This window comes from Staphylococcus pseudoxylosus, assembly GCF_003697915.1.
Taxonomy (GTDB): Bacteria; Bacillota; Bacilli; order Staphylococcales; family Staphylococcaceae; genus Staphylococcus; species Staphylococcus pseudoxylosus.
The window spans coordinates 1-57,671 of record NZ_RCVN01000011.1 but is presented as its reverse complement, the minus strand read 5'-3'; the positions used below and the strand labels follow the sequence as shown (position 1 = coordinate 57,671).

General features: G+C 33.5%; 69 protein-coding genes (1 of these 69 running past the window's edge). 59 read left to right on the top strand and 10 right to left on the bottom strand.

All coding sequences use genetic code 11. From position 1 onward, the window contains the following. On the top strand, window positions 1-2,912 hold the 3' portion of the coding sequence (locus D9V42_RS10680; protein ID WP_122064892.1) for an efflux RND transporter permease subunit. 283 nt of this gene lie to the left of the window's left edge; the window shows 2,912 of its 3,195 coding nt (coding positions 284-3,195); its start codon lies off the left edge, out of view; the stop codon is at window positions 2,910-2,912. Between the two features lie 214 nt (window positions 2,913-3,126). On the opposite strand, the gene mspA is transcribed toward D9V42_RS10680, so the two are convergent. Then, the gene (gene mspA, locus D9V42_RS10675; RefSeq protein WP_122064890.1) at window positions 3,127-3,444 is read right to left on the bottom strand and encodes a membrane stabilizing protein MspA; all 318 of its coding nucleotides are present in this window, start codon (window positions 3,442-3,444) and stop codon (window positions 3,127-3,129) included. Between the two features lie 64 nt (window positions 3,445-3,508). Beyond that, on the bottom strand, window positions 3,509-3,685 hold the full coding sequence (locus D9V42_RS15300; RefSeq protein WP_167456103.1) for an SE1832 family protein: 177 nt from the start codon (window positions 3,683-3,685) through the stop codon (window positions 3,509-3,511). A 150-nt stretch (window positions 3,686-3,835) separates the two neighbouring features. Here D9V42_RS15300 and D9V42_RS10670 point away from each other — a divergent pair, with 150 nt between their 5' ends. Continuing rightward, window positions 3,836-4,744 carry an AEC family transporter gene (locus tag D9V42_RS10670; protein WP_107554775.1) on the top strand — a complete coding sequence of 303 codons (909 nt, stop codon included), beginning with the start codon at window positions 3,836-3,838 and terminating at the stop codon, window positions 4,742-4,744. A 499-nt stretch (window positions 4,745-5,243) separates the two neighbouring features. On the opposite strand, the gene D9V42_RS10665 is transcribed toward D9V42_RS10670, so the two are convergent. The 3 genes from D9V42_RS10665 to D9V42_RS10655 form a co-directional block, all read right to left on the bottom strand. Beyond that, a complete protein-coding gene (locus tag D9V42_RS10665; RefSeq protein WP_029378512.1) occupies window positions 5,244-6,035 on the bottom strand; it encodes a glucose 1-dehydrogenase in 792 nt (263 codons plus the stop codon). Between the two features lie 59 nt (window positions 6,036-6,094). Then, window positions 6,095-6,952 carry a RhaT/GlcU family sugar-proton symporter gene (locus D9V42_RS10660; RefSeq protein WP_107530864.1) on the bottom strand — a complete coding sequence of 286 codons (858 nt, stop codon included), beginning with the start codon at window positions 6,950-6,952 and terminating at the stop codon, window positions 6,095-6,097. A gap of 169 nt (window positions 6,953-7,121) precedes the next feature. After that, on the bottom strand, window positions 7,122-7,991 hold the full coding sequence (locus tag D9V42_RS10655) for a GNAT family N-acetyltransferase (RefSeq protein ID WP_122064888.1): 870 nt from the start codon (window positions 7,989-7,991) through the stop codon (window positions 7,122-7,124). A gap of 123 nt (window positions 7,992-8,114) precedes the next feature. On the opposite strand from D9V42_RS10655, the gene D9V42_RS10650 reads away from it, so the two are divergent. Further along, the gene (locus D9V42_RS10650) at window positions 8,115-10,253 is read left to right on the top strand and encodes a DNA topoisomerase III (RefSeq protein ID WP_122064886.1); all 2,139 of its coding nucleotides are present in this window, start codon (window positions 8,115-8,117) and stop codon (window positions 10,251-10,253) included. A gap of 110 nt (window positions 10,254-10,363) precedes the next feature. Continuing rightward, window positions 10,364-11,698 (top strand): NCS2 family permease, encoded by a 1,335-nt coding sequence (locus tag D9V42_RS10645; RefSeq protein ID WP_107554778.1) that lies wholly within the window; start codon window positions 10,364-10,366, stop codon window positions 11,696-11,698. Between the two features lie 188 nt (window positions 11,699-11,886). On the opposite strand, the gene D9V42_RS10640 is transcribed toward D9V42_RS10645, so the two are convergent. After that, window positions 11,887-12,270 carry a hypothetical protein gene (locus tag D9V42_RS10640; RefSeq protein WP_107531078.1) on the bottom strand — a complete coding sequence of 128 codons (384 nt, stop codon included), beginning with the start codon at window positions 12,268-12,270 and terminating at the stop codon, window positions 11,887-11,889. Window positions 12,271-12,643: 373 nt separating this feature from the next. Between D9V42_RS10640 and rpsJ the strand changes: the two genes are divergently transcribed. The 36 genes from rpsJ to D9V42_RS10460 all read left to right on the top strand — a co-directional run bounded on the left by rpsJ (window position 12,644) and on the right by D9V42_RS10460 (window position 32,535). Next, a complete protein-coding gene (rpsJ, locus tag D9V42_RS10635) occupies window positions 12,644-12,952 on the top strand; it encodes a 30S ribosomal protein S10 (protein WP_002482611.1) in 309 nt (102 codons plus the stop codon). Window positions 12,953-12,979: 27 nt separating this feature from the next. After that, the gene (gene rplC, locus D9V42_RS10630; protein WP_017722923.1) at window positions 12,980-13,639 is read left to right on the top strand and encodes a 50S ribosomal protein L3; all 660 of its coding nucleotides are present in this window, start codon (window positions 12,980-12,982) and stop codon (window positions 13,637-13,639) included. A 26-nt stretch (window positions 13,640-13,665) separates the two neighbouring features. After that, on the top strand, window positions 13,666-14,289 hold the full coding sequence (rplD, locus tag D9V42_RS10625; protein ID WP_029378518.1) for a 50S ribosomal protein L4: 624 nt from the start codon (window positions 13,666-13,668) through the stop codon (window positions 14,287-14,289). Then, entirely contained in the window at window positions 14,289-14,564 is a 276-nt protein-coding gene (gene rplW, locus D9V42_RS10620) for a 50S ribosomal protein L23 (protein ID WP_002482614.1), read from the top strand. Before rplD ends, rplW begins: the two co-directional genes overlap by 1 nt. Before the next feature lie 30 nt (window positions 14,565-14,594). Beyond that, entirely contained in the window at window positions 14,595-15,428 is an 834-nt protein-coding gene (rplB, locus tag D9V42_RS10615) for a 50S ribosomal protein L2 (RefSeq protein WP_017722925.1), read from the top strand. 64 nt (window positions 15,429-15,492) lie between these two features. Then, window positions 15,493-15,771 (top strand): 30S ribosomal protein S19, encoded by a 279-nt coding sequence (rpsS, locus tag D9V42_RS10610; RefSeq protein ID WP_017722926.1) that lies wholly within the window; start codon window positions 15,493-15,495, stop codon window positions 15,769-15,771. 28 nt (window positions 15,772-15,799) lie between these two features. Next, on the top strand, window positions 15,800-16,153 hold the full coding sequence (rplV, locus tag D9V42_RS10605; RefSeq protein WP_017722927.1) for a 50S ribosomal protein L22: 354 nt from the start codon (window positions 15,800-15,802) through the stop codon (window positions 16,151-16,153). A gap of 24 nt (window positions 16,154-16,177) precedes the next feature. Then, on the top strand, window positions 16,178-16,831 hold the full coding sequence (gene rpsC / locus D9V42_RS10600; RefSeq protein ID WP_017722928.1) for a 30S ribosomal protein S3: 654 nt from the start codon (window positions 16,178-16,180) through the stop codon (window positions 16,829-16,831). A gap of 2 nt (window positions 16,832-16,833) precedes the next feature. Continuing rightward, window positions 16,834-17,268 carry a 50S ribosomal protein L16 gene (gene rplP, locus D9V42_RS10595; RefSeq protein ID WP_017722929.1) on the top strand — a complete coding sequence of 145 codons (435 nt, stop codon included), beginning with the start codon at window positions 16,834-16,836 and terminating at the stop codon, window positions 17,266-17,268. Then, window positions 17,258-17,467 carry a 50S ribosomal protein L29 gene (rpmC, locus tag D9V42_RS10590; RefSeq protein ID WP_002482620.1) on the top strand — a complete coding sequence of 70 codons (210 nt, stop codon included), beginning with the start codon at window positions 17,258-17,260 and terminating at the stop codon, window positions 17,465-17,467. The genes rplP and rpmC overlap by 11 nt, the downstream gene beginning before the upstream one ends. A 26-nt stretch (window positions 17,468-17,493) precedes the next feature. Further along, window positions 17,494-17,757, top strand: coding sequence for a 30S ribosomal protein S17 (gene rpsQ / locus D9V42_RS10585; protein WP_002482621.1), 264 nt, complete (start codon window positions 17,494-17,496; stop codon window positions 17,755-17,757). A gap of 31 nt (window positions 17,758-17,788) precedes the next feature. Further along, window positions 17,789-18,157, top strand: coding sequence for a 50S ribosomal protein L14 (gene rplN / locus D9V42_RS10580; protein ID WP_002482622.1), 369 nt, complete (start codon window positions 17,789-17,791; stop codon window positions 18,155-18,157). Window positions 18,158-18,199: 42 nt separating this feature from the next. Further along, complete coding sequence (rplX, locus tag D9V42_RS10575; RefSeq protein ID WP_017722930.1) at window positions 18,200-18,517, top strand: 50S ribosomal protein L24; 318 nt, start codon at window positions 18,200-18,202, stop codon at window positions 18,515-18,517. A 25-nt stretch (window positions 18,518-18,542) separates the two neighbouring features. Then, window positions 18,543-19,082 carry a 50S ribosomal protein L5 gene (rplE, locus tag D9V42_RS10570; RefSeq protein WP_017722931.1) on the top strand — a complete coding sequence of 180 codons (540 nt, stop codon included), beginning with the start codon at window positions 18,543-18,545 and terminating at the stop codon, window positions 19,080-19,082. A 21-nt stretch (window positions 19,083-19,103) separates the two neighbouring features. Further along, a complete protein-coding gene (locus D9V42_RS10565) occupies window positions 19,104-19,289 on the top strand; it encodes a type Z 30S ribosomal protein S14 (RefSeq protein ID WP_002482625.1) in 186 nt (61 codons plus the stop codon). 31 nt (window positions 19,290-19,320) lie between these two features. Next, the gene (gene rpsH / locus D9V42_RS10560) at window positions 19,321-19,719 is read left to right on the top strand and encodes a 30S ribosomal protein S8 (RefSeq protein WP_017722932.1); all 399 of its coding nucleotides are present in this window, start codon (window positions 19,321-19,323) and stop codon (window positions 19,717-19,719) included. Between the two features lie 27 nt (window positions 19,720-19,746). Then, on the top strand, window positions 19,747-20,283 hold the full coding sequence (rplF, locus tag D9V42_RS10555; protein ID WP_017722933.1) for a 50S ribosomal protein L6: 537 nt from the start codon (window positions 19,747-19,749) through the stop codon (window positions 20,281-20,283). A gap of 31 nt (window positions 20,284-20,314) precedes the next feature. Beyond that, window positions 20,315-20,677, top strand: a complete 363-nt coding sequence (gene rplR, locus D9V42_RS10550) for a 50S ribosomal protein L18 (protein WP_017722934.1) — start codon at window positions 20,315-20,317, stop codon at window positions 20,675-20,677. Window positions 20,678-20,697: 20 nt separating this feature from the next. Then, window positions 20,698-21,195 (top strand): 30S ribosomal protein S5, encoded by a 498-nt coding sequence (gene rpsE, locus D9V42_RS10545; RefSeq protein ID WP_011302602.1) that lies wholly within the window; start codon window positions 20,698-20,700, stop codon window positions 21,193-21,195. A 16-nt stretch (window positions 21,196-21,211) separates the two neighbouring features. Beyond that, window positions 21,212-21,391: a 50S ribosomal protein L30 gene (gene rpmD / locus D9V42_RS10540; protein ID WP_002482630.1), complete on the top strand. Its 180-nt coding sequence runs from the start codon at window positions 21,212-21,214 to the stop codon at window positions 21,389-21,391. Between the two features lie 18 nt (window positions 21,392-21,409). After that, window positions 21,410-21,850, top strand: coding sequence for a 50S ribosomal protein L15 (gene rplO / locus D9V42_RS10535; RefSeq protein ID WP_017722936.1), 441 nt, complete (start codon window positions 21,410-21,412; stop codon window positions 21,848-21,850). Further along, the gene (gene secY, locus D9V42_RS10530) at window positions 21,850-23,142 is read left to right on the top strand and encodes a preprotein translocase subunit SecY (protein ID WP_107554780.1); all 1,293 of its coding nucleotides are present in this window, start codon (window positions 21,850-21,852) and stop codon (window positions 23,140-23,142) included. The genes rplO and secY overlap by 1 nt, the downstream gene beginning before the upstream one ends. Before the next feature lie 17 nt (window positions 23,143-23,159). Then, complete coding sequence (locus D9V42_RS10525) at window positions 23,160-23,810, top strand: adenylate kinase (RefSeq protein WP_039069493.1); 651 nt, start codon at window positions 23,160-23,162, stop codon at window positions 23,808-23,810. A gap of 172 nt (window positions 23,811-23,982) precedes the next feature. Beyond that, the gene (gene infA / locus D9V42_RS10520) at window positions 23,983-24,201 is read left to right on the top strand and encodes a translation initiation factor IF-1 (protein WP_001118443.1); all 219 of its coding nucleotides are present in this window, start codon (window positions 23,983-23,985) and stop codon (window positions 24,199-24,201) included. Window positions 24,202-24,232: 31 nt separating this feature from the next. After that, window positions 24,233-24,346 carry a 50S ribosomal protein L36 gene (rpmJ, locus tag D9V42_RS10515; RefSeq protein WP_002471372.1) on the top strand — a complete coding sequence of 38 codons (114 nt, stop codon included), beginning with the start codon at window positions 24,233-24,235 and terminating at the stop codon, window positions 24,344-24,346. 21 nt (window positions 24,347-24,367) lie between these two features. Then, the gene (gene rpsM, locus D9V42_RS10510) at window positions 24,368-24,733 is read left to right on the top strand and encodes a 30S ribosomal protein S13 (RefSeq protein ID WP_002482635.1); all 366 of its coding nucleotides are present in this window, start codon (window positions 24,368-24,370) and stop codon (window positions 24,731-24,733) included. A 23-nt stretch (window positions 24,734-24,756) separates the two neighbouring features. Next, window positions 24,757-25,146, top strand: coding sequence for a 30S ribosomal protein S11 (gene rpsK, locus D9V42_RS10505; protein ID WP_002482636.1), 390 nt, complete (start codon window positions 24,757-24,759; stop codon window positions 25,144-25,146). A gap of 75 nt (window positions 25,147-25,221) precedes the next feature. Further along, window positions 25,222-26,166 carry a DNA-directed RNA polymerase subunit alpha gene (locus D9V42_RS10500; RefSeq protein ID WP_017722939.1) on the top strand — a complete coding sequence of 315 codons (945 nt, stop codon included), beginning with the start codon at window positions 25,222-25,224 and terminating at the stop codon, window positions 26,164-26,166. An 18-nt stretch (window positions 26,167-26,184) separates the two neighbouring features. Continuing rightward, on the top strand, window positions 26,185-26,553 hold the full coding sequence (rplQ, locus tag D9V42_RS10495; protein ID WP_017722940.1) for a 50S ribosomal protein L17: 369 nt from the start codon (window positions 26,185-26,187) through the stop codon (window positions 26,551-26,553). A gap of 563 nt (window positions 26,554-27,116) precedes the next feature. Continuing rightward, window positions 27,117-27,926 (top strand): energy-coupling factor transporter ATPase, encoded by an 810-nt coding sequence (locus D9V42_RS10490; RefSeq protein WP_107554781.1) that lies wholly within the window; start codon window positions 27,117-27,119, stop codon window positions 27,924-27,926. Next, window positions 27,923-28,786: an energy-coupling factor transporter ATPase gene (locus tag D9V42_RS10485; protein ID WP_122064884.1), complete on the top strand. Its 864-nt coding sequence runs from the start codon at window positions 27,923-27,925 to the stop codon at window positions 28,784-28,786. The genes D9V42_RS10490 and D9V42_RS10485 overlap by 4 nt, the downstream gene beginning before the upstream one ends. Then, the gene (locus tag D9V42_RS10480; protein ID WP_107554783.1) at window positions 28,776-29,582 is read left to right on the top strand and encodes an energy-coupling factor transporter transmembrane component T family protein; all 807 of its coding nucleotides are present in this window, start codon (window positions 28,776-28,778) and stop codon (window positions 29,580-29,582) included. Before D9V42_RS10485 ends, D9V42_RS10480 begins: the two co-directional genes overlap by 11 nt. A gap of 6 nt (window positions 29,583-29,588) precedes the next feature. After that, window positions 29,589-30,383 carry a tRNA pseudouridine(38-40) synthase TruA gene (gene truA, locus D9V42_RS10475; RefSeq protein WP_122064882.1) on the top strand — a complete coding sequence of 265 codons (795 nt, stop codon included), beginning with the start codon at window positions 29,589-29,591 and terminating at the stop codon, window positions 30,381-30,383. 215 nt (window positions 30,384-30,598) lie between these two features. After that, window positions 30,599-31,036, top strand: coding sequence for a 50S ribosomal protein L13 (gene rplM / locus D9V42_RS10470; RefSeq protein ID WP_017722945.1), 438 nt, complete (start codon window positions 30,599-30,601; stop codon window positions 31,034-31,036). Window positions 31,037-31,055: 19 nt separating this feature from the next. Further along, entirely contained in the window at window positions 31,056-31,448 is a 393-nt protein-coding gene (gene rpsI / locus D9V42_RS10465) for a 30S ribosomal protein S9 (protein WP_017722946.1), read from the top strand. Window positions 31,449-31,668: 220 nt separating this feature from the next. After that, complete coding sequence (locus tag D9V42_RS10460; protein ID WP_122064880.1) at window positions 31,669-32,535, top strand: alpha/beta hydrolase; 867 nt, start codon at window positions 31,669-31,671, stop codon at window positions 32,533-32,535. Between the two features lie 122 nt (window positions 32,536-32,657). Here the strand turns inward: D9V42_RS10460 and D9V42_RS10455 are convergent, their stop codons facing one another. Next, the gene (locus tag D9V42_RS10455; protein WP_122064878.1) at window positions 32,658-33,659 is read right to left on the bottom strand and encodes an LLM class flavin-dependent oxidoreductase; all 1,002 of its coding nucleotides are present in this window, start codon (window positions 33,657-33,659) and stop codon (window positions 32,658-32,660) included. Between the two features lie 148 nt (window positions 33,660-33,807). On the opposite strand from D9V42_RS10455, the gene D9V42_RS10450 reads away from it, so the two are divergent. The 6 genes from D9V42_RS10450 (at window position 33,808) to D9V42_RS10425 (ending at window position 39,122) form a co-directional block, all read left to right on the top strand. Further along, complete coding sequence (locus D9V42_RS10450) at window positions 33,808-34,815, top strand: NADP-dependent oxidoreductase (RefSeq protein ID WP_122064876.1); 1,008 nt, start codon at window positions 33,808-33,810, stop codon at window positions 34,813-34,815. Window positions 34,816-34,835: 20 nt separating this feature from the next. Beyond that, on the top strand, window positions 34,836-35,843 hold the full coding sequence (locus D9V42_RS10445) for a zinc-binding alcohol dehydrogenase family protein (protein WP_122064874.1): 1,008 nt from the start codon (window positions 34,836-34,838) through the stop codon (window positions 35,841-35,843). Window positions 35,844-36,041: 198 nt separating this feature from the next. After that, window positions 36,042-37,625 carry a BCCT family transporter gene (locus tag D9V42_RS10440; protein WP_107554788.1) on the top strand — a complete coding sequence of 528 codons (1,584 nt, stop codon included), beginning with the start codon at window positions 36,042-36,044 and terminating at the stop codon, window positions 37,623-37,625. 134 nt (window positions 37,626-37,759) lie between these two features. Beyond that, a complete protein-coding gene (amaP, locus tag D9V42_RS10435; protein ID WP_107554789.1) occupies window positions 37,760-38,296 on the top strand; it encodes an alkaline shock response membrane anchor protein AmaP in 537 nt (178 codons plus the stop codon). Between the two features lie 12 nt (window positions 38,297-38,308). After that, complete coding sequence (locus D9V42_RS10430; protein ID WP_029378536.1) at window positions 38,309-38,548, top strand: DUF2273 domain-containing protein; 240 nt, start codon at window positions 38,309-38,311, stop codon at window positions 38,546-38,548. A 73-nt stretch (window positions 38,549-38,621) separates the two neighbouring features. Further along, a complete protein-coding gene (locus D9V42_RS10425; protein ID WP_107554790.1) occupies window positions 38,622-39,122 on the top strand; it encodes an Asp23/Gls24 family envelope stress response protein in 501 nt (166 codons plus the stop codon). A 237-nt stretch (window positions 39,123-39,359) separates the two neighbouring features. Here the strand turns inward: D9V42_RS10425 and D9V42_RS10420 are convergent, their stop codons facing one another. Continuing rightward, entirely contained in the window at window positions 39,360-41,315 is a 1,956-nt protein-coding gene (locus tag D9V42_RS10420; protein ID WP_122064872.1) for an IucA/IucC family protein, read from the bottom strand. Between the two features lie 102 nt (window positions 41,316-41,417). On the opposite strand from D9V42_RS10420, the gene D9V42_RS10415 reads away from it, so the two are divergent. The 7 genes from D9V42_RS10415 (at window position 41,418) to D9V42_RS10385 (ending at window position 50,097) form a co-directional block, all read left to right on the top strand. Next, window positions 41,418-42,596: an MFS transporter gene (locus D9V42_RS10415; protein WP_122064870.1), complete on the top strand. Its 1,179-nt coding sequence runs from the start codon at window positions 41,418-41,420 to the stop codon at window positions 42,594-42,596. After that, window positions 42,593-44,350, top strand: a complete 1,758-nt coding sequence (locus D9V42_RS10410) for an IucA/IucC family protein (RefSeq protein ID WP_122064868.1) — start codon at window positions 42,593-42,595, stop codon at window positions 44,348-44,350. Before D9V42_RS10415 ends, D9V42_RS10410 begins: the two co-directional genes overlap by 4 nt. A 3-nt stretch (window positions 44,351-44,353) precedes the next feature. After that, window positions 44,354-45,415 (top strand): alanine/ornithine racemase family PLP-dependent enzyme, encoded by a 1,062-nt coding sequence (locus tag D9V42_RS10405; protein ID WP_122064866.1) that lies wholly within the window; start codon window positions 44,354-44,356, stop codon window positions 45,413-45,415. A gap of 95 nt (window positions 45,416-45,510) precedes the next feature. Continuing rightward, window positions 45,511-46,521: an ABC transporter substrate-binding protein gene (locus D9V42_RS10400; protein ID WP_107554795.1), complete on the top strand. Its 1,011-nt coding sequence runs from the start codon at window positions 45,511-45,513 to the stop codon at window positions 46,519-46,521. Window positions 46,522-46,532: 11 nt separating this feature from the next. Next, complete coding sequence (locus tag D9V42_RS10395) at window positions 46,533-47,567, top strand: FecCD family ABC transporter permease (protein WP_107554796.1); 1,035 nt, start codon at window positions 46,533-46,535, stop codon at window positions 47,565-47,567. Beyond that, window positions 47,564-48,526 (top strand): iron chelate uptake ABC transporter family permease subunit, encoded by a 963-nt coding sequence (locus tag D9V42_RS10390; protein ID WP_122064864.1) that lies wholly within the window; start codon window positions 47,564-47,566, stop codon window positions 48,524-48,526. Before D9V42_RS10395 ends, D9V42_RS10390 begins: the two co-directional genes overlap by 4 nt. Before the next feature lie 251 nt (window positions 48,527-48,777). Further along, window positions 48,778-50,097: a YjiH family protein gene (locus D9V42_RS10385; protein ID WP_203266418.1), complete on the top strand. Its 1,320-nt coding sequence runs from the start codon at window positions 48,778-48,780 to the stop codon at window positions 50,095-50,097. A gap of 137 nt (window positions 50,098-50,234) precedes the next feature. On the opposite strand, the gene D9V42_RS10380 is transcribed toward D9V42_RS10385, so the two are convergent. After that, window positions 50,235-50,561 carry a heme oxygenase gene (locus D9V42_RS10380; RefSeq protein ID WP_122064860.1) on the bottom strand — a complete coding sequence of 109 codons (327 nt, stop codon included), beginning with the start codon at window positions 50,559-50,561 and terminating at the stop codon, window positions 50,235-50,237. 240 nt (window positions 50,562-50,801) lie between these two features. Continuing rightward, window positions 50,802-51,062, bottom strand: coding sequence for a SunI/YnzG family protein (locus D9V42_RS10375; protein WP_107554798.1), 261 nt, complete (start codon window positions 51,060-51,062; stop codon window positions 50,802-50,804). 176 nt (window positions 51,063-51,238) lie between these two features. Between D9V42_RS10375 and D9V42_RS10370 the strand changes: the two genes are divergently transcribed. The 6 genes from D9V42_RS10370 (at window position 51,239) to D9V42_RS10345 (ending at window position 57,249) form a co-directional block, all read left to right on the top strand. Continuing rightward, window positions 51,239-51,742, top strand: a complete 504-nt coding sequence (locus D9V42_RS10370) for a metal-dependent hydrolase (RefSeq protein WP_107554799.1) — start codon at window positions 51,239-51,241, stop codon at window positions 51,740-51,742. Window positions 51,743-51,857: 115 nt separating this feature from the next. Next, window positions 51,858-53,045 carry a UTP--glucose-1-phosphate uridylyltransferase gene (locus D9V42_RS10365; RefSeq protein ID WP_107554800.1) on the top strand — a complete coding sequence of 396 codons (1,188 nt, stop codon included), beginning with the start codon at window positions 51,858-51,860 and terminating at the stop codon, window positions 53,043-53,045. Between the two features lie 17 nt (window positions 53,046-53,062). After that, on the top strand, window positions 53,063-53,746 hold the full coding sequence (gene trhA, locus D9V42_RS10360) for a PAQR family membrane homeostasis protein TrhA (RefSeq protein ID WP_107531626.1): 684 nt from the start codon (window positions 53,063-53,065) through the stop codon (window positions 53,744-53,746). 236 nt (window positions 53,747-53,982) lie between these two features. Then, window positions 53,983-55,323: a multidrug efflux MFS transporter SdrM gene (gene sdrM / locus D9V42_RS10355; protein WP_122064858.1), complete on the top strand. Its 1,341-nt coding sequence runs from the start codon at window positions 53,983-53,985 to the stop codon at window positions 55,321-55,323. A gap of 159 nt (window positions 55,324-55,482) precedes the next feature. Then, window positions 55,483-55,941 carry a SepA family multidrug efflux transporter gene (locus D9V42_RS10350; protein WP_122064856.1) on the top strand — a complete coding sequence of 153 codons (459 nt, stop codon included), beginning with the start codon at window positions 55,483-55,485 and terminating at the stop codon, window positions 55,939-55,941. A gap of 243 nt (window positions 55,942-56,184) precedes the next feature. Beyond that, entirely contained in the window at window positions 56,185-57,249 is a 1,065-nt protein-coding gene (locus D9V42_RS10345) for a P-loop NTPase (protein ID WP_107556397.1), read from the top strand. Window positions 57,250-57,671: the final 422 nt, after the last annotated feature.

The window sequence follows — 57,671 nt, the reverse complement described above, 5'->3', positions numbered from 1 at the left end:
TAGAATATGAAGAAAGCGTAGACTTGGACAAAGTAGAAAATGATTTAAAAAAAGAAATTGATAAAATAAAATTTACGGAGGGTGTTGAAGAACCTGAACTTTCAAGGAGTTCTATGGACGCCTTTCCGATTGTAGCGTATTCATTTACGACTAAAGACAATAACTTAAAAGATACAACGAACAAAATTAATCATCAATTAATACCGAAGCTACAAACCATAGATGGTGTACAAAATGCTCAATTAAATGGTCAAACATCTCGTGAAGTTTCTATTAAATTTGATCAAGATAAACTTGAACGTAGTGGTTTAACAAAAGATAGTGTTAAACAATATTTGAAAAGCGCTACAAGTGAAACGCCATTGGGATTATTCCAATTTAAGAACACAGAAAAATCCGTGGTTATTGATGGTGAATTTACATCTGTAGATGCACTCAAAAACTTAGACATACCACTATCTGCAGGGGCAAGCTCAGGCACTCAGTCGCAAACCGAAGGCGATTCAAGTGATGCAATGATGCAAGAATCCAATGATCAAAGTGGATCACAAAGTTCACTTGCTGCTCAGTCGCAATCTGACAGTTCCACAGCAAGTAGTCAAACTGAAGGAGCCGAGATACCTTCAGTTAAATTAAAAGATATTGCTGATGTAACAGCCGGGGATGAACGAGAGTCCATATCTAAAACAAATGGTAAAGATGCTGTAAATGTTCAGATAACAAAAGCGCAAGACGCAAATACAGTTCAAGTAGCAAAAGATACGAAGAAAGAAATAGATAAACTTATTAAAGAAAATCCAGATATGGTAGCTACAAAAGTAATGGATACAGCAAAACCTATTGAAGATGCACTGTATACCATGATTGAAAAAGCAATATTAGGTACGATTGTGGCAATTATCGTTATTCTATTATTCTTAAGAAATATTAGAACAACTGCAATAGCTGTTGTTTCAATACCGATGTCTATTTTAATAGCGATGATTGCTTTGAAATTATCTGATGTGTCACTAAATATTCTAACACTAGGTGCGTTGACGGTTGCAATCGGCCGTGTCATAGACGATTCAATTGTAGTAGTAGAAAATATTTATCGGAGATTATCAGACAAAAATGAATCATTGACAGGAGATCGATTAATTGTAAGTGCAACGAGTGAAGTATTTAAACCAATCATGTCATCGACAATCGTAACGATTATCGTATTCTTACCCTTAGCCTTTGTTACCGGCTCTGTTGGTGAAATGTTTAGACCGTTCGCATTAGCGATAGCCTTTAGTCTATTAGCATCATTACTTGTTTCTATTACAATTGTACCTGCTTTAAGTGCTACATTTTTTAAAAAAGGTGTTAAACATTATAAAGAGGAATCTTTAGGATTTATTGGTAGAAAATATAAAGGAGTCTTAAAATGGTCTTTAAGTCACAAGTGGATTGTCATTCTAGTTAGTACGATCATTTTAATTGCAAGTATAGGATTAGGTGCAGCTAAATTAGGAACTAGCTTTATTTCCACAGGTGAAGATAAATTCATGGCATTAACCTACACGCCAAAGCCAGGAGAAACAGAAAAAGTTGTATTAAATCACGCGGAACAAGTTCAAAAATATTTAAATAAAAAAGATAAAGTGAAAACTGTACAATACTCAGTTGGTGGTGCATCACCTACTGATCCAACTGGTAGCTCAAATAGTATGGCTATTATGGTGGAATACGATTCAAATACACCCAATTTTGATGAAGAGCCTGATAAAGTATTACAACACTTAGAAAAATACAATCATCCAGGCGAGTGGGCAAATCAGGATATGGGTACAGGCGGTAGTAATGATAAGTTAGAAGTTTCAGTTACAGGCCCATCACTTGAAGCCATCAAAGACACAGTTAATAAAGTAGAAGATGAGATGAAGGGCGTTAGCGGTATGGCTAATGTCAAATCTGACTTAACACAGACATATGATCAATATAATATTAAAGTTGATCAAAATGAAGCAGCAAAATATGGTTTGTCAGCTGCTCAATTAGCTATGACCCTGAATCAAAATACACCAGAACAAAGTGTGACTACCGTCAAGGAAAAAGGGAAGTCCATTGATGTGAAGATTAAGGAAGATAAAGAAACAGATTGGTCGAAAGAAAAGTTAGAAAGTACGGAATTACAAACACCGATGGGGCAAGCTATAGAGTTAAGTGATATTGCTACATTAGAACAAACTAAAACACCGAATAAGATCGAAACAAAAGCAGGTGATTATACTGCTACCGTTTCCGCTAAAGTGACAAATGACGATGTCGGTGGTACCTCTCAAAAGGTATTGTCTAAAGTGAACAATCTTGATACACCTACGAATGTGAAAATAAACGTAGGAGGAGCGAATGAAGATATTGGTAATGCCATTACACAATTAGCCTTCGCAATGTTAGCGGCTATTATCATTGTGTATTTAGTACTTGTATTAACATTTAAAGGGGCACTTGCACCATTCACTATATTATTCTCTTTACCATATACAGTGATAGGCGTAGTTCTAGCGTTAGTCATTACAGGAGAAACAATCTCTGTACCAAGCATGATTGGTATGCTGATGTTGATAGGTATTGTAGTTACTAATGCAATTGTGTTAATAGATAGAGTAATTAATAAGCAAAAACAAGGCCTTGAGATGAAAGAAGCGCTATTAGAGGCTGGTGGAACACGTATCAGACCAATATTAATGACGGCATTAGCCACCATAGGTGCACTCGCACCGATGTTATTTGGTGAAGATAGTTCAATCATTATTTCTAAAGGCATGGCAGCAACTGTTGTTGGAGGATTGATATCTTCTACATTATTAACATTGATTGTTGTTCCAGTTATTTACGAAATATTGTTTACATTAAAAGACAAAGTAACACGCAAAAAGAAATAGTTTGAATAAGTATAAGGAGAGTCTGAGGCATAGGTAGGTGTCTCAGACTTATATATATCAGTATATTCACTAACGTGGACTAATAGAATAAAATCATCTTAACAGAAGTTGTTTCTGGCTTCACTTTCATAATTTATATAAAAAAGACGAGACCGCAATCAATACTAAAAGTTTGATTACGGTCTCGTCTTTGTGTAAGTATTCAAATATTATATTAATATAATACTAAAGTCAAAATGACATATATTACAAAGATGATGATTGTAATAATATTTAAAATTTGAACTGCTTTTTGATCTTTTTTACCACTTTTGAAACCTGTAATTTCCACGTTACCAACTAATAGTAAGAGTAGGATAAATACCCACCAGTTGATCGCAGGGAATGAGAGTGTTGTAATTGATACTACAAATAGTAATAATAGAGCCATAATTATTCTTAAAATACGCGTGATGATTGTATTCATTTTAAATATGCTTATGTAACTCACAATTAGATAAAGTATTGGTAACAAGATAAGATATAGTTGCATACGTTGACATCCTTTCTATATTCGCTCTTAATCTTAGCATGTAAAAAATAGATTGACTAGGATGTTATTGATGATCTTTTAGACTAATTTCTGAACGCACAGATGCAATTTCTTCTTCTATCTCTTCAAGTTGTCTTACCAATGGGTCAACATCTTGATTGACGGATTCTCTTTTTTCTAAATCGCCTTGTAATCTGACATAATCATATTTTAGTTCTGCTAATTTATCATTTAAATTCATTGCTAGTCACTCCTTATTATTATAGCATTAGGCTACATGAGATTGACTAGAATTATAACATGAAATCGAAAGCTTCTAAAACAACCAACATTTATGTTAAAGTATGAAAATGGATTGAAAACGAAATAATGTAATGAAAGAAGGATTATTGTGACTCAACAATTTATCATAATTATTATACTGATTGCATTGGGTTATACATTAAAGAGGATTAATTATTTTAAGGCAAACGATAGCCAAGTATTCTCTACCTTAGTATTAAATGTCACATTGCCTTCGCTAGTAATAGTTAATTTGAATGGTGCAGAACTTGATTTATCACTTTCAATTTTACCAATAATGATGATCATTTATGGTATTCTTGCCAAAATTATAGTGGTCTGGCTATTTATAAAATATGATAACCAGATTCGTGGCGCGACCGGCATGATGATGGCTTCATTGAATATAGGATTATTTGCGTATCCGCTCGTTGAAGCAATATGGCCACAAACTGGAATGATATATTTTGGTATGGCTGATATAGGTGGGGCTATTATCATGTTTGGTGTAACTTACTTTGTCGGTAGCTATTTTAGTAGCGCTGGCGATAGTTTCGACTTTAAATATTTAGGGAAAAACTTGCTCAAATCGGTGCCACTTATGACGTATATCATAATGTTTATTTTAAATATGCTTGATATCCATTTTCCAGACCCAGTAATTGATTTTTTCTCGGTGTTATCTGGGGCTAATATGCCATTATCAATGATCTTACTAGGTTTGATGTTGAACTTTAGTATTGATAAGAGGTTTTTACCGATTGCACTCAAATATTTAGCTATACACTATGGTTTAGGTATAATTGCTGGTTTATTAGTACATTTCTTTTTACCAGTAAACGATGAGATGATCAAAACGACTTTACAAGTTGCTTGGTTGTTACCTGTTGGTGTAGCTATCATACCTTACTCCATACAATTTAAATATAAAACTTTACCGTTGGTAGGTATGGTTACGAATTTAACAATTGTAATTAGTATTGTCATTCTGTACATTTATCAAGCTTTATTTGTTTAAACTTTCGTAATGAATAATTTAATAGCAAAATATAGACTAAGGCTGGGGCAAATAGATTGTCTCAGCCTTAACTTATAAATGAGCATTTATCTCAGTTGAATATTTTCACGTATAACAATCTAGTCATATTTGTTGGGTTGGGGTGATGAAGTCTTTTATATAAATTGCTTTGCTATCCTATTTTTTTATTTAATTAATTGAAAAAGGGAAGCGCACAAGTGCAGTTAAGAATCATTTAACAATCCATATATAAAGAAAAAGTACTCAGGACATTCCACAAATGTCTTGAGTACTTTAATCATAATTGTAAATTTAATGGCCCACAAGCACAAATAAGCTTGTGGGCCATAATGTTGAGGCATAAAGCTATGTCTCGGTTAATTTAGCTATTGCTGTCGGGGTGTGACAACAATAGCGTTAGTGAAAAGATGTTGCTGACTAAATAGGTTTATCAAATGATTTATTATTAAACAGGGATAAGTTTAATAATAAATATAAGTTATCCTTTACCGCCCATAAACGCTGGGTAGTTTGTCATACCACCGTCTACATAGATTGTAGTACCGTGAATGTAGTCAGCTAAATCTGAACATAAGAAACGCGCAACATTTGCAACTTGATCAGCTTCACCAATTTCTTTGGCTGGAATCATTTCTAATGTTTCAGCACGCGTTTCTGGGTCAGAGAATTTCTCTCTTGTATGTTCTGTTACGATAGCACCAGGTGAAATATTATTAATGCGGATACCATGTTGAGCGTACTCCATAGACATTGTTTCCATCATTAATTTTAATCCACCTTTACTAGCAGCGTAGTTTACATAGTTTGGCCAAGGGATTCTATCGTGTACACTTGATGTGTTAAGAATAATACCTTTTTTATCTTCTTTAAGGAATTGATTAACTGCAGCTTTTGAACCGATAAATGCACCAGTTAAGTTGATATCAATCACTTTTTGCCATTCTTCTAAAGGCATCTCATGAGTTGGAATTGGTTTTTCAAAACCAGCATTATTTATAAGAATATCTAATGTTCCAAATGTATCAACTGCAGCTTTAATTAAATTATTTACGTCTTCCTCTTTTGATACGTCTGCATGTACTTTAATTGCTTGTCCACCTGCATCTTCAATTAATTTGATAGATTCAGCTACATCGTCTAATGAACTTTCTGAAAGATAGTTAATAACAACTTTCGCTTTTTCTTTACCAAATTGTTCTACCATTGCTTTACCAATGCCGCTACTACCACCTGTGATAACTACTACTTTGCCTTCTAAATCTGTGAACATATTCAAACTCCTCCTTAATTAGTAACAATTTAAAGCATGGTTATATCTCTTAATTATAATTATGCTTTAATATTTCCGAGTACAAAGGCTGCAATTACGATAAGTACAATACCAGCCCAAATACCAATCATCTGACGTTTGTCTTTTTTCTCGCCTAATAGGAAAATACCGCCGAGTGTAGATACAATAACTAATAATTGTGAAAATGAGAAACTAGTTGCTACACCAACTTTTGGTTGTGAGTAGAACATAAATAAGTTACCGATACCCCACACAACACCTGGGATTAAATTCCATAGTGTACTTTTAACTGATGTTTCATGTTTAGCTGATAGTATTAAACCACCAATAGCCATACCTATAGATTGGAAGAATAAAGCATTCATTCCATCTACGCCGAATATTTGTGCTACTACTACGTAGACAACATAACCAACAGTAGAAATTAAAAGGATAGGCATCGCTTTACCAAAGTTTTTGGCACTTTCTGATGCTTCATTTTTACCTTTAATAGATGTTAACGCAATACCAATAACAAGTAATACCATAGCAACAAGGCCTAATGTAACTTGCACACCAGTACTCCATTCACCTAAGAAAATAGCACTAAATAACGTTGTACCAACTAACTGTAATCCTGTTGAAATAGGCATTGTTTTTGAAACACCTATAAGACTTACAGATTTTAATTGATATCCTTGACCTAATGCCCAGAAAGCACCAGAAATTAAACCGACAATAATGATGGTAAGATCATCAAATTTAGCATTACCTGTAAGTAATAAGATAACACCGATGATTAATGCACCAAAAGTCGTCCCTCTAATCTGATTATAAGGGCCTCCACCTACAAGAACATTAATTAAAACTACACTACCCCAGAATAACGCGGGTAATAAAGCAATTAATAAATCCATACTTTTACTCACTCTCTCTCTATTTGTTTTTCTCCCCTTAAAACAATCACCAACAATTGTTTACAAACATTCATTCTAAAGCAAACTATTATTTTAGTAAAAGTATTAGTTTATAATTTGCAATTTTTTTAGAATTAAAAGGACTTAATTTAATTTTAGGTAATATAGTTTAAAGATGTGCAGCTACATATTTGAATTTCTTATATTCATAATTAATATAAAAACCTAATTCATTAAATCGTTCTACTAGTGTGTGGTTTTTATTTCTAATTTTAAAGTATGTCTTATTAATATCGTAATTAGAAAATGCAAAGCTTAATGCGTGTGATAATAAATCAAATGCAATTCCCATAAATCTATAATCTGTATGAGAAGAGAAATACTTAATTTCAGCATTTTTAGTATTTTCATATATTTGTAAGTATAAGTAGCCTTTTAGCAGGCCTTCGGACATGAAAACAAAAAGTTTATGTTGCTCATCCAATGAATTAACAATTTCGTCAGCGGTCATGACATCATGTTTAAACGTGTGCTCATGTAATTTTTTGAAGGAACGATAGTAAGCTGGATGATACTCTGTTATGTTTTGGATATTATCGACAGTACCAATGTCCTGTGTTGATATTAAATGATAGTCTGTAAAACTATAGGATGATTGAATTGATTTCATAAAAGACGAATAATTTTGCTCGTTTTCTTCAAAGGAGAAATTAAAGTTAGCTGTGTCAGGTTTACTTTGCGCCATAGCTTCAAATAAAACTTTAAATGACTCAGTTGTTAATGCTCTATTTTTATCGATGAAAGGACCAATAACCTTGTATTTATTATCTTCATATTTAAATGCGAAGATAAGCATGACGATTTCATTGTGTTCATTGACTTGAGCAAATACACCTGAATCGTCTATAGCTTGTTTTATGGCAGCTTCAACATTTTCGTGTGCTTGTGGTAATTTATATAGATAAGATGCGGTATGGTAATCAGCGTTATTAATAAACTTTACAATTTGATCATAGTTATTTAACTGAATAATTTTCATAACAATACCTCCATAGAATGATCGCTTAAGTTAATTATAAGAACTTTTTTGAATAAATGGAAGTTTTGATGTGCTACATACATGTTACAATGTATATTATATTGAATTTGAAAGGGCGAAATTATGAAATCATTAATTATAGCTGAGAAACCTTCAGTAGGTAGAGATATTGCAAATACGCTTAATATCAACGAAAAACGTAATGGTTACTTTGAAAATAATAAATATATTGTCACATGGGCATTAGGCCACCTTGTAACTAATGCAACGCCAGAACAATATGATAAGAGTTATAAAGAATGGAAACTTAATGATTTACCGATCATACCTAATAAAATGAAAACAGTTGTTATTAGTAAGACTAGAAAACAATTTTCGACTGTGCAATCATTGATTAATAATAATAATGTGAAAGATATTATTATTGCAACCGATGCTGGGAGAGAAGGGGAGCTTGTAGCGCGCTTGATTTTAGATAAATCACATAATAAAAAGCCAATAAAACGTCTGTGGATCAGTTCAGTTACGCAAAAAGCAATTAGAGATGGTTTTAACAAGCTTCAAGATGGTCGGAAATTCAACAATTTATACTATGCTGCGTTAGCAAGAAGCGAAGCAGATTGGATTGTAGGTATTAATGCAACGAGAGCATTAACTACTAAGTATGATGCACAATTGTCACTAGGACGTGTTCAAACGCCAACAATACAATTAGTCCAAATGAGACAGAATGAGATCAAACAGTTTGAACCGAAGACATACTATACAATGTCAATCGATGCAGGGGGCTTAACTTTTCAATGTACTAAGCCACAGTCACATCCAGATAAAACAGTATTTGAAAGTATAGAAAATAAAATTAAAGGATACGCTGCTCAAATAACTACGATTACTAAATCACATAAAAAAGCTTATCCACAACAACTATATAGTCTAACTGACCTTCAGCAAGATGCATACAAACGTTTCCACTTAGGTCCTAAAGAAACATTGAACACGTTACAAGCATTGTATGAACGTCATAAATTGGTTACGTACCCGCGTACTGATTCAAATTATCTAACTGATGATATGGTAGATACTTTGAAAGATAGATTGCAAGCAATTATGGCAACTTCATTAAAAGATGTCGCCAAAAGTCAAATGAGGCAGTCATTCTCAGCTAAGCAAAAGTTTGTGAATAATAGCAAAGTTTCAGATCATCATGCAATCATTCCAACTGAGGTACGACCTGACATGGGTCAATTAAGTCAGAGAGAATCGAAAATATATATGATGATTGCACAAAGGTTCTTAGAAAATCTTATGCCTCCACACGAATACGAAGCGGTTTCAATAGAATTGAATATTAAGGGCTATGTATTTACTTTTAAAGACAAAGTAACTACTAAATTAGGGTTTAAAGAAATATATGATGACAAAGATAAAGTAAATGACCAAATGGAGAAACTGCAAAAAGGTGCAAAATTAAATATTAGTAAAGTACAAATAAATCAACATGAGACGACACCGCCACCATATTTTAATGAAGGAACATTGCTTAAAGCGATGGAAAGCCCTCAAAAATTCTTTGATTTAACTGATAAAAAACATAATCAAACATTAAAAGAAACTGGTGGTATTGGTACAGTGGCTACAAGAGCGGATATTATCGATAAACTCTTTAATATGAACGCAATTGAATCTAGAGATGGCAAAATAAGGATTACATCAAAAGGGAAGCAAATATTAGAATTAGCACCTCAGAAACTAACTTCACCGCTATTAACCGCAGAATGGGAAGAAAAGTTAACGCTTATAGAACAAGGTAAATATAATGCAAATAAATTTATAGCTGAAATGAAGTCGTTTACGAACGATGTTGTATCTGAAATTAAAGAGAGTGATCAAAATTATAAACATGATAATTTAACAACAACAGAATGTCCAACATGTGGTAAATTTATGATCAAAGTGAAAACAAAAAATGGTCAAATGTTAGTCTGTCAGGACCCACAATGTAAGACGAAGAAAAATGTACAAAGAAAAACAAATGCACGTTGCCCAAATTGCCACAAGAAAATGACGCTATTCGGTAGAGGTAAAGATGCAGTATATCGTTGTGTATGTGGTCATACAGAAACGCAAGCTCAAATGGATAAGCGACATAAAAATAAAAAGTCAGACAAAGTAAATAAAAAAGATTTAAAAAAATATATGAATAACGATGAAGGATTAGAAAATAACCCATTCCAAGACGCATTAAAAGATCTAAAGTTCTAGATTAATCGAACAAATGGTATAAAAAATGCAGTAAGGTTCGTGTTTGCTATTGTAAAAAAGTTCGTTTGGTATTAGAATATGTAGGTATTTTAAAAAAAGGAGAACTAACCGTGAAAAAGTATTTCAAGTTTGATAAACACGAAACAAACTATAAGAGAGAGATACTTGGTGGGCTTACAACTTTCTTGTCTATGGCATATATATTAGCTGTTAACCCTCAAGTACTTAGTTTAGCAGGCGTTGATGGCGTGTCTGAAAATATGAAAATGGACCAAGGTGCAATCTTTGTTGCTACAGCGCTGGCGGCGTTTGTAGGTTCGTTATTCATGGGCTTAATAGCAAGATATCCTATCGGACTAGCGCCAGGCATGGGTTTAAATGCATTCTTTGCATTTACAGTTGTACTAACCATGGGTATACCATGGCAAATTGGTTTAACAGGTGTTCTATTTTCAGGAATAGTCTTTGCATTTCTAACAATGACTGGACTCAGGGAAATAATTATAAATGCTATACCTTATCAAATGAAGATGGCTGTATCAGCAGGGATTGGCCTTTTTATAACCTTTGTAGGTTTACAGAGTTCTGGAATAATTGTAAATAATGATTCTACATTAGTAACATTAGGGCATATTACTGATGGGCCAGTTCTATTAACAATATTTGGTATTATAGCTACTGTTGTATTGTATGCTTTGAGAGTACCTGGAGCTATCTTTATTGGTATGGCACTTACTGCTATTGTAGGTATGATTACAGGACTTATACATACACCAAGTGCTATTGTAGGACAAGTACCTAGTATAGAACCGACTTTTGGTGCTGCATTTGAAGCGTTCAAAGATCCAAGTCAATTACTTACAGTGCAATTCTTAATTGTAATACTGACGTTCTTGTTTATTGATTTCTTTGATACTGCAGGTACACTTGTTGCTGTTGCTACACAAGCAGGCATAATGAAAGATAACAAGCTCCCAAGAGCAGGACGCGCACTGTTTTCAGATTCATTAGCGACAATTGTTGGTGCAATATTTGGTACAACAACAACAACTTCTTATATTGAATCAAGCTCAGGTGTTGCAGTTGGAGCTAGAACAGGATTTGCAAGTGTTGTAACAGGGTTCTGTTTCTTATTAGCGATTTTCTTTAGTCCTTTAATGGAAGTAGTAACGAGTGCTGTTACCACACCAGCCTTAGTCGTAGTCGGTGTGTTGATGGCAGCAAACTTTGCAGAAATAGATTGGAAGAAATTTGAAGTAGCAGTGCCAGCCTTTGTAACAATTATAATGATGCCTTTATCATATTCAATTGCTACTGGTATTGCATGTGGGTTTATTTTCTACCCAATTACGATGCTTATTTCAAAACGTCATAAGGAAGTGCATCCAATCATGTATGCATTAATGATATTATTCATCCTTTATTTCGTATTTGTTCACGGATAATAAAAATATAAAGAAGCGCACATTGTCTTTGTCGTATGACGTAGAACAATGTGCGCTTTTAAATTATATACAGCAAAAATAAAGTCAATGTAAAGCTTAATTTGTAGCGGTAAATGATAGAAAGAACATGTTTCTTCATTAAAAATGATATTAAAACTATCTATATAAATACTGTTTGTTTATTATAACTACTTATTACGTCTATCTTCCGTATAAATGACTTTAGCGTTCTTGTTAGGAACATAAAGAGGAGTGGATAATAAGATGAAGACAAAAAATAACATTAAGAAGAATAATATCCAATGTACTACCATCCCTACAACAGGTATGAAGGCAATGATGTTCCCTATAATACCTAATAAGGGAATAAACATCATAGGTTTAATTGCATTTTGCTTATCTACAATCAAAATTACCATCATTATAAAATAAAGCAACATACTTATTAATAACGGTTGCCAACCTAAACTAAGAATAATACTGCCTCCAAAGAAAGGAATCCCATATACTAACTCGCTAATTATCAAAATAATACTCAATACTAAAAGCGTAGTGCGAATTGCACTTTTCATTTCATTTCACCACCTAACAACAATTATGTTATCTATCTATTATAAAGGAAATAATTAAAATAGAATAACAATAAGAAACAGTAGAATTATAGAAATTTAAAGATTACAATAGAAATATTAGGAAATAGGTTGAAGTGAAATACTTAATCAAGTACAATAACAAAGTATGTGTTAGACAAAAGTTTTAAAAACTTTTATAGAAAAGCTTGATAAATCACTGTTTATCATGTATCATATCTAATGTTGGACTTTAAGAACACGCGATGAAGCGAAAGGTTACTGACACACCCGGCCGCTTTGCCATGGCGCTGTGTGAGATAGTTTTCGTGGAGAAGTCTATCACTTAAATGTAGACGAATAAGGAGGGAAAATTATGGCAAAACAAAAAATCAGAATCAGATTAAAAGCTTATGACCATCGAGTAATCGATCAATCAGCAGAAAAAATTGTTGAAACAGCAAAACGTTCTGGTGCAGATGTTTCTGGACCAATTCCGTTACCAACTGAAAGATCAGTTTATACTGTGATTCGTGCCGTGCATAAGTACAAAGATTCACGTGAGCAGTTCGAACAACGTACTCATAAACGTTTAATCGATATTGTTAACCCTACACCAAAAACAGTTGATGCTCTTATGGGCTTAAACTTACCATCTGGCGTAGACATCGAAATCAAATTATAATAGAAAAAATTAGGAGGTGGACTTTCGATGACCAAAGGAATCTTAGGAAGAAAAATCGGGATGACACAAGTTTTCGGAGAAAACGGTGATCTAATCCCTGTAACAGTAGTAGAAGCAAGCCAAAACGTTGTATTACAAAAGAAATCTGAAGAGATTGATGGATACAACGCTATCCAAGTAGGCTACGAAGACAAACAAGCTTACAAAAAAGATAGTAAAAGTAATAAATATGCAAACAAACCAGCTGAAGGCCATGCTAAAAAAGCAGGCACAGCACCTAAGCGCTTCATTCGTGAATTCAGAAACGTTAATGTTGATGAATACGAAGTAGGTCAAGAAGTCTCAGTTGATACATTTGAAGCTGGAGACGTAATTGATGTAACAGGCGTATCTAAAGGTAAAGGTTTCCAAGGTGCCATTAAACGTCATAATCAAGCACGTGGTCCAATGTCACATGGTTCTCATTTCCACAGAGCCCCAGGTTCTGTAGGTATGGCATCAGATGCTTCAAGAGTCTTTAAAGGACAAAAAATGCCTGGACGTATGGGCGGTAACACTGTAACAGTTCAAAACTTGGAAGTAGTTCAAATTGACGCTGAAAACAATGTTATTTTAGTAAAAGGTAATGTACCTGGTCCTAAAAAAGGTTTTGTAGAAATTACAACATCAATCAAAGGTAATAAATAATATAATACGAAAGGAGGAATTGCATAATGGCTAATTATGATGTATTAAAAGTAGATGGATCTAAATCAGGTTCAGTTGAACTAAGCGATGCAGTATTTGCAATCGAACCAAACAACAACGTTCTTTTTGAAGCGATTAACTTACAACGTGCTTCATTACGCCAAGGTACACATGCTGTTAAGAACCGTTCAGCAGTACGTGGTGGTGGACGTAAACCATGGAGACAAAAAGGTACAGGACGTGCGCGTCAAGGTACAATCCGTGCTCCACAATGGCGTGGTGGTGGTGTCGTATTCGGACCAACACCAAGAAGTTACTCATACAAAATGCCTAAGAAAATGCGTCGTTTAGCATTACGCTCAGCATTATCTTTCAAAGTACAAGAAAAAGGTTTAACTGTAGTAGATGCATTAAACTTAGATGCTCCAAAAACAAAAGAATTCAAAACTGTACTTTCTAATTTAGAACAACCTAAAAAAGTATTAGTAGTTACAGAATCAGAAGATGTAAACGTTGCTTTATCAGCACGTAACATTCCTGGTGTACAAGTTACTACAGCTCAAGGTTTAAACGTTCTAGATATCACAAGCGCTGACAGTGTAGTAATTACAGAAGCAGCTGCTAAAAAAGTTGAGGAGGTGCTCGGATAATGGAAGCAAGAGACGTTCTTAAGCGCCCCGTAATCACTGAAAAATCTTCTGCTGCAATGGCTGAAGACAAATACACATTCGACGTTGATACTCGTGCTAATAAAACACAAGTTAAAATCGCTGTTGAAGAAATCTTTGACGTTAAAGTTGATAATGTAAACATCATTAACTATAAACCAAAGAAAAAACGTATGGGCCGTTACCAAGGCTATACAAACAAGAGACGCGTAGCAATCGTTAAATTAAAAGAAGGATCAATCGATCTATTCAACTAAAAAAGATTACCAATAAGGAGGTAAACGACAATGGCTCTAAAAAAATATAAGCCAATTACTAATGGTCGTCGTAATATGACTAGTTTAGATTTCGCTGAAATTACGAAAACTACACCTGAAAAGTCATTATTACAACCGCTACCGAAAAAAGCGGGACGAAATAACCAAGGTAAATTGACAGTTCGCCATCATGGTGGAGGACATAAACGTCAATACCGTGTTATTGATTTCAAACGTAATAAAGATGGTATCAACGCTAAAGTTGATTCAATCCAATATGATCCAAACCGTTCAGCTAACATTGCATTATTAGTTTATGCTGATGGTGAAAAACGCTATATCATCGCTCCAAAAAACCTTAAAGTAGGTCAAGTACTTGAAAGCGGTGAAGAAGCAGACATTAAATTAGGTAATGCATTACCATTACAATTCATTCCAGTAGGTACTGTAATCCACAACATCGAGTTAAAACCTGGTAAAGGTGGACAAATTGCTCGTTCAGCTGGTGCTAGTGCACAAGTACTTGGTAAAGAAGGTAAATATGTATTAATCAGATTAAGATCTGGCGAAGTACGTATGATTCTTTCAACTTGCCGTGCTACTATTGGTCAAGTTGGTAACATCCAACATGAACTTGTAAACGTTGGTAAAGCAGGACGTTCTAGATGGAAAGGCATTCGCCCAACAGTTCGTGGTTCTGTAATGAACCCTAACGATCACCCACACGGTGGTGGTGAAGGTCGTGCACCTATCGGTAGACCATCTCCAATGTCACCTTGGGGTAAACCTACGCTTGGTAAGAAAACTCGTCGTGGTAAAAAATCATCTGACAAACTTATCGTTCGTGGACGTAAGAAAAAATAAAAATAACTTATTTGCGTGTGTGGCTTAAAAGCCGCACGCACACAATAAGAAGGGAGGCGCCACTATGGCTCGTAGTATTAAAAAAGGACCTTTCGCTGACGATCATCTAAAGAAAAAAGTTGAAGCTCAAAGCGGAAGCGAGAAAAAACAAGTAATCAAAACTTGGTCACGTCGTTCAACTATATTCCCTGAATTTATCGGACATACATTCGCTGTATATGACGGACGTAAACACGTACCTGTATTCGTAACTGAAGATATGGTTGGTCATAAATTAGGAGAATTCGCACCAACTCGTACATTCAAAGGACACGTTGCAGACGACAAAAAAACTAGAAGATAATTTCTAACAGGTAGAGGAGGAAATTCCAATGGAAGCAAAAGCGGTTGCTAAAACAATAAGAATCGCACCTCGTAAAGTTAGATTAGTATTAGATCTAATAAGAGGCAAAAATGCTGGAGAAGCTATTGCGATTTTAAAATTAAAGAACAAAGCTTCATCACCAGTAGTTGAAAAATTATTAATGTCCGCTTTAGCAAATGCTGAACATAACTACGACATGAACACTGATGAATTAGTAGTTAAAGAAGCTTATGCTAATGAAGGACCAACATTAAAACGTTTCCGTCCACGTGCACAAGGCCGTGCAAGTGCGATCAACAAACGTACAAGCCACATTACAATCGTCGTAAGTGACGGTAAAGAAGAAGCTAAAGAAGCTTAATACATTTTTTAAGGAGGGAACACTTTGGGTCAAAAAATTAATCCAATCGGACTTCGTGTTGGTGTAATCCGTGATTGGGAAGCTAAATGGTATGCAGAAAAAGACTTCGCTTCATTATTACACGAAGATTTAAAAATCCGTAAGTATATTGATAACGCATTAACAGAAGCATCAGTTTCTCACGTTGAAATCGAACGTGCTGCGAATCGTATCAACATCGCTATTCATACTGGTAAACCTGGTATGGTAATCGGTAAAGGCGGTTCAGAAATTGAAAAATTACGTAATAAATTAAATTCATTAACAAACAAAAAAGTACACATCAATGTTATCGAAATCAAAAAAGTTGATTTAGATGCTAAACTTGTTGCAGAAAACATTGCACGTCAATTAGAAAACCGTGCTTCATTCCGTCGTGTACAAAAACAAGCAATCACAAGAGCAATGAAACTTGGTGCTAAAGGTATCAAAACACAAGTTTCAGGTCGTCTAGCTGGAGCTGACATCGCTCGTGCTGAACAATATTCAGAAGGAACTGTTCCACTTCATACTCTACGTGCTGACATTGGTTATGCACATGCAGAAGCAGACACAACTTACGGTAAGTTAGGTGTCAAAGTATGGATCTATCGTGGAGAAGTTCTTCCTACTAAGAACACTAGTGAAGGAGGAAAATAATAATGTTACTACCAAAACGTGTAAAATATCGTCGTCAACATCGTCCTAAAACAACTGGTCGTTCAAAAGGCGGTAATTATGTAACATTTGGTGAGTATGGTTTACAAGCAACTACAACTTCTTGGATCACATCTCGTCAAATCGAATCAGCTCGTATTGCAATGACACGTTATATGAAACGTGGCGGGAAAGTTTGGATTAAAATCTTCCCACATACACCTTACACTAAAAAACCTTTAGAAGTACGTATGGGTGCTGGTAAAGGTGCAGTAGAAGGTTGGATTGCAGTAGCAAAACCAGGTAGAATTTTATTTGAAATCGCAGGCGTTAACGAAGAAGTTGCGCGTGAAGCATTACGTTTAGCAAGTCACAAACTTCCAGTTAAAACTAAGTTTGTAAAACGTGAAGAATTGGGTGGTGAAACAAATGAAAGCTAAGGAAATTAGAGACTTAACCACTTCAGAAATCGAAGAGCAAATCAAATCTTCAAAAGAAGAGCTTTTTAACCTACGCTTTCAGTTAGCTACAGGTCAATTAGAGGAAACTGCACGTATTCGCACAGTAAGAAAAACGATTGCACGTCTAAAAACTGTTGCTCGTGAAAGAGAAATTGAACAAGGTAAAGCGAATCAATAATTCAATTGAAAGAGGAGGTTACTAAAGTGAGCGAAAGAAATGATCGTAAAGTTTATGTAGGTAGAGTCGTTTCCGATAAAATGGATAAAACGATAACTGTACTTGTTGAAACATACAAAACACACAAGTTATATGGTAAACGAGTAAAATACTCTAAAAAATACAAAACTCATGATGAAAACAACTCAGCTAAATTAGGGGACACAGTTAAGATACAAGAGACTCGTCCTTTATCAGCAACTAAACGTTTCCGTTTGGTAGAAATTGTTGAAGAATCAGTAATTATTTAATTAAATAGTGAAGATAAAGGAGGTTTAACTCATGATCCAACAAGAAACACGATTAAAAGTAGCAGATAACTCTGGTGCACGTGAAGTTCTTACAATTAAAGTATTAGGTGGATCTGGTCGTAAAACAGCTAATATTGGTGACGTTATCGTAGTAAGTGTTAAAAATGCTACACCAGGTGGCGTTGTCAAAAAAGGTGAAGTAGTAAAAGCTGTTGTTGTACGTACTAAATCAGGCGTACGCCGTAATGATGGTTCATATATCAAGTTCGATGAAAATGCATGTGTTATCATTCGTGATGACAAAGGCCCACGTGGTACTCGTATTTTTGGACCTGTTGCTCGTGAATTACGTGAAGGAAACTTCATGAAAATTGTATCATTAGCTCCAGAAGTACTTTAATAAAAACATTTATAAATATATAAATTTAAGGAGGTGCCACACATGCATATCAAAAAAGGTGACAACGTTAAAGTTATCGCAGGTAAAGACAAAGGTAAAGAAGGTAAAGTTGTTTCAACTGAACCTAAAAAAGACCGTGTCGTTGTGGAAGGTGTCAATATTATCAAAAAGCACCAAAAACCAACTCAATTTAACCCTGAAGGTGGAATCTTAGAAACAGAGGCAGCAATCCATGTTTCTAACGTACAATTATTAGACCCTAAAACGAATGAACCAACTCGCGTAGGTTATAAATTCGAAGACGGTAAAAAAGTTCGTGTAGCTAAAAAATCTGGCGAAGAAATCAAATCTAATAATTAATAACTAATTGAAAGGAGGATCCACTGTGAACCGTTTAAAAGAAAAATATAACTCTGAAGTTACTCAAAACTTAGTGAAACAATTTGACTATAGTTCAGTAATGGAAGTTCCAAAAATAGAAAAAATCGTAGTAAATATGGGTGTCGGTGACGCTGTTCAAAATACTAAAGTATTAGATGACGCTGTAGAAGAATTACAGTCAATCACTGGTCAAAAACCATTAATTACAAAAGCTAAAAAATCAGTAGCAACTTTCCGTTTACGTGAAGGTATGCCTATCGGAGCTAAAGTAACACTTCGTGGAGAAAGAATGTATGACTTTTTAGATAAATTAATCGCTGTATCACTTCCACGTGTACGTGACTTCCGTGGTGTATCAAAAACTGCATTCGACGGTAGAGGTAACTACACTCTAGGTGTTAAAGAACAATTAATTTTCCCTGAAATCGACTATGATCGCGTAAGTAAAATACGAGGAATGGATATCGTTATCGTAACTACTGCTAACACTGACGAGGAAGCTCGTGAATTGTTAACACAATTCGGTATGCCATTTCAAAAATAATCTCTAAAGGAGGCTAATTAAGTGGCTAAAACTTCAATGGTTGCTAAGCAACAAAAAAAACAAAAGTTCCAAGTACGTGAATATACTCGTTGTGAACGCTGTGGTCGTCCACATTCTGTATATCGTAAATTCAAATTATGCCGTATTTGTTTCCGTGAATTAGCTTATAAAGGCCAAATCCCTGGCGTTCGTAAAGCTAGCTGGTAATAGAAAATAGTCTGAAAGGAGGCAACAATCAATGACAATCAACGATCCAATTGCAGATATGCTAACTCGTGTAAGAAACGCAAACATGGTGCGTCACGATAAATTAGAATTACCTGCTTCTAACATTAAAAAAGAAATTGCTGAAATATTAAAGAGTGAAGGTTTCATTAAAAACGTAGAATACGTTGAAGACGATAAACAAGGGGTAATCCGTTTATTCCTTAAATATGGTCAAAATAATGAGCGTGTTATCACTGGATTAAAACGTATCTCAAAACCAGGTTTACGTGTATATGCTAAAGCTAACGAAGTACCTAAAGTACTTAACGGTTTAGGTATTGCATTAGTTTCTACTTCAGAAGGTGTTATCACTGACAAAGAAGCTAGAAAACGTAATATCGGTGGAGAAATCTTAGGTTACATTTGGTAATAATAAATAATAAGGAGGTGCGATAACATGAGTCGTGTTGGTAAAAAAATTATTGACATCCCTAGCGACGTAACAGTAAGTGTTGAAGGTAACACAGTTACTGTTAAAGGTCCTAAAGGTGAATTATCAAGAACAATGAATGAAAGAATGACATATAAACAAGACGAAAGCACTTTAGAAGTTGTAAGACCAACTGATTCTAAAGAAGATAGAACAGTACATGGTACAACTCGTGCTTTAATTAATAATATGATACAAGGTGTTAAAGAAGGATACCAAAAAACACTTGAACTTGTTGGTGTTGGTTACCGTGCTCAAATGCAAGGTAATGACTTAATCTTAAACGTTGGTTACTCTCACCCAGTTGAAATCAAAGCTGATGATGGTATTACTTTCGGTGTAGAAAAAAATACAACAGTTACAGTTGCTGGTATTTCTAAAGAACAAGTTGGAGCTATCGCTTCAAACATTCGTTCAGTAAGACCTCCAGAACCTTATAAAGGTAAAGGAATTCGTTACCAAGGTGAATACGTTCGCCGTAAAGAAGGTAAAACTGGTAAATAATAAATAACTTTCTATAGAAAGGAGAATTAAGATGATCAGCAAAATTGATAAAAACAAAGTGCGTTTAAAAAGACATTCACGTGTACGTAGTAAATTAGCTGGTACAGCTGAGAAACCACGTTTGAATATCTATCGTTCAAACAAACATATCTATGCACAAGTTATAGATGATGTTAATGGTAAAACAATCGCGCAAGCATCAACACAAGAAAAAGATTTAGCTAATGAATCAGGTTCAAAAGTTGACTTATCAGCTAAAGTTGGCGAAACTGTAGCTAAAAGAGCTAGCGAAAAAGGCGTAAAAACAATTGTATTTGACCGTGGAGGATACTTATACCATGGCCGTGTTAAAGCCTTAGCAGATGCAGCTCGTGAAAATGGTTTAGAATTTTAATTTAAAGGAGGGACATTTACATGGCTCGTAGAGAAGAAGCGAAAGAATTTGAAGAACGCGTTGTTACAATTAACCGTGTTGCGAAAGTTGTAAAAGGTGGTCGTCGTTTCCGTTTCACTGCTTTAGTAGTAGTAGGAGATAAAAACGGTCGCGTTGGTTTCGGTACTGGTAAAGCGCAAGAGGTACCAGAAGCAATCAAAAAAGCAGTAGAAGCAGCTAAAAAAGATTTAGTTGTTGTTCCACGTGTTGAAGGTACTACACCTCACACAATTACTGGACGTTTCAGTTCAGGCAGTGTATTTATGAAACCAGCTGCACCTGGTACTGGTGTTATTGCAGGTGGCCCTGTTCGTGCAGTATTAGAATTAGCGGGTATCACTGATATCTTAAGTAAATCTTTAGGATCAAATACACCAATTAACATGGTTCGTGCAACAATCAACGGATTAAAAAACCTTAAAAATGCTGAAGACGTTGCGAAATTACGTGGCAAATCAGTAGAAGAATTATACAATTAAGGAGGGAAAATAAGTTATGGCTAAATTACAAATTACCCTCACTCGTAGTGTTATAGGTCGTCCAGAAACACAACGTAAAACTGTTGAAGCTTTAGGTTTGAAAAAAACAAACTCTTCAGTAGTCGTTGAAGATAACCCTGCTATTCGTGGGCAAATCAACAAAGTAAGTCACTTAGTGACAGTAGAAGAAAAATAATTTTAAGGAGGTGCCGAAATGAAATTACATGAGTTAAAACCGGCAGAAGGTTCTCGTAAAGTTCGTAACCGCGTTGGTCGTGGTGCAGCTACTGGTAACGGTAAAACTAGTGGTCGTGGACAAAAAGGTCAAAAAGCACGTTCAGGTGGTAGTGTAAGACCAGGCTTCGAAGGTGGTCAATTACCATTATTCCGTCGCTTACCAAAACGAGGTTTTACTAACATTAACCGTAAAGAATATGCTATTGTTAACTTAGACCAACTTAATAAATTTGAAGATGGTACTGAAGTAACTCCTGCTTTATTAGTAGAATCTGGTGTAGTTAAGAGTGAAAAATCTGGTATTAAAGTACTAGGTAACGGTTCACTTGACAAGAAATTAACTGTTAAAGCTAACAAATTCTCTGCATCTGCAGCAGAAGCTATTGATGCAAAAGGCGGAGCACACGAGGTGATCTAATGTTTGAAACGCTTGTGAATTTCTTTAAAACTAAAGAAGTTCGTAACAAGATCTTTTTTACTCTCGCAATGTTAGTTATTTTTAAAATAGGTACTTATATTCCAGCACCTGGTGTAAATCCAGCTGCTTTTGACAGTCAACAAGGTTCTCAAGGTGTCACTGACTTGTTAAATACATTTGGTGGCGGAGCCTTGAAGAACTTTTCTATCTTTGCCATGGGTATAATGCCTTATATAACTGCATCAATTGTAATGCAGTTATTACAAATGGATATTATTCCGAAGTTTTCAGAGTGGGCAAAACAAGGTGAGGCAGGTAGAAAGAAACTTAATAACGTAACGCGTTATTTTGCGATTATACTTGCTTTTATCCAGTCAATAGGTATGGCATTCCAATTTAATAATTACCTTAAAGGTCAATTGATCATGGATCAATCAGTCCTTAGCTATTTATTAATTGCTGTTGTATTAACAGCTGGTACTGCGTTCCTAATTTGGTTAGGTGAACAAATCACTCAGTTCGGTGTTGGTAATGGTATATCCATTATTATCTTCGCAGGTATTTTGTCTTCATTACCTTCATCATTAATACAGTTTTATCAGCAGGCCTTCGTTGGTCAGGATGATACTTCTATGGCATGGTTGAAAGTAATTGGATTAGTTATTGGCATGATATTATTAACGGTTGGCGCAATATTTGTATTACAAGCTATTCGTAAAATTCCAATTCAATATGCGAAGAAACAATCAACACAACGATTAGGTTCACAAGCAACATATTTACCTTTGAAAGTTAACTCTGCAGGGGTTATTCCAGTTATCTTTGCAATGGCGTTCTTCTTGTTACCAAGAACTTTAACATTGTTCTTCCCTGACGCTAGTTGGGCGCAACGGATATCTGATGTGGCAAATCCATCGAATAACATCGGTATGATTGTATATGTGGTGCTTATTATTGCATTCGCATATTTCTATGCATTTGTCCAAGTTAATCCTGAAAAGATGGCTGATAACCTTAAGAAACAAGGAAGCTATGTCCCAGGTATTAGACCTGGCGAACAAACAAAACTATATATTACTAGAGTTCTCTATCGTTTAACATTTGTAGGATCAATATTCTTAGCTGTAATTGCGATTCTGCCAATTATTGCAACTAAAGTTATGAGTTTACCACAATCTATTCAGGTTGGTGGTACGAGCTTACTGATTGTAATTGGTGTAGCGATTGAAACAATGAAAAGTCTAGAAGCTCAAGTGAGCCAAAAAGACTATAGAGGCTTTGGTGGTAGATAAATTGTAGGAGGGCACTTATGAATATCATTTTAATGGGTTTACCTGGTGCAGGTAAAGGAACTCAAGCGAGTGAAATTGTTAAGAAATTCCCAATTCCACACATATCTACTGGCGACATGTTCAGAAAAGCGATTAAAGATGAAACTGATTTAGGTAAAGAAGCTAAATCATACATGGATCGTGGAGAATTAGTCCCTGATGAAGTTACTGTGGGTATCGTAAAAGATAGAATATCTGAAGACGATGCAAAAAAAGGATTCTTACTTGACGGCTTTCCTCGTACTATTGAACAAGCTGAAGCATTAAGTAATATTATGCAAGAATTAGATAGAAAAATTGATGCTGTTATCAATATAGAGGTACCTGAAGAAGAATTAATGAACCGCCTTACTGGTCGTAGGATCTGTGAAAAATGCGGAACAACTTATCATCTTGTATTCAATCCTCCAAAAGTTGATGGAATTTGTGATCTTGACGGTGGTAAATTGTATCAACGTGAAGATGACAACCCAGAAACAGTTGCAAATCGTTTAAATGTCAATGTTAAACAATCTAAACCTATCTTAGAATTCTATGATAATAAAAATGTTTTAAAAAACATTGATGGTTCTAGAGATATTAACGTAGTCACTCAAGACGTAATTGATATCTTAGAGAATTTAAAATAAAGTCAACTTTGTACGGTCTATGTAATGCTAAAAGTATAATTAAATAAGAGTGACCATGCGTTAACGTAATTCATTTAATTTTGTTAAACTGATTAACAACACTTATAGACTCGTATGGTTAGAGTTGATTTTTGACGATAACCAACTATTTCAAAAAGGGGGAAGTTAATTAATGGCTAAACAAGATGTAATTGAATTAGAAGGTACTGTATTAGATACTTTACCAAATGCAATGTTTAAAGTAGAATTAGAAAATGGTCATGAGATTTTAGCTCATGTGAGTGGTAAGATCAGAATGAATTATATTCGTATTCTACCTGGCGACAAAGTAACAGTTGAAATGTCTCCGTACGATTTAACGCGCGGAAGAATTACGTATCGTTATAAATAATCGTCACTCCATAATATAGGGAGGTATTAAAATGAAAGTAAGACCATCAGTAAAACCAATTTGCGAAAAATGTAAAGTCATTAAACGTAAAGGTAAAGTAATGGTAATTTGTAGCAACCCAAAACATAAACAAAAACAAGGCTAATAAAGAGAGGTGTAATTAATTATGGCACGTATTGCAGGAGTAGATATTCCACGTGAAAAACGTATTGTTATTTCATTAACTTATGTGTATGGTATCGGTACTACTACAGCAAATAAAATTGCTGAAGAAGCTAACGTATCACCTGAAACACGCGTTAAAGATTTAACTGATGATGAATTAGGTCGTATCCGTGAAGTAGTTGACAACTATAAAGTAGAAGGTGACTTACGTCGTGAGCAAAACTTAAACATTAAACGTTTAATGGAAATCTCATCATACCGTGGTATCCGTCACCGTCGTGGATTACCAGTTCGCGGACAAAAAACGAAAAACAATGCTCGTACTCGTAAAGGCCCAGTTAAAACTGTAGCTAACAAGAAAAAATAATAGGTAAAGGAGGCAAAATTTAAATGGCACGTAAACAAGTATCTCGTAAACGTAGAGTGAAAAAGAATATTGAAAATGGTGTGGCTCACATCCGTTCAACATTCAACAATACAATCGTAACTATTACTGATGAATTTGGTAACGCGTTATCATGGTCATCAGCAGGTGCACTAGGCTTTAAAGGATCAAAAAAATCAACACCATTTGCAGCTCAAATGGCTTCTGAAACTGCTTCAAAAACAGCGATGGAACACGGTTTAAAATCTGTTGAAGTTACTGTAAAAGGCCCAGGTCCTGGTCGTGAATCAGCTATCCGTGCGTTACAATCAGCTGGATTAGAAGTAACTGCAATTCGTGACGTTACTCCAGTACCACATAATGGTTGTCGTCCACCAAAACGTCGTCGCGTATAATTTTATTGTTATTGTCGCAGGTCACTGAGAAATACAGTATATATCAAGTCGACGTAATCAAGGAGGATATTGTAAATGATTGAAATCGAAAAACCTAGAATTGAAACAATTGAAATTAGTGATGATGCTAAATTCGGTAAGTTCGTTGTTGAACCACTAGAACGTGGCTACGGTACTACACTAGGAAACTCCTTACGTCGTATCCTACTATCTTCATTACCAGGTGCAGCCGTTAAGTACATTGAAATCGAAGGCGTGTTACACGAATTTTCAGCAATAGATAATGTCGTTGAAGATGTTTCTACAATTATTATGAACATCAAAAAACTTGCATTAAAAATCTATTCTGAAGAAGACAAAACTTTAGAAATTGATGTTAAAGATGAAGGCGATGTAACTGCAAGTGACATTACTCATGATAGTGATGTTGAAATTTTAAATCCTGAGATTAAAATTGCAACAGTATCAAAAGGTGGACATTTAAAAATCCGTCTAGTTGCTAATAAGGGTAGAGGTTACGCATTAGCAGAACAAAACAAAACTAGTGATTTACCAATTGGTGTAATTCCAGTTGACTCACTTTATTCACCAGTAGAACGTGTTAACTATACTGTAGAAAATACGCGTGTGGGTCAAAGCAGTGATTTTGATAAGTTAACTTTGGATGTTTGGACTAATGGTTCAATCACACCACAAGAATCTGTTTCATTGGCTGCAAAAATCCTAACTGAACATCTGAATATCTTCGTTGGATTAACTGATGAAGCGCAAAATGCTGAAATCATGATTGAAAAAGAAGAAGATCAAAAAGAAAAAGTACTTGAAATGTCTATTGAAGAATTAGACTTATCAGTGCGTTCTTACAACTGTTTAAAACGTGCAGGCATTAACTCTGTTCAAGAATTAGCAGATAAATCTGAAGCAGATATGATGAAAGTACGTAATTTAGGTCGTAAATCTTTAGAAGAAGTTAAATACAAACTCGAAGATTTAGGTTTAGGTTTAAGAAAAGAAGATTAATATAAAGGAGGTTAACTCATGGGTTACAGAAAATTAGGTCGTACTTCTGATCAACGTAAAGCGATGTTACGCGATTTAGCTACTTCACTTATCGTTAGCGAACGCATTGAAACTACAGAAGCACGTGCAAAAGAATTACGTAGTGTGGTTGAAAAATTAATCACTTTAGGTAAAAAAGGAGATTTAGCTTCTCGTCGTCAAGCTGCTAAAACTTTACGCAATGTTGAAATCTTAAATGATGATGAATCAACACAAACTGCATTACAAAAATTATTTGGTGAAGTTGCTGAACGTTATACAGAACGTCAAGGCGGTTACACTCGTATTCTTAAAGCAGGTCCTCGTCGCGGCGATGGCGCTGAATCAGTAATTATTGAATTAGTTTAATTTAAATATACGTAACTACTATGTATAAAGCAAATGAGTGCAACGATAATGTTTGCCACATACAAATATTGTCTAGCTCAGAGTACCCCATCAAAACTTAATAAAATTTAAAGCGTGAACTCAAAATATGATGGGGTGCGCGCTTTTTTATTTAGTCCCCCTTAATTCTTTAGAATTTAGGGGGACTTATGCAATTGCGAAGCAATAGCGAACCACAATACCTTAATTCTTTAGAATAAAAAAAGGAAAACATTCGATAAGCGAATGTATAAGCAGTACTAGCTAAACGAAGTTTAGAGAACTGCTTAAGACTTATGCAATTGCGAAGCAATAGCGAACCGCAATATCTTAATTCTTTAGAATAAAAAAGGAAAACATTCGATAAGCGAATGCTTAAGCAGTACTAGCTAAACGAAGTTTAGAGAACTGCTTAAGACTTATGTATGTAGCTACTGATAAAATCAGATTGAGTAATTCTTTAATGGTAGTATATATTCATATTTTCATGTAAAATAGATAAGGTATATAAAAAATAGACTTACTAAATATTGGAGGCAACCGTTATGGATACGCAAGAGCATATTATTACATTTAATCATGTTTCATTTAAATATAATAGTGATGAACCGCTTGCGTTGAATGATGTATCATTCAGTATTCCAAAGGGGAAATGGACTTCTATAGTTGGTCACAATGGTTCTGGGAAATCTACAATTGCTAAATTAATGGTAGGTATTGAAAAGCCTTTTGAAGGTAATATTTATTTTAGAAATGAAGCTATCAATCAACAGAACCTTGATTATTTAAGACAACATATTGGTATTGTATTTCAAAATCCAGAGAATCAATTTGTAGGTTCAACTGTTGAATTTGATGTAGCCTTTGGTTTAGAAAATCATAGCGTCTCTTATGATGATATGAGAGCGATAGTGCCCAAAGCTTTGAATGATGTAGATATGTTAGATAGAGCGAATTATGAACCTCAATCGCTTTCTGGTGGCCAAAAACAACGTGTTGCTATAGCTGGGGTGCTTGCATTAGATACCGATATAATTATTTTAGACGAAGCGACATCTATGTTAGACCCTGCTGGTAGAAAAGACTTAATTGATTTAATTCATCGTTTGAAAGAAGAAAAAGATGTAACTATTATTTCTATTACGCATGATTTATCAGAAGCTGCAGAAGCTGATTACCTCGTTGTATTAAATGAAGGCGAGGTATTTCAAACGGGACTACCAAACGCTATCTTCAGTGATGGTGATAAACTAACTCAAATTGGTTTAGACTTACCATTCTCTATTCGAATGCATAATCAGTTATTAGGCAGTATTGATTTCATAACATATGAAGGGCTGGTAAAAAAATTATGACTGTTAATTTTAACCAAGTAAGTTATGTTTATCAAAAAGGGACACCATTTGAGCATCAAGCCTTAAATGAAATTGTAACGACTTTTGAACAAGGAAAATATTATGCAATTATTGGTCAAACTGGCTCTGGAAAATCTACATTGATTCAGCATTTTAATGGTCTACTTAAACCAACAGAAGGTTTGCTTCAAATCAACGATGTGGTAATTAGTCATAATACGAAAGATAAGTATTTGAAGAATGTTCGCAAGCGAGTGGGTGTGGTATTCCAATTTCCAGAGTCACAGTTGTTCGAAGATTCAGTAGAACGCGAAATATTATTTGGGCCAAAAAACTTTAATATGCCATTAGATGAAGTGAAGGAAAGAGCATTTCGCTTGCTTATAGAATTTGGATTTAATAGATATATATTACAACAGTCGCCATTTCAAATGTCAGGTGGACAAATGAGGAAAATAGCTCTTACATCCATATTAGCAATGGATCCTGACATTGTCATACTTGATGAACCTACAGCGGGTCTTGATCCTAAAAGTAGAAAGCAGATAATGGAAATGATCAAGAAACTCCAAGTTGAACAGCAAAAAACAATTATTCTAGTGACGCATGAAATGAATGATGTAGCGAAATATGTGGATGAAATAAAAATTATGCAACACGGTCACCTGATAGAATCATGTTCACCTCGAAAACTATTTAGTGATACGAATTATGTAAATCAAATGCATCTTGATGTACCAGACATTGTGAAATTGCAACGAGATTTAGAAGATAAGCATCAATATTATTTCAATAAAATTGCTTTGACAGAAGAAGAATTTGTTGAGATGTATAAGGGGTGGCAACAAGATGAAAGATAAATTTATTATAGGACGTTATCTTCCACTAGATACGATTATACATCGGTTAGATCCACGTGCGAAATTGATTTTTGTCTTTGTATTTATTATTTTAATCTTTTTTGCGCATTCTTTTGCAACCTATTTATGGCTATTTATTTCAATTATTACGTTTATGAAACTAGCACAAATTAAATTATGGTTCTTAGCCAAAGGGTTAACACCTATTTGGATTTTTCTAATATTTACTTTTTTAATGCATTTGTTCTTAACAAAAGGCGGTACAAGGTTAGTTGAATTAGGTTTCGTCTCAATTGATACAGATGGTATTTTAGAAGGTATTTATATTGTTTTGCGGCTTATGTTTATCATTATGATTTCAACCATTATGACGTTAAGTACAAGTCCAATTGATTTAACTGATGCTTTTGAAAAACTACTATCACCACTGAAATTAGTGAAAATACCTGTACACCAATTAAGTATGATGATGTCTATTGCGTTAAGATTTATTCCCACGTTGATGAATGAGTTAGATAAAATTATACTGGCTCAAAAGTCTAGAGGTTCTGAAATTAGTTCTGGTAGTATAATCAATAGAGTGAAAGCATTTGTACCTTTGTTGATTCCTTTATTTATTTCTGCGTTCCAACGCGCTGAAGATTTGGCGATTGCGATGGAAGTGAGAGGTTATGATACGAAAAAGCAACGGACAAATTATCGTAAACTACAGTGGCAAATGAAAGACAGTTTAACGTTGTTAATATTATTGCCACTATCAGTAGTATTATTTGCGTTAAAATTCATGGGAGTGTAATAAATCATGCGTGTGTTAGTTAATATTTCTTATCAAGGAAGCCAATTTCTAGGTTTTCAAATACAACAAAATGGAAGAACGGTACAACAACAATTCGAAAAGATATTAAAGCGTATGCATAAGCATGATGTGAGAATTCATCCAAGCAGTAGAACAGATAGAGGCGTGCATGCAATTGAGCAATATTTTCATTTTGACACAGAGTTGAACATTCCTGAGCAACAATGGCAATATGCGATGAATAGAGCATTACCAGGTGATATATATGTCAATCATGTCAGTTTTGTTAGTGATGACTTTCATTGCAGATATGATTGCGTAGGCAAATCTTACCGGTATAAAATTTATCAAGCTGAACACAAAGATCCGTTTCTTAATGGCTTAAAAACACATATCGCTGAAACGCTAGATATAGATAAAATGAATGCAGCCGCACAATATTTTATAGGTACGCATGATTTTACAGGGTTCTGTTCACAAAAAACAGAAGTTGTTAGCAAAGTGAGAACACTCTACGAAAGTCGTATAGAAAAAACAGAAAATGGCTTTGACTATATTGTCACAGGCTCCGGTTTCCTATATAATATGGTGCGTGTGTTAATAGCCTTTTTAATTGAAGTAGGCAAAGGAAAACGACAACCAGAAGAAATACCTAAGTTATTAGAGGATAAAGATCGAAATAAAGTGCCTTTTACTGCACCTGCAGAAGGGTTATATTTAGAGAAGATTTATTTAACACCAAGTGAATTAACCACTGATTTTGGTAATGATATAAAATTACATCAAAAAAAATCGATATGAAATTGTTAAATGTCGTTGACAAAATGACAAAAAAATTATACGATTACTAACGGTATTGTTTTATATCACCCACGATAAGCCCCGGAATCTTATTGTGTTACAAGATATAGAAGCACGTAGAAACAAACTATTTAAAAAAATAGATGAAATTTAAGATTTAGTAAGTATAAACTATTAATTTAAGAAACATTTATTTATTCTAGGAGGACAATTATATGCGTCAAACATTTATGGCTAATGAATCAAACATTGAGCGCAAATGGTATGTTATTGATGCTGAAGGTAAAACACTTGGTCGTTTATCATCAGAAGTAGCAGCTATTTTACGCGGTAAAAATAAAGTAACTTATACACCACACGTTGATACAGGTGATTATGTAATCGTCGTTAATGCTTCAAAAATCCACTTCACTGGTAATAAAGAGCGCGATAAAATGTACTATCGTCACTCAAATCACCCAGGTGGTATCAAATCAGTTTCAGCTGGTGAGTTAAAAGCTAACAATCCAGAACGTTTACTTGAAAATTCAATTAAAGGTATGCTTCCAAGCACACGTTTAGGCGAAAAACAAGGTAAAAAATTATTTGTATATGGTGGCGCTGAACATCCACACGCTGCACAACAACCAGAAAACTACGAGTTACGTGGTTAATTAAAAGGAGGAAATTACATTGGCACAAGTTGAATATAAAGGCACAGGCCGTCGTAAAAACTCAGTAGCACGTGTCCGTTTAGTACCAGGTGAAGGTAACATTACTGTTAACGGCCGTGATGTACGTAGTTATTTACCATTCGAATCATTAATTTTAGACATTAACCAAGCATTTGATGTAACAGAAACTAAAGGTAACTATGATGTATTAGTTAACGTTCATGGTGGAGGATTTACTGGACAAGCTCAAGCAATCCGTCACGGAATTTCACGTGCATTATTAGAAGCTGATCCTGAATATAGAGGTTCTTTAAAACGCGCTGGATTACTTACTCGTGACCCTCGTATGAAAGAACGTAAAAAACCAGGTCTTAAAAAAGCTCGTCGTTCACCTCAATTCTCAAAACGTTAATATTGTCGAAGCTGTTGCGAATTCAATTCGCTTACTGATTTGGAACACAAGTTGTATAGCAATTTGTGTCAAATTGAACAGACTTTTCAAACTTCCCAAGAAATTGGGAAGTTTTTTTGTATTATTTTAATATTATATATTTGTATCAAAATGAATGACTAATCATGTAAAGTGTCATAATATAAATAATAGGACACAATTTTAAATTTGAGGTATTTATATGAAGATTAACAAACGTAGGACTAATATATATCTGACAATTGCATTGATCGCATTTATTTTATTTGTCATTATTTTGATCGCGGCTTTTAAAACATATAGTCAATATAAAGAAAATAATTATAAGTATGCTAATATACCGACATTTTATTTACATGGTTATGGTGGGACAGAGAATTCTATAAAGTACATGATTAATTCTGCAGTACAAAAAGAAATTACAGAAGAAGTAATCAAAGCAAAAGTTTCTAAAGAGGGAATGGTGACATTCGAGGGCGCATTATCACCTGATGCAAAGAATCCAGTCATTGAAATTATATTAGAAGATAATACAAATAAAGATTTAAATAAAAATGCGCAATGGATACAACAAGTTATCATTGCTACGATGAGTCAACATCACTTTGACCAGTTTAATTTTGTCGCACATTCTATGGGCAATCAATCTTTTAGCTATTATATGTTGAACTATGGTGATAATCAAAACTTACCAAAATTAAATAAACAAGTGAGTTTAGCAGGTAATTTTAATGGTGAAGTTGACATAGATGGTCTTGATTTAGATGTTAAATTAGATGAAGATGGTAAACCAAATAAAATGCTAAAAGCATATAAAGATTTGTTGCCTATGAAAAAGTCATATCCAGAAACTACAAAAGTGCTAAATATTTATGGTGATATAGAAGATGGCACACATTCTGATAATCGGGTTACCAATGTTTCATCTAAATCATTAAGGTATTTAGTTGATGATAAAGTAAGGAGTTATGAAGAATTTAAAGTGACCGGACGAAATGCTGATCATAGTGAACTTCATGATAATAGTTATGTCACCGATAAAATGAATCAATTTTTATGGGGGAAATAAAGTTAAAGTACTTCTTAATGAATTGATTTTGTAGCATTTATACAAGAGGTCAAGTGCTTGTTATTCTATATATTAAGCAAATGGCACATACACATCAGCCTCACTACATGTGTATGTGCCATTTATTTATGCTTAAAGTTCTCTATTGCGAGTAATTGAATTAATTGTTTTCTATTATCTTCGCCATAAACATGTGGTTGGATCATCATTTCATCGACATCAAAGTCAGTCATCATCTCTTTTAATTTGGAGATGACTTCATTAGCTGAACCTACTATGACACGATGATTGTGTTGATTTATTTTTTCAATTTCTCTAGAAGAAAATGATTTTTGTTTTGCATAGTCCACTGAAGGATAACATTTTGGTTGGTCTAAGTAACCAATACGCAATAACCACAAATGAAATGCATTAGCTAAATCTTCGCGCAGGTATTTATTATCTGCCGTAATTACAAAAGAAGCCATGATGACATAAGGATGATGTAAGGGATGCTGTGCTTTGAATGAAGAACGGTAATGGTTTATTACAGATTTGATTTGTTCTTTATCTTGTCCCATATTGGCAATAACAAAAGGTAATCCTCTAATAGCAGCAAGTGATGCACTTTTTTTGCTTGTACCCAAAATAAACATATTAGGCTTAGTGTTGATAAGTGGCATCGCATATAAATCTTTATATTGCTGATTTATATCACTGTCACTATTAAAATAAGCTATTAGATCATCAATTTGATTCTCATAATCAACGGGTATTGTTTTATGTTCATTTAAAGCTTTATTTACATTTTTATAACTCTTAGAATGGCCAGTACCTAAGTTGACTCTACTAGGGTGGCTAGCTTCCATAGTTTTAAATACTTCAGCCACTTTATACGCACTATAATGTGGCAACATAACGCCACCGCTGCCAATTTGAATTGAGTTAGTATTTTCTAATAATGACATCATAATCATTTCAGGTGCACTGGACGCTACTGAAAAGACTTGATGATGTTCAGCAACCCAATAACGTGTGTAATTTAACTGTTCAGCTAATTGGGCTAATTCAACAGTATGATTTAATGCTTGAGTAGCGTTACGTCCTTCAAATATTGGCACATAATCTAAAATACTAAGTTTCAATATACAATCTCCTAACGTGATAAAACGAAAAACGTTTTATAAATTAGCAATAGCATAACACGTTATTGAAGTATTAAATAAGCGATTTGATTGATTGATGATAAGTATCCCTTTAGAATAAAGTCAAACAATGAATGGAGGTAATATAATGAATACAGAAAGAATTGTATTGGCAAAAAGACCTGAAGGAATCCCATCCGATGATGTATTTAGATATGAAACTGTTGAGATAGACGGACCGAAGCAAGATGAAATTCAAATAGAATCGTTATATATATCAGTAGATCCTTACATGCGTGGCCGTATGGATGATAGTGAATCATATGTAGCCCCATTCGAATTAGACAAACCAATGAATGGTCACGTAGTAGGGAGAGTCATCGAATCAAGTGTAGATGGATTTACAAAAGGTGACATTGTTACTGGTACGTTCCCATGGCAAAAAATAGTGAATATAAAAGCCAAGCATGCTATTAAAGTAAGTCAAACTGACATTCCTTTATATCTATATCTTAGTGTTTTAGGGATGACTGGACAGACAGCTTACCATGGCTTACTAAAAATAGGACAACCACAAGAAGGTGAAACTGTTGTAGTATCAGCTGCCTCAGGTGCAGTTGGCTCAGTTGTAGGTCAAATAGCAAAATTAAAAGGCGCTCATGTAGTTGGCATTGCAGGTGGAAGTGAAAAAACGAATTATTTAACTGAAGAATTAGGCTTTGATGTAGGAGTAGACTATCAAGCGAATGATTTTGCTGAGCAATTGGCGAAAGCAGTGCCGAATGGTGTAGATGTCTATTTTGAAAATGTAGGCGGCACGATTGCGGATGAAGTCATGAAACATCTTAATCAATTTGCTAGAATTCCAGTTTGCGGTGCTATTTCTGGTTATAACAATACAGAAGTTGAATATGGCCCTCGTATCCAACCAATTATTATTAAAGCACAAGCATTGATGCAAGGATTTATTGTTGCTAATTATGCAGACGATTTTCCAAACGCTAGTAAAGCACTTGCACAGTGGGTCCAAGAAGATAAAATTAAAACTAAGACATCTGTTAAAAAAGGTTTTGATAGCTTACCAAATGCCTTTAGAAACTTATTTACAGGTGATAATTTCGGAAAACAAGTTGTTCAAGTATCAGATGATATTTAATCAAGAAAGGAGTGCGTATGATGAAAGCGATAGGTGCAGATCAAAGTTTTAATCTAGAAGATGGCAATTTATTTTATGAGTTCGCTGTTGATACTCCCAAACCTGAACAATATGAATTATTAGTACGTGTTGAAGCAATTAGCGTTAACCCTGTAGATACAAAGATCAGAAAGACAGTGGTTGAACAAGCGCCAAGAATTTTAGGTTTCGATGCTGTAGGTGTGGTAGAAGCAGTAGGTGAAGGTGTTAATCACTTTAAAGTTGGAGATGAAGTTTTTTATTCAGGCTCTCCTAAATATCAGGGTTCTAACCAATCTTATCAAATTGTCGATGAGCGTTTAGTAGCGAAAAAGCCTAAAAATATTTCTAATGTGGACGCAGCAAGCTTACCACTAACTGGTCTGACAGCTTATGAAACCCTGTTTGATGTATTTAAAATATCCTTTAATCCAGAAGAAAATAAAGGGAAATCTATTTTAATTATAAATGGTGCTGGTGGTGTAGGAAGCATAGCAACACAAATCGCTAAACACTATGGTTTACATGTAATCACTACAGCATCTCGTGAGGAAACACACCAATGGTCTAAAGATATGGGTGCAGATATCGTATTAAATCATAAGCATGATTTAGCTGAAGAGTTTAAGAAATATGAAATTAGTGAAGTAAATTATATTTTCTGTACCTTTGATACGGATATGTATTATGAAAAAATGATTGAATTAGTAAAACCAAGAGGTACGATTGCAACGATTGTTGCTTTCAAGCATAATCAAGATTTAAACTTGCTGAAACCAAAAAGCATTACATTTACGCATGAATTTATGTCATCAAGACCTATTCACGAAACCGAAGATATGCAAATACATCGTGATTATCTTACTGATATTTCTGAAAAAATAGAAGCGGGTATATACAAACCGACCGTGAATGAAGTAATAGATGGCTTAACTGTTGAAAACTTATACGATGCACATGTTAAGTTAGAAAATCAAAGTATGATAGGTAAGCTAGTGATTAAACTTTGAAATTAAGTTTAATAAAAATGAATTTAAAGCTAAGCATCTTCTATAGTTCATCATGGTATGGTGAATAGGAAGATGCTTTTTATTTTAAATAATATATATAATTTTTATAATATGCTTTATTTTATGGATTTTACGAATATATACAATAAGTTAGGGTATGTAAGTTACATAACAGTATAGGGAGTGTGTAATTTTGACATGCGTTTAAACAGATTAACGGTTGTATTTTGGGTAGCATTATCAATTTGTACCCTGTTTGTTGTATATGGTGCAATATTGCCAAAACAACTAGAAACAGTAACACAAAATATTACAAATTTTATTGCATTAAATTTTGGCTGGTACTATTTATTATTGGTACTTGTCATATTAATTGTATGTGTGTATCTATTATTCTCTAGATATTCATCAATTACATTAGGTGAAGATGGAGAGGATCCAGAATTCTCATTGAAATCTTGGTTTGCTATGTTATTTAGTGCTGGTATGGGGATAGGATTAGTTTTTTGGACTACAGCAGAGCCAATCAGCCATGCATTTACGTTAACACCTTTACATAAAGCAGGTACGCAAACTGCAATTAATGATGCCATGCAATTCTCATTCTTTCATTGGGGTGTCCATGCTTGGGCAGTATACGGCATCGTTGGTCTAGTTTTTGCTTATTTTAATTTTCACAAAGGTTATCCAGGATTAGTAAGTGCGACGTTAACACCGATTTTAGGTTCTAAAATGATGAGAGGCCCCATAGGTGGTTCGATCGATGTGTTAGCGATTATCGCTACTGTTACAGGTGTAGCAGCAACACTTGGATTCGGTGCATTACAGATTAATGAAGGATTGAATTTTTTATTTGATATACCTTCAAACTTTACAACTCAGGTAATTATAATTGTTATAGCAACGATTTTATTTACTTGGTCAGCTTGGTCAGGTATTAATAAAGGCATCAAAACATTGAGTAATATTAATATGATACTCGCTTTTCTAGTACTCATCGTATTATTTTGTGTAGGTCCAACTTTAACTATATTAAATACCTTTACCAATTCACTTGGTGATTACATTGCAAATTTCTTTAATATGAGTTTACGTATTCCACAATCAGGTGGCGAAAAATTCCAATGGTTACAACAATGGACGATTTTCTACTGGGCTTGGTGGATTTCATGGGCTCCATTTGTTGGAATATTTATTGCTCGTGTTTCAAGAGGTAGAACGATTAAAGAATTTATTTTGGGTGTTTTATTTGTACCAGCGCTAGTTTGTTTCTTATTCTTTGCAGTATTTGGGGCGTCTGCTACTTATTTACAGCAACATGGTATCGCAGATATTGCGAAAGAGGCAACAGAGACTGCTACATTTGCAACTTTAGAACATTTTCCACTAGGGTTCTTGTTAAGTATAGTGACATTAATTGTGATTATGATTTTCTTTGTAACTTCAGCAGACTCAGCGACATACGTTTTAGGTATGTTAAGTTCTAAAGGTAGTATTAATCCAAAAGGTATTGTAAAAGTTAGCTGGGGTATCATATTAGCTTTATTTGCAATGATTATGATATACACTGGCGGTACGCAATCCATCCAGAACTTATTAATTATTGCTGCCTTACCATTTTCGATTGTCATTATATTTATGATTTGGTCACTTTTTAAATCATTAGCAATTGAAAAGCCAAGACCGAGTAATAAGTTGCTCGTATCAGACGACAAACTATTACAATATCGTATTGCAAATCATCCAGAACTAGCTGATCAAGTGACAAAGGACAATCAATAAAATGGACTAACAAATTTGTTTTGTAATAAAAGTTAAAAATAAAATTCAATAAAAATGTTTCTAAGAATTTTTTTAAGGGTAGTAGTTCTGTATGACAAGTACATATTAACAAAGCATAGGAGGTGTCATACGAGGTGAAACGACTTAAGAATTTTATCCTAGGCATATTAATTGTAGTAATCGTTGGATTTTTACTCTTTATGTATATTCAAGATTCTAGAATTAGCCAGTATCAAGACTATTTTAATCAGTTTAACTGGTTTGAACCAACACTCATTGGTTTAGCGGCGTTACTCATTATTATTGGTCTTATATTAGTATTCAGCTTGTTTAAACCTACGTATAGAAAACCCGGACTATATAAAAATTTCGAAGATGGTCATATTTATGTATCGAGAAAAGCAGTTGAAAAATCTGCATACGATACACTTACGCAATATGATCAAATACGTCAACCAAACGTGATTGCAAAACTTTATAACAAGAAAAAGAAATCACATATTGCTTTAAAAGCAGATTTCTTTGTTCCTGGTGATGTTCAGGTTAATTCTTTAACTGAAGAGATTAGAAATGACATCAAGCAAAATGTCGAGCATTTTACAGAATTACCAGTATCAAAATTAGAGGTTAATGTTAGAGATCAAAAAACCTCAGGCAAACGTGTGTTGTAAGGGAGGGTTATCATGGCTAACAATAATAACCAAAATGGACAAGATTCTACGCAAGAAGTTGTTGAATTTTTCAAAACGTTTAAATGGAGAATCATTGGCTTCTTAGCATTTCTAATCATAGCAATATTATTTTTAACTCTAGGTTTCTGGAGTACAATTTTAATTCTAGTATTATGTTTGATTGGAATTGGAGTTGGGTATACTAAAGACCGTAAGCAAGACTTTTTAAATTTCCTTAATCGATGGAGCTAATCGATTAAATTTTATGAATTCTGATGTAATAAAAATTTTAAAACAAATTATATAAGGTAAAGGAGAATGCAATATGGCAGTAGATAACAATAAAGCTAAACAAGCTTATGACAACCAAACAGGAGTTCAAGAAAAAGAACAAGAAAAAAGACAAGAGCAGCAAAATCAAGAACCTCAATTCACTAATAAATTATCATTCTCAGATGAAGTAATCGAAAAAATTGCAGGTATCGCTGCACGAGAAGTTAGCGGTATCTTAGAAATGAAAGGCGGATTCGTCGACAATATTTCTAGTTCATTTGGTAGTAGCAACAATGTTACACAAGGTGTTAGTGTAGAAGTTGGAGAAAAACAAGCTGCTGTTGATTTAAAAGTAGTATTAGAATATGGTGAATCAGCACCAAAAATCTTTCGTAAAGTAACTGACTTAGTTAAAGAACAAGTTAAATATATTACTGGTCTTGACGTAGTTGAAGTTAACATGCGCGTTGAAGATGTTATGACTAAAAAAGAATGGTCTCAAAAAAATGAAAAAAGCCAAAACTCAAACAATGAGGAAAAAGGTTTACAATAATTAAGAGCCATTCAATTAAATAAAAAGGTCCGAAACATTTAATGTTTCGGACCTTTTTATTTATGAAAATTATTAACATATACATATAAGTATTAACTCAAGCACTGCACTTTTAAAAGGTAGTGATTTTTATCCTCATAATCTTCAACTTTAGTAACGCTATATAATGCTTCATTGATGTCCTCAGACAAGATACTTACATAGTTGTTATTAAAATAGACGCTTCATTTATTATTGTTATTTCATGTTTCTGTATAAAGGATTACTCACTTTAATGTAAGTATAATAATCTGCTTCATCTTCTAATCTCATTGTAGTAACACATTTATAATCGATTTGTGGCGCAAATAATACAGATTTTATTTCTGTAATTCTGTCGTTATCAGTCATTGTTGATGCAATATCTTCTAATTTTTCATACATAGTATCACTTATAATTGACCAAATCTGTTGCTCTAAGTCATTGCTTTGACTAGATTGAGCAATGGTTACAATTAATTCACCGAGATGGTTTTGAATACTAGAATAAAATACTTTGTTGAAAACGGTTTGCGACTGATCTGTAAGAATTAATGATTTTTCATGAAAGTCTGATGTACTATAGCCGGCTTGATTTAAATAAGTTTTATCAATACGCAGTCCTTCAAAATCACGAATATATAATGTGTGGATTGAACCGTCTTGATTGAAGGTAGCTATAGAGTTTTGTAAATGTGCTTCTAATGCAATACCGTATTTTACATATAAAGGTAGGGCTATATCAATCAGAGCTTTACTATATTCTGCAATCCATTTGCTACATGCTTCGTCATAACTGTCAATATTGAAAGCATTAGCGTATGTTTTGATTAATGTCACGATAGGTGACTCATTATTATTGCTGTAATGTGCAACTAAGCTAGAAGGAATGAGCGGTATTGTATGAGATTCCTTAATATTATAAATATTTTCTCTAAAGAGCGTACCTAACTGTTCGCTCTTTATTGTTTGTTGTGATGGTATGTCTTGTGGATTATAAAAATGAATACCAGCAACTTCATCAATTGTATCTGCCTGAATATGATTAAATAATGGATCATGTTGTTTAATATGATTTAATATGCGTGTGACCTGTGGTCCGTTATATGTTGTTTGTTCAGATAGCGTACGTATCTCACCTGTAATATGCACATTCGTCGATAATTTAATGTGTGTTTCAATATTTGGGCTTTGTGGCATTAATGTTCTAAATGACAGACCAGCATAATAATTTAAATCAAAGTCTAAAGGAATAAGCTGCTGCTTATTTAACTCATTCTTATAATCATTTTCTAACACAGCATTATATTGCCATGGGTGAACTGCCATAACATAATAATCATCAATTTGATCATCAGTTAATAATTTTGCTGCAGCTTCATAAAGGCCATCAAATAATGTAAATACTGTTTCATTATAAGGCTTCGCTAATGATTGGACTTTCGCAATATCATGGTGAATTAATATAAATTTCATAGCGATGGCATTTCCAAACTCAGAAGAATAATTAATCGCAGTTTCTGGTGTCATACCTTTACGTAGTTTTGCACCGGGATGTAATGGATGACCTTCAACAACTGCTTGTTCAGACATTAAATAGCTATCCTTCGCATTAATAATTAATTCTAAAAGTGGTTCATTATTCTGAGATAATGTAATGGATTGATAACTTAACGAAATAGCCATATTCGCAACACTATTATTCATATCATCCTTAAATTGGTTACTAGCTTCGTTATCAAGGTTAGGCGCTTCTATTAAAATAGCGTTTAAAATTTCATTTGGATGTAGTATACGTTCTAAATGATTTTCATATTCAAAATAAAAGGGCCCTTCAACATCGATTCTGTCAAAGGCATGTTGTCCTGAAATAGGTGCATATAAAGTTTTTTTAGCTTCCGGAAACGTTATTTTTAAAATGAAAGGTTGCGTGATTGCAACATCCAAGTTTAAGTTTTGTGCCTTGATAATCTCACTGTGATATCGACTCTGAACTAAATTCTCTCTATGTAAAGAAGTGATTAATCTTTGAGAAATTTTATCGCGACTTTCTAATAATATATCTTCAAAAGCATTTGCCCATCGTATATCTGTCGAACGTAAATACGATAAAGCGTATTGTTCGTCATTAGTGAGTTTTTCAATTGAATTGTTGTCGTTTATTTTGTGATTCATAATGCACCTCTAAAAAAATTATTTTACAAATGTATAAGATATTTGTATAATCCATAATATCGATAATGATAATTATTATCAATTAAAAACAGGAGGAATTTTATGGCGAAGTATTTTTTTCCTAGTTCATTCCTACTGTTCTTAGGGAATTGGATTGGACAAATCACGCTAAATTGGTATGTATTTACTCTATATCATAACGCAATTTATCTAGGACTGATTAATTTTTTCCGACTCGTACCTATTTTACTCATAAGTGTATGGGCTGGAAGTTTAGCTGATAGATGTGATAGAGGAAAATTATTAAAATTAACAATAACCTCCTCATTTTTATTAACAACGATACTATGTATTTTAACATTTCAAAAACCACAATTACCGATAATTGTATTTTTGTTATATTCCCTAGGTCGTGGCATTATGAGTGCGATAGAAACACCAGTACGTCAGGCAGTATTACCAGATTTGACACAACGATTAACAACAACACAAACAGTATCGTATCACTCATTTATTATAAATATATGTCGTTCGATTGGACCTGCGATAGCTGGTTTTATTATGGCGGTGTATAATGCGCAAATTAGTTTTGGGATACAAGCGCTATGTTATTTCATTTCGTTAATACTTTGTTTACCGTTATCATTCAGTCATAATGTGCTATCAAAGGCAAATCCGGAAGTAAGTTTTAAGTACGTCATCAATTACTTTAAAGACAATCAAGTAGGGGCCAGAATATTTGTGACATCGTTACTTATTATGGCAACTGGTTTTACTTATACTACACTTTTACCAGTGTTAACAGACAAGACATTCCCTAATCAAGTAACAATATTTGGTAGTGCGATGACTTGTTGCGCAATAGGCGGTATTTTAGCAACAATAGTTTTACCTAATATTTTAGAAAAAGTATCTATGGTCAAAATGTATTACATAAGCTCTGTGCTGTTTGGTGTATCACTACTGTGTACGATTAGTAGCAATACCTATTTATTATTTATTTCATTATTCTTTATTGGTCTGTTCAGCCAATGGGCAAGAACTTCAAATAGAATATATTTTCAACATAGAGTAGAACCTGAACACAGGGGGAAAATACTTAGTGTCATTATGATGGATAGAGGTATGATTCCTTTAGGAGCCATGCTGATGAGTTTCTTAGCAGAACTTATTGGTATTATTGAAACCTTTATAATTATGGGGATGAGTACATTTGTCATTGCATTGTTATTCAGTGCAATTACAAGAAGGCAAAGAAAAAATGGAGGCAGTATTGTATGATGCATGAAACATGGCAATTGGCAGATAGAAATGTGCAGTATCGTATTTTTAACGCAATTATTAAAGAGCAAATATTTCCGCAAGGTATGTTATTTAATGAATTTGATCACTGTGTTGAAATACAATATAAAGGTCAAGTGCTGCAATTAAATAAAGTTAGAAAAAGTGCTATGGAACGTTATGAATTTTATGGTGTGATTTTCTATATCAAGGGTAAGGCACAAGTAACGATTGAGACTTTAGAACAACTATTAGAAGTACTAGAAGTACATTTTAATATGCCTATTAGTCAACGATTAACAGATGAATTGATTTCTAGTAGGGAAGGTTTCGCCCTGACTTATGAACATTTTCAACATAGAAAGTCTTTGATACATGCAACGCTAAAATTTTCAAAAATGCCTGAAACAATCAACTTCTTTTCATGGCTACAACATATGGCTGGATCAAAGCAAATCAATGATTTGAATTACTCTGAAAGCCTTGTTATTGAAGGACATCCTACGCACCCATTATCTAAGACTAAACTGCCATTAACACCTGATGAAGTAAGAAAATACGCGCCAGAGTTTGAAAAGCTTATTCCATTAAAAGTTATGCTCATTCATAAAGATAATTGCGTAATTACTTCTATGGAAGATGATGCAAACTATATGATAGATGAAATTATTCCAGAATATCGTTACAAATTAAAAGGATTTTTAGCACCGCATGATTTAGAGTTAAAAGATTATAGTGTTGTACTTGTACATCCTTGGCAATATGAAAATGTTATTGTTCACAAATTTGCAGACTGGATATTAGAAAAAAGATTACTACCTACGCCTTTTGAAGTTGAGTCTAAAGCGACTCTATCATTTAGAACTATGCAACTTGTTCACAAGCCGTTTCATATTAAATTACCAGTCAATATACAAGCAACAAGTGCTATAAGAACTGTGTCGAGTGTGACAACGGTAGACGGCCCTAAATTAAGCTATGAATTACAAGACATGTTAGCTATCTATCCGCAGTTACAAGTTGCTATGGAACCATTTGGTATACATGCCAAAACTGAACCAGATGATGCAAGGCATTTGGCGTGTATCGTACGACATCAACCTTATATTTCAGATAACGGTACAACGCTAGTAACTGCAAGTTTAGTTAATAAAAATCCTGTCGATAACCAAGTAACCGTAGATAGCTATATCAATTGGGTGAATGATGGTTTAACGATAGATGCGATTAAGCAATTTCTATTGCACTATAGTAAAGCATTAATCGACCCATTAATTGCTTATATTCAAGATTATGGTATTGCTTTGGAAGCACACATGCAAAATACAATCGTGAATCTAGGGCCGAATTATCAAATGAAGTTTATCGTTAGAGATTTAGGTGGTTCAAGGATAGATTTAACAACATTAAAACATAAAATTCCTAATATTGATGTTACTAACACGAGTTTAATTGCAGAAAATATTGAAGCGGTCATAGCTAAGTTTCAACATGCAGTTATTCAAAATCAAATTGCAGAACTCATCCACCATTTTGCGCAATATGAATTTGTAAAAGAATCCGAATTATTTGAATTAGTAGGTGAGATAGTTGAGCACGCAATCGATCTTAATAAACCACATGCTAATAAGTTAAAACAAGTATTGTTCGGTGAAACGATAACTGTAAAAGCGCTCTTACGCATGAGAATGGAAAGTAAAGTAAAACAATATGTGACCATTGATTTGAGGAATCCTATATATAAAGAGGTGTAATAGATGGCTGAAATAAAGATAAATTTGTCCAAAATACAATATAATGCACAAGTATTATTGTCTATTTTTCAACAGAATCATATGCAATTTACACCAGTTATTAAATGCGTAGGTGGCGATAGAAAAATTGTTGAAACGTTAAAACAAATCGGTATAACGCATTTTGCTGATGCACGTATTGACAATATTAATAAAACTAAAGATCAAAATTTATCTTATATGATGATTAGAACGGCTAGTCAACATGAACTGGAAGATGTTGTTAGATTTAGCGATATAAGTATACAGACAGAAATAGCGACAATCCGCAAATTAAGTGAAATTGCCCAAAAGCATCAGGTAAAACATCACATATTACTTATGGTTGATTGGAAGGATTCAAGAGAAGGTATACTGACATATGACATTGTAGATTATATTAATGAAATACTTTCGATGCATCATGTAAGTGTGATTGGATTAGCATTTAATTTTATGTGCTTTCAATCAATTATTCCAACTGAAGAAGATGTATCACTTATTAATCAATTCGTAGAATCTGTGGAATTAGAAACGCATATGAGATTTAAAATAATTTCAGGTGGCAATTCCAGTATGATATCACAAATGCTATATCAAGATATGGGAAAGATTAATGAGTTACGTGTAGGAGAAACGCTTTTTAGAGGTGTTGAAACAACAACTAATCAACCTATAGCCTCTTTGTATCAAGATGCTATCATTTTAGAAGCGGAGATAGTTGAAATTAAACCACGTATTGATATTTCATCAAGTCAGCAATATTTACAAGCCATCGTTGATATCGGCAACTTAGATACATTTATCGATGATATTAAACCACATCACCACCAAGTTAAAGTGATAGGGGCAACTAGCGATCACGTAATGATTGATTTGTTAAACCAAGACCACTATCAAATTGGTGATAAAATTCAATTTAGTTTAGGGTATAAGGCATTGGCACAAAGTATGTATATGACCAATTTAGGTAAAAATTATATTCATGATAGTGTTATTGAAAAATTATGCCACAACTTTAATATTCAAAAATCTAATCGTATTTAAACTTCATTAAATGTTTTAAAAGTTTTTGTTGACACCGATAATCATTATCAATAAAATTGAATATGTAATTATACATATTCTAAGGAGTGAAAACGATGAAACATAGTTATAAAATTATGGCTATCCTGTTTTTAACTTTAACCGTAGTAATGTTGTCTGCATGTGGCAGCGTCAGCGATAAAGGTTCTGACAAATCCAGTAAAGGTAATGACGACAAAGATGGCATAACAATTAAACATGATGGAGGTACGACAAAAATTGCTAAAGACCCTAAACGCGTTGTAGCATTGGAATTCTCATTTGTCGATGCACTTGCAGCATTAGATGTTAAGCCAGTTGGCGTTGCTGATGATGGTAAAAAGGATAGAATCCTTAAACCTATTCGTGAAAAAATTGGGGATTATAAATCAGTAGGTGCACGTAAGCAACCTAACTTAGAAGAAATAAGTAACCAAAAACCAGATGTTATTATCGCAGACAGCAATAGACATAAAGGCATCCAAAAAGATTTAGAAAAAATTGCACCAACAATTATGCTACCTAGCTTTGACAGTGATTATAAAGACAACTTAGAAGCATTTAAAACAATTGCAAAAGCAGTAGGTAAAGAAGATAAAGGTAAAGATAGATTAAAAGAGCATAATGAGCTAATGGATAAATACAGTAAAGAAATTACAATGGATAAATCACAACCTGTATTAGCATCAGTAGTTGCAAAATCAGGCCTATTAGCACATCCTGAAAATACATATGTCGGAGAGCTTTTAAAAGAGTTAGGTTTTGATAATGCGTTAAATAAAACGAAAACGGATAACTTATCTAAATATCTAAAAGGGCCATACTTACAATTAAACCCTGAAGTACTTTCTGATATTAATCCTGGTCGCATGTTTATTATGGCTGATAAAGGTGAAAATGATCCAAACCTTAAAAAACAAGAAGAGGATCCAGTTTGGCAAGATTTAGATGCGGTTAAAAATAATCGCGTATCTGTAGTGGATAGAAATACATGGGCACGTGCAAGAGGTATTATATCTTCCGAAGAAATTGCAAAACAACTTGCTGAAATTTCTAAAAATGAGCAAAAAGACTCACAACAAAAGTAGGATGAACGGTAATGATTAAATCACATAGCGTTAACCCAACTAAATCAAATGAAAAGAAAACTCAAAAACGTACTGCACTCACATTTATTGTGAGTGTATGTGCGCTTTTTGTCATTATATACTTCAACCTGAGTGTTGGAGCTTCACAAATTACTTTTCAAGATTTTATAGATTATAGTGTGAAACATATTGATACAAAAGAAACATTTTTGATACATAATGTCCGTATGCCAAGAATGTTTGCCGGCCTTTTAATAGGGGCCGCACTTGGCGTTTCGGGTTTGCTAATGCAAGCGATGACTCGTAATCCTTTGGCATCACCACAAATATTTGGTGTTAACTCAGGAGCTTCATTTGTAATTGTATTTATTTCAATGATTGTACCAGCTTTAACTGCGTATTCAACGATATTAGCTTTTATTGGTGCATTTATCGGTGGACTGACAGTGTATACACTATCAGGTTCGACTAAAGGGATGACTCCTATCAAGCTAGCATTAGCCGGAATGGCTATTCATTTATTCTTTTCTAGTATGACCCAAGGAATTATATTGCTAAATGAAGATGCAACTTCAACTGTGATGTTTTGGTTAGTAGGTTCTTTATCAAGTATTCAATGGCCGCAAGTCATTGGTGTATTTCCTTGGATAGTAATGGCTTTCATTGGTGCCATTTTTATATCCAAGCAATTAACTATTATGGAATTAGGTGAAGATTTAGCAACATCGCTAGGGCAAAATGTCAAAGTTGTCCGAGTTACTGTTGGACTACTTGTCATTGTTTTAGCAGGTGCATCTGTTTCAATAGCAGGACCTATTGGTTTTGTAGGGCTCATTGTGCCACATATTGTAAAACATTATATTCGAACAGATTACAGACTAATGGTACCGTTGACGATGATTATCGGTGCAGATTTATTATTGTTATCTGATGTCTTAAGTCGTCTAATAGCATTTCCGTTTGAATCACCTGTAGGCATTGTTACCTCATTTGTAGGGGCGGTATACTTTCTATTTATTACAGTTAGAGGAGTTGATAGACTATGATCGGGAGATTAACTTTTCGTTATGGTATCGTTGTAATATTAATTATAATCTCAGCAGTTGCATCATTGTCTATCGGAGCAGTTTGGATTAATCCAGTTGAAGCGGTTAAAAGTTTATTTGCACAAGATAACTTTATATTAAATGAATACCGTATACCAAGGATGATTCTCGCAATTATTGTGGGGAGTAGCCTTGCGATTTCGGGTGCACTTATTCAAGGCGTAGTAAGAAATGCACTTGCCTCGCCAGATGTGATTGGTATAACTAAAGGTGCAAGTTTATCAGCAGTTTCTATCATTATGCTATTCCCTTCTGCACCACTCTTCATTTTACCATTTGGATCATTTGCTGGTGCCTTATGTGTAAGTTTGATTTTGACATTATTAATTGCAAAATTTAATGTTAAAGGGTCTAAGTTAGCATTGATAGGTTTAGCAATAGGTGCAATATGTACAGCGGTAGTGCAATATTTATTAATACGTAATCCGCAAGATGCCAATACAGCATTAGTGTGGTTAACAGGTAGTTTGTATGGCCATAGTATGTCGAACGTTTTGGTTATTTTACCTTGGTTTATCGTTGCATTACCGATTATTTTTTATTACTGTCATCAGCTCGATATTTTAACTTTAGGTGATGATATTGCAATCGCATTAGGTGCAAAAGTGAAAAAAATTAAAATGATATTGTTACTATTAGCTGTTATTTTAGCAGGTGCATCTATTTCAGTAGTAGGTGGATTGAGCTTTTTAGGACTTATCTCTCCACATATAGCCAGAAGAATTGTTGGACATAAACACGTACATATTACTATTATGTCAGGATTGATAGGAGCGTTAATATTATCAATAAGTGATTGTTTAGCGCGAGGCATACATCCACCGATCGACATTCCTGTGGGTGTTGTTGTTGCAATCGTCGGAGTACCTTACTTTTTATTCTTATTGAGAAAAATTTAATAATAAATTGCAAAAGTAAACGCTTTCATTTAAAGTAGAGTTAATTCTAAATATTAGGATTAACTCTACTTTTTTATACAAAAATAACAACAAATAGACACAATTTATAGATTTACATATTTATACATCTTAAGTTATAATTATTGGTGTTGTTTTTTAAGTATATATCAAATAAATACACCTAAGGGGTGAATGTAGTGACTCAGTATAATAAATCACAGCGCACACGTGGGCAGCTTAAATTCATTATCATGTCATTAATTGGTATCATTTTATTCTTAATACCAATTACAGTGACAGAAGATGGTGAAAAACAAACAACACTCCCTGTTGCATTTTTAGCAGGATTACTAAAAGATTTAATTGGAAATGCGATGCCATTGGTTATTGTAATCATCATTACAATATCAGGTATTTTATCTATTTTATGTTCGACAGTATTGAAAAATAAATTTAAACCAGAAGGTCTAATGAACAATGCATTCAATGTAAAGTTTGTCTGGTTGATTTTAAGAATATTAGCAGTAGTGTTTGTTTGGATGACATATTTAAAAGTAGGTACTAGCGTTATTTATTCCGAAGACACGGGTGGACTTGTGTTTGAAAGCCTATTACCTACACTAGTTACTGTCTTCTTCTTTGCAGCATTGTTTTTACCATTACTAATGGAATACGGATTATTAGAATTATTAGGACCAATTTTCAGACCGATAATGAGACCTTTATTTACATTACCCGGACGGTCAACGGTTGATAATCTAGCATCATTCATTGGTGATGGAACAGTGGGGGTTTTAATCACTAGCAGACAATATCAAGAAGGATTTTATTCTAGAAGAGAAGCGACAGTTATTGCTACTACGTTTAGTGTTGTTTCACTAACATTTGCCATTGTTGTTGCCGAAACTGTACATATGCAAAATCATTTCTTCTATTTTTATTTAACTGTAATCATCTCTTGTTTAGTATGTGCGTTTATATTGCCAAGAATTTGGCCGCTTAGATCTATTAAAGATGAATACTCAAAAGAAGTGTCTGAAGAAATGAGAACAGAAAAATTACCTGACAATAAAACTGCTCTCGGCCATGGTTTTGATATGGCGACTGAAACAGGTATCAACGCACCAGGATTTAAATCATTTTTTAAATCAGGTTTCAAGACCGTGATAGATATGTGGTTTGTAATTTTACCGGTAGTGATGAGTGTAGGTACGCTTGCAACCATTATAGCAACGTATACACCACTATTTGCGATTATTGGGAAACCATTTGTACCATATTTAGAATTACTGCAAATCCCTGAAGCAGCTCAAGCATCAGAAACAGTATTAATTGGATTTGCTGATATGTTCTTACCATCAATTTTAATTGAAGGTGTTGGTAACGATATTACATTATTTGTTGTCGGTGCATTGAGCATTACACAATTGATTTACTTATCAGAAGTTGGTGGAGTAATCTTAGGTTCTAAAATACCAGTAAGTATCTTTAAACTCTTTATCATATTTTTAATAAGAACAATTATAGCGTTACCTATTATAGCGTTAATGGCTCACTTGTATTTCAATTAAAATACAGGATACAGAAAATTAAATCTAACAAGTTTGTAAAATCTACTTAGTTGAAAGCAAAAAGAAGCGTCATAGACATTTACGTGTCCAGGGCGCTTCTTTTTATTTATACGATCTAACAACTATAATCAGTTGAATTATAATGATTCATTACTTAGTACTGATATGACATTGGCTTTGACAACTTTATTACCCAAGACAGGCGATTCTTCGCTGCTAGATTTTGATCTTCCTTCATGAGCTTCTTTGAAGGCATCGCTTTGAAGCCACGCTTTAAAATCGTCTTCAGTTTCCCACCATGTGTTGATATACATTTGGTCGTAATCTTCCTCATCATCAATTAACCAAACTTCTACTTTATGAAAGCCGTCTAGTTCTTGTATTTTCCCACCTTGAGTAAATTTTGGAGCCATCTTTTCAGCAAATCCTTTTTTTACATCAATTCTGTTCGTCACTACACACATGAAACGCACCTTCTTTCTATAATATATTCACAGTATACCATTGATAATTTATTGATATAATTGAGAACCCTTATTAGTTAGTAGGGCGTTGGTTAACTATATAACTTTTTACAAAGATGTATTAAGGTTGAGGGATATTATAAATTGTTCCAGCTTCTCTACAACAATAAAAAAATAGCTATGATGGCATCTATCGTCATAGATGCCATCATAGCTAATTATAGTATATTTTTAAATTAATTATTTAGTTAATTCGTTATAAACTTTTTGATCATTTTGTGTGTATATAATGTATTCATGGTCATCAGTGTCGATGATAACGCGGTTTGTTTTTCCAAATGTAGAACCAATTCTTGAAACTTTATTTCTATCAAGTTTAGGAACTTCATGAATATTTTGGTCCTGTGAAATATTTTTAATATCACTTGTTGGAATCTTAATATCTGCAACTCTCCATTGAATTCTTACTTCACTGTTATCTTTTTTTACTGTCATTGCCATATACCGAACACATCCTTTAATTAATTTATAGCTATAGCATACAATAAACTGCAAACGTTTTCAAGTGATTGTGTGATACTTTTTGAAAATAGGTTATACTCATGTTTTTAACGAAAGTATGTTCGCATTTAACGCGTAAATGTGCTAAAATATAAATCCGATAAGGAGTAGTGAAAATGACAGGTAAAACCCACGCATCATGCGGCTTATTAGTCGGAGCTTTAACATTAGAATATTTTCATACTGATTTGTTTACATCTGTTACAGTTATAACGCTTGCAGTTATTTCGAGTTTGGTACCTGATATTTGTCACGCACAAAGTAAAATTGGTAGACGATTTAAACTTATTAGTTACTTAATTAGAATGGTATTTGGACACAGGACATTTACACATTCACTTTTATTTATAGGTATTATTATCTTTTTACTGTATTTGATTCAAACCCCGAATTATTATTTGAGTAGTATTGTTCTCGGTTTGCTTTCGCATGTTATACTAGATATGTTAACCCCAAGAGGTGTTAAATTATTTTATCCTGTTCCAATAAGTGTGAAATTCCCAGTGGTGTTTAAAACAGGTGGCCTAGTTGACTTGTCTTTAGCTAGCGCGTTATCTATTGGAGCAATTTATGTAATTTTTCAACCGTCTATACATAAGTTATTATTGAATTGGTTATAATTATGGTTGTACTGAGCATCATAATAATATAAAGTACATATAGTGAAATTATATATCCGTAATGCAAATAAGATATATTTTTTATTTAAATATTTGGATATTAAGGAGAGAGAGCATGCTAGATAAGAAAGCTTTAGAAAAGTTTAATCAAGACCATCTCATTGAGTTTGAAAAATTGATGAGCACAAATGAGAAAGAACAACTATCTGAAAAACTAGATGCACTAAATTTAACGGATATTCAAGATTTATACGAAGATTTATATGTAAATAAAAAAGAAATTGATGATGTTACTTCTATCAATGAAGTAAAGTATGATATAAAAAATGAATTTACAGACGAAGAGATTGAGCAATATGAAAAAGTTGGGCTTGAAGCTATTCGTAAAGGTAAATTTGCAGTACTACTTATGGCCGGTGGGCAAGGTACGCGATTAGGATATAAGGGTCCTAAAGGTTCTTTCGAAATCGAAGGCGTAAGTTTGTTTGAGATTCAGGCTAAACAACTATTAGCATTAAAAGAGCAAACAGGCGAATTCGTTGATTGGTACATCATGACTAGTAAAATTAATGATCAAGAAACACAGTTATTCTTCGAATCAAATAATTACTTTGGTTATGACAAATCACATGTGCATTTCTTTATGCAAGATAATATTGTAGCCTTATCTGAAGAAGGTAAATTAGTATTAGATGTAGATAATAATATTTTAGAAACACCAAATGGTAATGGTGGTGTGTTTAAAGCACTTAAAAAAGCTGGCTATTTACAAGAAATGTTAGATAATGGTGTCGAATATATTTTCTTAAATAACATCGATAATGTACTAGTTAAAGTACTTGATCCATTATTTGCAGGATATACATTCCAAAATAGTATGGATATTACTACAAAATCTATACAACCTAAAGATGGCGAAAGCGTTGGCCGTTTAGTCCATACAAAACATAAAGATACGGTACTTGAATATTCAGAACTAAGTCCAGATGTAGCAAATGAATTTAATAATGCTAATATAGGAATTCATTCTTTCAAACTTTTATTTATTAGTAATGTCGTTGACAATGAATTGCCATACCATTTAGCAATCAAGAAACTAAAACAGTTAGACGAGGACTTTGGTGTAATTGAGCAGTCAACTTTGAAATTTGAATTGTTTTATTTTGATATATTCCAATATGCAAATAGCTTTATTACTTTACAAGTTCCGAGGGATGAAGAATTTTCTCCGCTCAAAAATAAAGAAGGTAAAGATAGTGTTGAAACAGCTAGAGCAGATTTAAAACGTATGAATATGATATAAAAAAGGTGGTTACACTGTTGTCTCAATCAATAAAAGCTGATGATAATAAAGTCGTTAAAACATTTAAAGATATTGTACCTTTAACATTTGGTGAAGAAATAGGCAATGCAGTATCTCACGGTGTAGCAGCTTTTATAGCGTTATGTGCGCTACCTTATGCTGCCATCTTAAGTTTTCTGAACTTTGGTATAATGGGCGCTTTTAGTGTTTCTGTTTATGTTATAAGTATATTTTTAATGTTTATTTCATCGACGGTTTATCATTCGATGCCAAACAAATCATCACATAAATTCATTTTGCGTATAATTGACCATAGTATGATTTATGTTGCAATCGCTGGTACATATACTCCAATTTGCTTAGCTTTAGTTGGGGGGTGGATTGGTTGGTCAGCAATGATTGTATTATGGGGAATAACGATTTGGGGCATTTTATACAAATCGCTAGCTAAAAATGTTAATCATAAATTAAGTTTAATTATGTACCTTGTAATGGGGTGGGTTGGCGTATTATTCTTGCCTAAAATTATTTTTGATACATCCCTTACATTTATGCTATTTATACTGTTTGGCGGTATTGCATACACAATAGGTGCTTGGTTTTATGCCCAAAAGGATAGACCATATTTTCATATGATTTGGCACTTCTTTATTGTGATTGCTTCAGTATTCCATTTTATAGCAATTATATATTTTATGTAGGTTTTATTTATGCCGACAATATCATTAGATATTGTCGGCATTTCTGTGCATTTAGTCATTTTACCGAATAATTAATTATGCAATTAGTCAATAAGGTAATAATTGTTATTAATTAGTATAAGGCATAAAAATTTGTTTGATATAAAGTAAAGCAAAGATATTGAACTTAGAAATAAATAATGATTAAGTAGAAATTAATATAAATTTTAAGAAGGTAAGAGAGTTGAGAATAATACATGAATATAAAATCATTAGGCATTGTAGTTGCACTTATTTTAATAATGTTTATGTCTGCAATTGAAACTTCCATAGTTTCTTTAGCTTTACCAACAATTAAAACGGACTTGAGTGTAGCATCATCCATTTCACTCATATTTGCAGTTTATTTTATTGCTATAGTCATTGCCAATCCAATTGTAGGTGAACTGTTAGAACGCACAAAAATTATTTATATAACTTTATTAGGACTTTTATTATTTACAGTAGGAAGTTTGCTATCTGGGCTAAGTGACACTTTCACACTGTTAATTGTGTCTCGTTTTATTCAAGGATTAGGTGCTGGGGTTATGATGGCTTTAAGCCAAATCGTACCAAAGTTAGCCTTTGAAATTCCATTACGTTATAAAATTATGGGCACGGTAGGAAGTGTTTGGGGGATTTCAAGTATTATTGGTCCAGTGTTAGGGGGAGGCATTTTAGAATTTGCAACTTGGCATTGGTTATTTTTTGTAAATATTCCTATTGCAATCATAGCAATGATACTTGTTATATTTACTTTTCATTTTGAAAATGAAAGTACAACAGCTAAAAATAAGTTAGATATCAAAGGTTTAACTTTATTTTACGTTTTTGTATTTTTCATAATCTTTACAGTTATGAATAAGTCAAACCTATATTTAAATATAGCTTCAATGGTTTTAGCAATAGTAGTAGCAATGATACTATTTAAAAATCAGAAGAGAGTAAAAACGCCATTTGTACCAGTTAACGAATTTAATAAAATGATTGTTTTAATATTCTTTACTGATTTTGCTTATGCGATTATATTGATGGGATATAATTTATATATGCCAATCTATTTACAAGAAGATATTGGATTATCACCGTTACAAAGTGGATTTGTTATTTTCCCGATTTCATTTGCATGGTTAATTTTAAATTTTTCACTTGATAAAATAGAAGCCAAAATGTCGAGAAAAGCATTGTACATCAGTGCATTTACATCATTGATAATTTGTGGGATATTAGTATTTATTGGAACAGAATCTCCAATTTTTATCGGATTTAGCTTATTATTAGCTGGTATTAGTTTCGGGACCGTTTATACTAAAGATAGTGTGATTACCCAAGAGGAAACATCGCCAGCAAATATGAAACGTATGATGTCACTCTATACATTAACGAAAAGTTTAGGAAATTCTATAGGATCTACAATTATGGGATACGTGTATGCCTTATCGTTTACTTTTATTAGTGTTCACATACACAACGTGATTATTTTAAGTTTAGTAATACTCGTCACGCTCATTTTATTATGGCTATGCGCATTTAAAGAGAAAACAGTAACAACTGAGTAGCAATGTACATACATTAAGCTCATTTTGATATTATGTGAAAGTTACTACTTATTATCTATGTTTTTTGTACAGGGTGGGTATAATGGTAATATAAATAATGAGTGGAGAATATCGTTTACACATATTGTAGATAAATCGAGAAAGGGAGGACAGTAAGCAATGAAATATATTAGATATTTATTTACAACGCTTATTGTACTTTCTGTATTTATAGTATCTGGCGCCATCTTCTTAACATTTCTAGGTTTTGGCTTATATGGGTTAAGTAGAATTTTAATATATTTTCATTTGGCGTACTTTGGTTATAATAAAAGTTTTTACGATAATTTAATTTACTATGGTAGTTATATCGTATTAGGCTATTTTAATTTATTTATTATAGAAAACTTAATGGATTACTTTAGGAAAAAAATACCTGAAAATCCGTATTTTCAAGGAACAACATACCATTTGATTACATTTACAGTAACGACCTTACTATTTTATTTTATAGTGCATATTCATTATGCATATATCAACATTGATTTCTGGGTGATTGTCTTAATCATTGGCATTTTGTTTATATGTAAGGAAATCTTTTATCCAGATAGCAAAAATCTTAATGATAAGCACAAATAGTATTTTTGTTATACACAGAACATAAAAATATTTCCCCGAGTAAATATGAAATGAAATGTGTTGGTGGATATAAGCAATATAAATCAAAGCAGCTAGTTCATTATTCTTATATGTAAGAATAATTTGAGCTAACTGCTTTTTTATTCTTTATATTAAATTTATACTAAGTATAAACAATTTAAAGCATAGTCAAAGTTTATTTGTTAGAATATAAGTGATAATGAAATAAGAGGGGGACGCTTTGTGTTAACGATAGAGCAAGTTAAAGAACTTGTTGGAGAATTAAAGGATCCAATAATTGATGTACCATTAAAAGAAACAGATGGAATTATCGAAGTAAGTATTAAAGAAGAAAAAGAACATGTAAGTGTTAAAGTGGCAATGGCTCAATTAGGTGGTCAACCACAACTAGACTTGCAAATGGCAATTGTAGAAGTGCTTAAAGAAAATGGTGCGAATACAGTTGGTATTCGATTTGAAGAGTTACCATCAGATGTTGTAGAGCAATATCGTGGTTCAGGGGAAGAACAAAATCAAACAATAGAAGGTTTGCTTTCAAAAGATAATCCGGTTGAATTTATCGCGATTGCCTCAGGTAAAGGTGGCGTTGGTAAGTCGACGGTAGCAGTCAACTTAGCAGTATCTTTAGCAAGAGAAGGTAAAAAAGTTGGACTTGTAGATGCGGACATTTACGGTTTTAGTGTTCCCGATATGATGGGGATTGATGAGAAACCAGGTGTTCAAGGAAAAGAAATCATACCAGTTGAACGTCATGGAGTTAAAGTAATATCTATGGCATTCTTTGTTGAAGAAAATGCACCAGTTATATGGAGAGGGCCAATGCTCGGTAAAATGCTCACAAACTTTTTTGTTGAAGTAAGATGGGGAGACTTAGATTATCTTATTCTAGATTTACCACCTGGTACGGGAGATATCGCATTAGATGTTCATACGATGTTACCTTCAAGTAAAGAAATTATTGTGACTACACCACATCCAACAGCAGCATTTGTTGCTGCAAGGGCTGGAGCAATGGCAAAGCATACTGAACATTCTATTTTAGGAGTAATTGAAAATATGTCTTATTTCCAAAGTAAAGAAACTGGGAATAAAGAATATGTATTTGGTACTGGTGGAGGGGAGAAGCTTGCAGAAGAACTCCAAACCGATTTATTAGGACATCTTCCACTAGAACAACCATCATGGAACCCTAAAGACTTTGCACCTTCCATTTATCAAACTGATGATAGACTTGGAGAAATATACCAATCGATGGCACAACAAATTATTGAAAAGACTAATAAATAAGTATTTTTTAGTAGTGGACAGAATTTAATTTAAATTCTGTCCACTTTTCTATTGCTTTTTTTCTGAATGATGGTAGAATAGTTTCTTGTGACAAACATTTGATTTCGCAAACGTGAATTCAAAAAATAATTAGATTAAAATTGTTGTTGACTTTTCTAGATAGAATTGATATTATATAAAAGTCGTCAAAAACGGCAAACAAATTATTTAAATTAATTATAAAAAGTGTAAAAAATATACTTGCATTAATAAGAATAATAATTTAATATTGTTACAGTAATGTTAATTGATTATTAAAAAAATAATATTTTCTTGTTGACAAAACATTGAACAAGATGTTAGCATTGTAAAGCAACTATTAATTAAATGAAGAAATGAACATTGAAAACTGAATTGCAATATGTCAACGTTAATTCCGAACA

Coding starts and splice junctions, on each gene's coding strand:
- mspA (WP_122064890.1), bottom strand. CDS start 3,444: ATGCAACTATATCTTATCTTGTTACCAATACTTTATCTAATTGTGAGT.
- D9V42_RS15300 (WP_167456103.1), bottom strand. CDS start 3,685: ATGAATTTAAATGATAAATTAGCAGAACTAAAATATGATTATGTCAGA.
- D9V42_RS10665 (WP_029378512.1), bottom strand. CDS start 6,035: ATGTTCACAGATTTAGAAGGCAAAGTAGTAGTTATCACAGGTGGTAGT.
- D9V42_RS10660 (WP_107530864.1), bottom strand. CDS start 6,952: ATGGATTTATTAATTGCTTTATTACCCGCGTTATTCTGGGGTAGTGTA.
- D9V42_RS10655 (WP_122064888.1), bottom strand. CDS start 7,991: ATGAAAATTATTCAGTTAAATAACTATGATCAAATTGTAAAGTTTATT.
- D9V42_RS10650 (WP_122064886.1), top strand. CDS start 8,115: ATGAAATCATTAATTATAGCTGAGAAACCTTCAGTAGGTAGAGATATT.
- D9V42_RS10640 (WP_107531078.1), bottom strand. CDS start 12,270: ATGAAAAGTGCAATTCGCACTACGCTTTTAGTATTGAGTATTATTTTG.
- rpsJ (WP_002482611.1), top strand. CDS start 12,644: ATGGCAAAACAAAAAATCAGAATCAGATTAAAAGCTTATGACCATCGA.
- rplC (WP_017722923.1), top strand. CDS start 12,980: ATGACCAAAGGAATCTTAGGAAGAAAAATCGGGATGACACAAGTTTTC.
- rplD (WP_029378518.1), top strand. CDS start 13,666: ATGGCTAATTATGATGTATTAAAAGTAGATGGATCTAAATCAGGTTCA.
- rplW (WP_002482614.1), top strand. CDS start 14,289: ATGGAAGCAAGAGACGTTCTTAAGCGCCCCGTAATCACTGAAAAATCT.
- rplB (WP_017722925.1), top strand. CDS start 14,595: ATGGCTCTAAAAAAATATAAGCCAATTACTAATGGTCGTCGTAATATG.
- rpsS (WP_017722926.1), top strand. CDS start 15,493: ATGGCTCGTAGTATTAAAAAAGGACCTTTCGCTGACGATCATCTAAAG.
- rplV (WP_017722927.1), top strand. CDS start 15,800: ATGGAAGCAAAAGCGGTTGCTAAAACAATAAGAATCGCACCTCGTAAA.
- rplP (WP_017722929.1), top strand. CDS start 16,834: ATGTTACTACCAAAACGTGTAAAATATCGTCGTCAACATCGTCCTAAA.
- rpmC (WP_002482620.1), top strand. CDS start 17,258: ATGAAAGCTAAGGAAATTAGAGACTTAACCACTTCAGAAATCGAAGAG.
- rplN (WP_002482622.1), top strand. CDS start 17,789: ATGATCCAACAAGAAACACGATTAAAAGTAGCAGATAACTCTGGTGCA.
- rplX (WP_017722930.1), top strand. CDS start 18,200: ATGCATATCAAAAAAGGTGACAACGTTAAAGTTATCGCAGGTAAAGAC.
- rpsH (WP_017722932.1), top strand. CDS start 19,321: ATGACAATCAACGATCCAATTGCAGATATGCTAACTCGTGTAAGAAAC.
- rplF (WP_017722933.1), top strand. CDS start 19,747: ATGAGTCGTGTTGGTAAAAAAATTATTGACATCCCTAGCGACGTAACA.
- rplR (WP_017722934.1), top strand. CDS start 20,315: ATGATCAGCAAAATTGATAAAAACAAAGTGCGTTTAAAAAGACATTCA.
- rpsE (WP_011302602.1), top strand. CDS start 20,698: ATGGCTCGTAGAGAAGAAGCGAAAGAATTTGAAGAACGCGTTGTTACA.
- rpmD (WP_002482630.1), top strand. CDS start 21,212: ATGGCTAAATTACAAATTACCCTCACTCGTAGTGTTATAGGTCGTCCA.
- rplO (WP_017722936.1), top strand. CDS start 21,410: ATGAAATTACATGAGTTAAAACCGGCAGAAGGTTCTCGTAAAGTTCGT.
- secY (WP_107554780.1), top strand. CDS start 21,850: ATGTTTGAAACGCTTGTGAATTTCTTTAAAACTAAAGAAGTTCGTAAC.
- D9V42_RS10525 (WP_039069493.1), top strand. CDS start 23,160: ATGAATATCATTTTAATGGGTTTACCTGGTGCAGGTAAAGGAACTCAA.
- infA (WP_001118443.1), top strand. CDS start 23,983: ATGGCTAAACAAGATGTAATTGAATTAGAAGGTACTGTATTAGATACT.
- rpmJ (WP_002471372.1), top strand. CDS start 24,233: ATGAAAGTAAGACCATCAGTAAAACCAATTTGCGAAAAATGTAAAGTC.
- rpsM (WP_002482635.1), top strand. CDS start 24,368: ATGGCACGTATTGCAGGAGTAGATATTCCACGTGAAAAACGTATTGTT.
- rpsK (WP_002482636.1), top strand. CDS start 24,757: ATGGCACGTAAACAAGTATCTCGTAAACGTAGAGTGAAAAAGAATATT.
- D9V42_RS10500 (WP_017722939.1), top strand. CDS start 25,222: ATGATTGAAATCGAAAAACCTAGAATTGAAACAATTGAAATTAGTGAT.
- rplQ (WP_017722940.1), top strand. CDS start 26,185: ATGGGTTACAGAAAATTAGGTCGTACTTCTGATCAACGTAAAGCGATG.
- D9V42_RS10490 (WP_107554781.1), top strand. CDS start 27,117: ATGGATACGCAAGAGCATATTATTACATTTAATCATGTTTCATTTAAA.
- D9V42_RS10485 (WP_122064884.1), top strand. CDS start 27,923: ATGACTGTTAATTTTAACCAAGTAAGTTATGTTTATCAAAAAGGGACA.
- D9V42_RS10480 (WP_107554783.1), top strand. CDS start 28,776: ATGAAAGATAAATTTATTATAGGACGTTATCTTCCACTAGATACGATT.
- truA (WP_122064882.1), top strand. CDS start 29,589: ATGCGTGTGTTAGTTAATATTTCTTATCAAGGAAGCCAATTTCTAGGT.
- rplM (WP_017722945.1), top strand. CDS start 30,599: ATGCGTCAAACATTTATGGCTAATGAATCAAACATTGAGCGCAAATGG.
- D9V42_RS10460 (WP_122064880.1), top strand. CDS start 31,669: ATGAAGATTAACAAACGTAGGACTAATATATATCTGACAATTGCATTG.
- D9V42_RS10450 (WP_122064876.1), top strand. CDS start 33,808: ATGAATACAGAAAGAATTGTATTGGCAAAAAGACCTGAAGGAATCCCA.
- D9V42_RS10445 (WP_122064874.1), top strand. CDS start 34,836: ATGAAAGCGATAGGTGCAGATCAAAGTTTTAATCTAGAAGATGGCAAT.
- D9V42_RS10440 (WP_107554788.1), top strand. CDS start 36,042: ATGCGTTTAAACAGATTAACGGTTGTATTTTGGGTAGCATTATCAATT.
- D9V42_RS10430 (WP_029378536.1), top strand. CDS start 38,309: ATGGCTAACAATAATAACCAAAATGGACAAGATTCTACGCAAGAAGTT.
- D9V42_RS10425 (WP_107554790.1), top strand. CDS start 38,622: ATGGCAGTAGATAACAATAAAGCTAAACAAGCTTATGACAACCAAACA.
- D9V42_RS10420 (WP_122064872.1), bottom strand. CDS start 41,315: ATGAATCACAAAATAAACGACAACAATTCAATTGAAAAACTCACTAAT.
- D9V42_RS10415 (WP_122064870.1), top strand. CDS start 41,418: ATGGCGAAGTATTTTTTTCCTAGTTCATTCCTACTGTTCTTAGGGAAT.
- D9V42_RS10410 (WP_122064868.1), top strand. CDS start 42,593: ATGATGCATGAAACATGGCAATTGGCAGATAGAAATGTGCAGTATCGT.
- D9V42_RS10405 (WP_122064866.1), top strand. CDS start 44,354: ATGGCTGAAATAAAGATAAATTTGTCCAAAATACAATATAATGCACAA.
- D9V42_RS10400 (WP_107554795.1), top strand. CDS start 45,511: ATGAAACATAGTTATAAAATTATGGCTATCCTGTTTTTAACTTTAACC.
- D9V42_RS10395 (WP_107554796.1), top strand. CDS start 46,533: ATGATTAAATCACATAGCGTTAACCCAACTAAATCAAATGAAAAGAAA.
- D9V42_RS10390 (WP_122064864.1), top strand. CDS start 47,564: ATGATCGGGAGATTAACTTTTCGTTATGGTATCGTTGTAATATTAATT.
- D9V42_RS10385 (WP_203266418.1), top strand. CDS start 48,778: ATGTCATTAATTGGTATCATTTTATTCTTAATACCAATTACAGTGACA.
- D9V42_RS10380 (WP_122064860.1), bottom strand. CDS start 50,561: ATGTGTGTAGTGACGAACAGAATTGATGTAAAAAAAGGATTTGCTGAA.
- D9V42_RS10375 (WP_107554798.1), bottom strand. CDS start 51,062: ATGGCAATGACAGTAAAAAAAGATAACAGTGAAGTAAGAATTCAATGG.
- D9V42_RS10370 (WP_107554799.1), top strand. CDS start 51,239: ATGACAGGTAAAACCCACGCATCATGCGGCTTATTAGTCGGAGCTTTA.
- D9V42_RS10365 (WP_107554800.1), top strand. CDS start 51,858: ATGCTAGATAAGAAAGCTTTAGAAAAGTTTAATCAAGACCATCTCATT.
- sdrM (WP_122064858.1), top strand. CDS start 53,983: ATGAATATAAAATCATTAGGCATTGTAGTTGCACTTATTTTAATAATG.
- D9V42_RS10350 (WP_122064856.1), top strand. CDS start 55,483: ATGAAATATATTAGATATTTATTTACAACGCTTATTGTACTTTCTGTA.